General features: G+C 69.0%; 55 protein-coding genes and 1 pseudogene (2 of these 56 running past the window's edge). 34 read left to right on the top strand and 22 right to left on the bottom strand.

Annotated elements, in window-relative coordinates; all coding sequences use genetic code 11:
- The 7 genes from DFI_RS16240 to DFI_RS16210 all read left to right on the top strand — a co-directional run.
- On the top strand, positions 1–37 hold the 3' end of the coding sequence (locus DFI_RS16240) for a fucose isomerase (RefSeq protein ID WP_027463849.1). 1,574 nt of this gene lie to the left of the window's left edge; the window shows 37 of its 1,611 coding nt (coding positions 1,575–1,611); its start codon lies beyond the left edge, outside the window; it ends in the stop codon at positions 35–37.
- A complete protein-coding gene (locus tag DFI_RS16235; protein ID WP_043779170.1) occupies positions 34–1,545 on the top strand; it encodes an FGGY-family carbohydrate kinase in 1,512 nt (503 codons plus the stop codon). Before DFI_RS16240 ends, DFI_RS16235 begins: the two co-directional genes overlap by 4 nt.
- 204 nt (positions 1,546–1,749) lie before the next feature.
- Complete coding sequence (locus tag DFI_RS16230; protein ID WP_027463851.1) at positions 1,750–2,310, top strand: YdeI/OmpD-associated family protein; 561 nt, start codon at positions 1,750–1,752, stop codon at positions 2,308–2,310.
- Positions 2,311–2,389: 79 nt separating this feature from the next.
- Positions 2,390–3,667 carry an MFS transporter gene (locus DFI_RS16225; RefSeq protein ID WP_027463852.1) on the top strand — a complete coding sequence of 426 codons (1,278 nt, stop codon included), beginning with the start codon at positions 2,390–2,392 and terminating at the stop codon, positions 3,665–3,667.
- Positions 3,668–3,935: 268 nt separating this feature from the next.
- Positions 3,936–4,289: an ArsR/SmtB family transcription factor gene (locus DFI_RS16220; RefSeq protein WP_027463853.1), complete on the top strand. Its 354-nt coding sequence runs from the start codon at positions 3,936–3,938 to the stop codon at positions 4,287–4,289.
- 68 nt (positions 4,290–4,357) lie between these two features.
- Entirely contained in the window at positions 4,358–4,882 is a 525-nt protein-coding gene (locus DFI_RS16215) for an SRPBCC domain-containing protein (protein ID WP_027463854.1), read from the top strand.
- A gap of 197 nt (positions 4,883–5,079) precedes the next feature.
- Positions 5,080–5,469, top strand: a complete 390-nt coding sequence (locus DFI_RS16210) for a DUF3060 domain-containing protein (protein WP_027463855.1) — start codon at positions 5,080–5,082, stop codon at positions 5,467–5,469.
- A 172-nt stretch (positions 5,470–5,641) separates the two neighbouring features.
- Here DFI_RS16210 and DFI_RS20845 read toward each other — a convergent pair whose 3' ends face one another.
- From DFI_RS20845 to DFI_RS21055, 5 genes and pseudogenes are all read right to left on the bottom strand, one after another.
- On the bottom strand, positions 5,642–6,244 hold the full coding sequence (locus DFI_RS20845; protein WP_244940379.1) for a GNAT family N-acetyltransferase: 603 nt from the start codon (positions 6,242–6,244) through the stop codon (positions 5,642–5,644).
- Positions 6,245–6,265: 21 nt separating this feature from the next.
- Positions 6,266–6,589 (bottom strand): annotated as a pseudogene (locus DFI_RS21085) (GNAT family N-acetyltransferase); the annotation flags it as partial.
- A 183-nt stretch (positions 6,590–6,772) separates the two neighbouring features.
- Positions 6,773–7,015, bottom strand: a complete 243-nt coding sequence (locus tag DFI_RS16200; protein WP_027463857.1) for a hypothetical protein — start codon at positions 7,013–7,015, stop codon at positions 6,773–6,775.
- 160 nt (positions 7,016–7,175) lie between these two features.
- A complete protein-coding gene (locus tag DFI_RS16195; protein WP_051308159.1) occupies positions 7,176–8,063 on the bottom strand; it encodes a GNAT family N-acetyltransferase in 888 nt (295 codons plus the stop codon).
- Between the two features lie 132 nt (positions 8,064–8,195).
- Positions 8,196–8,555, bottom strand: a complete 360-nt coding sequence (locus DFI_RS21055) for a hypothetical protein (RefSeq protein ID WP_338030645.1) — start codon at positions 8,553–8,555, stop codon at positions 8,196–8,198.
- A gap of 113 nt (positions 8,556–8,668) precedes the next feature.
- Between DFI_RS21055 and DFI_RS20840 the strand changes: the two genes are divergently transcribed.
- On the top strand, positions 8,669–9,472 hold the full coding sequence (locus tag DFI_RS20840; RefSeq protein ID WP_338030644.1) for a VLRF1 family aeRF1-type release factor: 804 nt from the start codon (positions 8,669–8,671) through the stop codon (positions 9,470–9,472).
- A gap of 108 nt (positions 9,473–9,580) precedes the next feature.
- On the opposite strand, the gene DFI_RS16185 is transcribed toward DFI_RS20840, so the two are convergent.
- Complete coding sequence (locus tag DFI_RS16185) at positions 9,581–9,925, bottom strand: hypothetical protein (RefSeq protein WP_155864588.1); 345 nt, start codon at positions 9,923–9,925, stop codon at positions 9,581–9,583.
- Between the two features lie 479 nt (positions 9,926–10,404).
- On the opposite strand from DFI_RS16185, the gene DFI_RS16180 reads away from it, so the two are divergent.
- Positions 10,405–11,322 (top strand): manganese catalase family protein, encoded by a 918-nt coding sequence (locus DFI_RS16180; protein WP_022802477.1) that lies wholly within the window; start codon positions 10,405–10,407, stop codon positions 11,320–11,322.
- A 268-nt stretch (positions 11,323–11,590) separates the two neighbouring features.
- On the top strand, positions 11,591–12,697 hold the full coding sequence (locus tag DFI_RS16175; RefSeq protein WP_027463859.1) for a GGDEF domain-containing protein: 1,107 nt from the start codon (positions 11,591–11,593) through the stop codon (positions 12,695–12,697).
- 140 nt (positions 12,698–12,837) lie between these two features.
- Here the strand turns inward: DFI_RS16175 and DFI_RS16170 are convergent, their stop codons facing one another.
- A complete protein-coding gene (locus DFI_RS16170; RefSeq protein WP_027463860.1) occupies positions 12,838–14,601 on the bottom strand; it encodes a hypothetical protein in 1,764 nt (587 codons plus the stop codon).
- Positions 14,602–14,774: 173 nt separating this feature from the next.
- Here DFI_RS16170 and DFI_RS16165 point away from each other — a divergent pair, with 173 nt between their 5' ends.
- Positions 14,775–15,239: a hypothetical protein gene (locus DFI_RS16165; protein ID WP_027463861.1), complete on the top strand. Its 465-nt coding sequence runs from the start codon at positions 14,775–14,777 to the stop codon at positions 15,237–15,239.
- Positions 15,240–15,291: 52 nt separating this feature from the next.
- Here the strand turns inward: DFI_RS16165 and DFI_RS16160 are convergent, their stop codons facing one another.
- From DFI_RS16160 to DFI_RS16145, 4 genes are all read right to left on the bottom strand, one after another.
- On the bottom strand, positions 15,292–16,098 hold the full coding sequence (locus tag DFI_RS16160) for a hypothetical protein (protein WP_022802481.1): 807 nt from the start codon (positions 16,096–16,098) through the stop codon (positions 15,292–15,294).
- A gap of 105 nt (positions 16,099–16,203) precedes the next feature.
- The gene (locus DFI_RS16155) at positions 16,204–17,664 is read right to left on the bottom strand and encodes an Ig-like domain-containing protein (protein WP_027463862.1); all 1,461 of its coding nucleotides are present in this window, start codon (positions 17,662–17,664) and stop codon (positions 16,204–16,206) included.
- Positions 17,665–18,218: 554 nt separating this feature from the next.
- Entirely contained in the window at positions 18,219–18,587 is a 369-nt protein-coding gene (locus DFI_RS16150) for an MliC family protein (RefSeq protein ID WP_027463863.1), read from the bottom strand.
- Positions 18,588–18,701: 114 nt separating this feature from the next.
- Positions 18,702–20,390, bottom strand: a complete 1,689-nt coding sequence (locus DFI_RS16145; RefSeq protein ID WP_051308161.1) for a multicopper oxidase family protein — start codon at positions 20,388–20,390, stop codon at positions 18,702–18,704.
- A gap of 369 nt (positions 20,391–20,759) precedes the next feature.
- On the opposite strand from DFI_RS16145, the gene DFI_RS16140 reads away from it, so the two are divergent.
- Positions 20,760–21,638: an AfsR/SARP family transcriptional regulator gene (locus DFI_RS16140; RefSeq protein ID WP_081425960.1), complete on the top strand. Its 879-nt coding sequence runs from the start codon at positions 20,760–20,762 to the stop codon at positions 21,636–21,638.
- A 243-nt stretch (positions 21,639–21,881) separates the two neighbouring features.
- Positions 21,882–22,496 (top strand): TMEM175 family protein, encoded by a 615-nt coding sequence (locus DFI_RS16135; RefSeq protein ID WP_027463865.1) that lies wholly within the window; start codon positions 21,882–21,884, stop codon positions 22,494–22,496.
- A 94-nt stretch (positions 22,497–22,590) separates the two neighbouring features.
- On the opposite strand, the gene DFI_RS16130 is transcribed toward DFI_RS16135, so the two are convergent.
- Positions 22,591–23,454 carry a serine hydrolase gene (locus DFI_RS16130; protein WP_022802487.1) on the bottom strand — a complete coding sequence of 288 codons (864 nt, stop codon included), beginning with the start codon at positions 23,452–23,454 and terminating at the stop codon, positions 22,591–22,593.
- 316 nt (positions 23,455–23,770) lie between these two features.
- Positions 23,771–24,199 (bottom strand): hypothetical protein, encoded by a 429-nt coding sequence (locus DFI_RS16125; protein WP_027463866.1) that lies wholly within the window; start codon positions 24,197–24,199, stop codon positions 23,771–23,773.
- Positions 24,200–24,319: 120 nt separating this feature from the next.
- On the opposite strand from DFI_RS16125, the gene DFI_RS16120 reads away from it, so the two are divergent.
- Together DFI_RS16120 and DFI_RS16115 are read left to right on the top strand one after the other, a co-directional pair.
- On the top strand, positions 24,320–25,225 hold the full coding sequence (locus DFI_RS16120; protein ID WP_027463867.1) for a helix-turn-helix domain-containing protein: 906 nt from the start codon (positions 24,320–24,322) through the stop codon (positions 25,223–25,225).
- Complete coding sequence (locus DFI_RS16115; RefSeq protein WP_022802490.1) at positions 25,222–25,836, top strand: dihydrofolate reductase family protein; 615 nt, start codon at positions 25,222–25,224, stop codon at positions 25,834–25,836. Before DFI_RS16120 ends, DFI_RS16115 begins: the two co-directional genes overlap by 4 nt.
- Before the next feature lie 46 nt (positions 25,837–25,882).
- On the opposite strand, the gene DFI_RS16110 is transcribed toward DFI_RS16115, so the two are convergent.
- A complete protein-coding gene (locus tag DFI_RS16110; RefSeq protein ID WP_022802491.1) occupies positions 25,883–26,455 on the bottom strand; it encodes a PadR family transcriptional regulator in 573 nt (190 codons plus the stop codon).
- Positions 26,456–26,517: 62 nt separating this feature from the next.
- On the opposite strand from DFI_RS16110, the gene DFI_RS16105 reads away from it, so the two are divergent.
- Positions 26,518–26,832: an antibiotic biosynthesis monooxygenase family protein gene (locus DFI_RS16105; RefSeq protein WP_022802492.1), complete on the top strand. Its 315-nt coding sequence runs from the start codon at positions 26,518–26,520 to the stop codon at positions 26,830–26,832.
- Between the two features lie 227 nt (positions 26,833–27,059).
- Here DFI_RS16105 and DFI_RS16100 read toward each other — a convergent pair whose 3' ends face one another.
- The 4 genes from DFI_RS16100 to DFI_RS16085 all read right to left on the bottom strand — a co-directional run bounded on the left by DFI_RS16100 (position 27,060) and on the right by DFI_RS16085 (position 32,357).
- Positions 27,060–28,088 (bottom strand): HD domain-containing phosphohydrolase, encoded by a 1,029-nt coding sequence (locus tag DFI_RS16100; RefSeq protein ID WP_051308165.1) that lies wholly within the window; start codon positions 28,086–28,088, stop codon positions 27,060–27,062.
- Positions 28,089–28,290: 202 nt separating this feature from the next.
- On the bottom strand, positions 28,291–29,388 hold the full coding sequence (locus DFI_RS16095; protein WP_244940377.1) for an EAL domain-containing protein: 1,098 nt from the start codon (positions 29,386–29,388) through the stop codon (positions 28,291–28,293).
- Between the two features lie 71 nt (positions 29,389–29,459).
- Positions 29,460–31,490: a type I DNA topoisomerase gene (gene topA / locus DFI_RS16090; protein ID WP_027463868.1), complete on the bottom strand. Its 2,031-nt coding sequence runs from the start codon at positions 31,488–31,490 to the stop codon at positions 29,460–29,462.
- 198 nt (positions 31,491–31,688) lie between these two features.
- Positions 31,689–32,357, bottom strand: a complete 669-nt coding sequence (locus DFI_RS16085) for a GntR family transcriptional regulator (protein WP_022802496.1) — start codon at positions 32,355–32,357, stop codon at positions 31,689–31,691.
- 20 nt (positions 32,358–32,377) lie between these two features.
- On the opposite strand from DFI_RS16085, the gene DFI_RS16080 reads away from it, so the two are divergent.
- From DFI_RS16080 to DFI_RS16065, 4 genes are all read left to right on the top strand, one after another.
- A complete protein-coding gene (locus DFI_RS16080) occupies positions 32,378–33,511 on the top strand; it encodes a M20/M25/M40 family metallo-hydrolase (protein WP_027463869.1) in 1,134 nt (377 codons plus the stop codon).
- An 18-nt stretch (positions 33,512–33,529) separates the two neighbouring features.
- A complete protein-coding gene (locus DFI_RS16075; protein ID WP_043779180.1) occupies positions 33,530–34,687 on the top strand; it encodes a diaminopropionate ammonia-lyase in 1,158 nt (385 codons plus the stop codon).
- Positions 34,680–35,933, top strand: coding sequence for a hydantoinase/carbamoylase family amidase (locus tag DFI_RS16070; RefSeq protein WP_027463870.1), 1,254 nt, complete (start codon positions 34,680–34,682; stop codon positions 35,931–35,933). The genes DFI_RS16075 and DFI_RS16070 overlap by 8 nt, the downstream gene beginning before the upstream one ends.
- A gap of 90 nt (positions 35,934–36,023) precedes the next feature.
- Positions 36,024–38,849, top strand: coding sequence for a GAF domain-containing sensor histidine kinase (locus tag DFI_RS16065; RefSeq protein ID WP_051308169.1), 2,826 nt, complete (start codon positions 36,024–36,026; stop codon positions 38,847–38,849).
- A gap of 4 nt (positions 38,850–38,853) precedes the next feature.
- Here DFI_RS16065 and DFI_RS16060 read toward each other — a convergent pair whose 3' ends face one another.
- The 4 genes from DFI_RS16060 to DFI_RS16045 form a co-directional block, all read right to left on the bottom strand.
- On the bottom strand, positions 38,854–39,663 hold the full coding sequence (locus DFI_RS16060) for an ion transporter (protein WP_022802500.1): 810 nt from the start codon (positions 39,661–39,663) through the stop codon (positions 38,854–38,856).
- A gap of 96 nt (positions 39,664–39,759) precedes the next feature.
- Complete coding sequence (locus DFI_RS16055) at positions 39,760–40,035, bottom strand: hypothetical protein (protein ID WP_022802501.1); 276 nt, start codon at positions 40,033–40,035, stop codon at positions 39,760–39,762.
- 78 nt (positions 40,036–40,113) lie between these two features.
- The gene (locus tag DFI_RS16050) at positions 40,114–40,911 is read right to left on the bottom strand and encodes a MerR family transcriptional regulator (RefSeq protein WP_027463872.1); all 798 of its coding nucleotides are present in this window, start codon (positions 40,909–40,911) and stop codon (positions 40,114–40,116) included.
- A gap of 154 nt (positions 40,912–41,065) precedes the next feature.
- A complete protein-coding gene (locus DFI_RS16045; RefSeq protein ID WP_027463873.1) occupies positions 41,066–42,190 on the bottom strand; it encodes an N-acetylneuraminate epimerase in 1,125 nt (374 codons plus the stop codon).
- Positions 42,191–42,467: 277 nt separating this feature from the next.
- Here DFI_RS16045 and DFI_RS16040 point away from each other — a divergent pair, with 277 nt between their 5' ends.
- The 14 genes from DFI_RS16040 to DFI_RS15975 form a co-directional block, all read left to right on the top strand.
- Positions 42,468–43,187 carry a FadR/GntR family transcriptional regulator gene (locus DFI_RS16040; RefSeq protein WP_027463874.1) on the top strand — a complete coding sequence of 240 codons (720 nt, stop codon included), beginning with the start codon at positions 42,468–42,470 and terminating at the stop codon, positions 43,185–43,187.
- Between the two features lie 22 nt (positions 43,188–43,209).
- Positions 43,210–44,742: an ABC transporter substrate-binding protein gene (locus tag DFI_RS16035; protein WP_027463875.1), complete on the top strand. Its 1,533-nt coding sequence runs from the start codon at positions 43,210–43,212 to the stop codon at positions 44,740–44,742.
- Between the two features lie 97 nt (positions 44,743–44,839).
- Positions 44,840–45,793 carry an ABC transporter permease gene (locus DFI_RS16030; protein ID WP_027463876.1) on the top strand — a complete coding sequence of 318 codons (954 nt, stop codon included), beginning with the start codon at positions 44,840–44,842 and terminating at the stop codon, positions 45,791–45,793.
- 18 nt (positions 45,794–45,811) lie between these two features.
- Positions 45,812–46,687 (top strand): oligopeptide ABC transporter permease, encoded by an 876-nt coding sequence (gene opp4C / locus DFI_RS16025; protein WP_022802507.1) that lies wholly within the window; start codon positions 45,812–45,814, stop codon positions 46,685–46,687.
- A gap of 35 nt (positions 46,688–46,722) precedes the next feature.
- Positions 46,723–47,646 carry a dihydrodipicolinate synthase family protein gene (locus tag DFI_RS16020; RefSeq protein ID WP_027463878.1) on the top strand — a complete coding sequence of 308 codons (924 nt, stop codon included), beginning with the start codon at positions 46,723–46,725 and terminating at the stop codon, positions 47,644–47,646.
- Complete coding sequence (locus tag DFI_RS16015) at positions 47,643–48,317, top strand: N-acetylmannosamine-6-phosphate 2-epimerase (RefSeq protein ID WP_027463879.1); 675 nt, start codon at positions 47,643–47,645, stop codon at positions 48,315–48,317. The genes DFI_RS16020 and DFI_RS16015 overlap by 4 nt, the downstream gene beginning before the upstream one ends.
- Positions 48,304–49,140, top strand: a complete 837-nt coding sequence (locus DFI_RS16010) for an ROK family protein (protein WP_027463880.1) — start codon at positions 48,304–48,306, stop codon at positions 49,138–49,140. Before DFI_RS16015 ends, DFI_RS16010 begins: the two co-directional genes overlap by 14 nt.
- A 32-nt stretch (positions 49,141–49,172) precedes the next feature.
- Positions 49,173–50,183: an SIS domain-containing protein gene (locus DFI_RS16005; protein WP_043779246.1), complete on the top strand. Its 1,011-nt coding sequence runs from the start codon at positions 49,173–49,175 to the stop codon at positions 50,181–50,183.
- A 302-nt stretch (positions 50,184–50,485) separates the two neighbouring features.
- The gene (locus DFI_RS16000) at positions 50,486–51,280 is read left to right on the top strand and encodes an NADPH-dependent F420 reductase (protein WP_211235365.1); all 795 of its coding nucleotides are present in this window, start codon (positions 50,486–50,488) and stop codon (positions 51,278–51,280) included.
- 59 nt (positions 51,281–51,339) lie between these two features.
- Positions 51,340–52,203 carry a VOC family protein gene (locus DFI_RS15995; protein ID WP_051308171.1) on the top strand — a complete coding sequence of 288 codons (864 nt, stop codon included), beginning with the start codon at positions 51,340–51,342 and terminating at the stop codon, positions 52,201–52,203.
- The gene (locus DFI_RS15990) at positions 52,200–52,907 is read left to right on the top strand and encodes an alpha/beta hydrolase (protein ID WP_081425962.1); all 708 of its coding nucleotides are present in this window, start codon (positions 52,200–52,202) and stop codon (positions 52,905–52,907) included. The genes DFI_RS15995 and DFI_RS15990 overlap by 4 nt, the downstream gene beginning before the upstream one ends.
- A 103-nt stretch (positions 52,908–53,010) precedes the next feature.
- Positions 53,011–53,766, top strand: a complete 756-nt coding sequence (locus DFI_RS15985) for an SDR family NAD(P)-dependent oxidoreductase (RefSeq protein WP_043779186.1) — start codon at positions 53,011–53,013, stop codon at positions 53,764–53,766.
- A gap of 55 nt (positions 53,767–53,821) precedes the next feature.
- Positions 53,822–55,237 (top strand): glucose/sorbosone family PQQ-dependent dehydrogenase, encoded by a 1,416-nt coding sequence (locus DFI_RS15980; protein WP_043779189.1) that lies wholly within the window; start codon positions 53,822–53,824, stop codon positions 55,235–55,237.
- A 224-nt stretch (positions 55,238–55,461) separates the two neighbouring features.
- Positions 55,462–56,044, top strand: the 5' portion of a protein-coding gene (locus DFI_RS15975; RefSeq protein WP_027463886.1) for a branched-chain amino acid ABC transporter substrate-binding protein. 566 nt of this gene lie beyond the right edge of the window; the window shows 583 of its 1,149 coding nt (coding positions 1–583); its start codon is at positions 55,462–55,464; the stop codon falls past the right edge of the window.

Raw genomic sequence — 56,044 nt, 5'->3', positions numbered from 1 at the left:
GGGCGTCACCGTCCACCTCTGCGGACTGCCGGCATGACCGCGCCCGGCCCGCTGCTGCTCGGCCTGGACGTCGGCACCTACTCCAGTAAGGGCGTGCTGGTCACGCCGGACGGGGACATTGTCGCCCAGCACGTCGTGGCGCACGAGATGTCCATGCCTGCCGCCGGGCATGTGGAACAGGACGCCGACGCGGTGTGGTGGGCCGACACGCAGTCCCTGATCCGGTCGCTGCTGCAGGACGTGGACCCCGCCCGCGTGGCCGGGGTCGCCTGCAGTGCCATCGGCCCGACCTTGCTGGCGCTGGACGCCGAGGGCCGGCCCCTGAGGCCGGGCATCCTGTACGGCGTGGACACGCGCGCCGGCAGGCAGATCGACGCGCTGAATGCCGAGCTCGGCGAGGACGCAATCTTCCGTCACAGCCAGATGGCCCTGACCAGCCAGGCGGTCGGGCCAAAGATCCGCTGGCTGCGCGAACACGAGCCCGGCGTGTGGGCGCGGACGCGCACCCTCACCACCGCCAGCAGCTACCTGGTCTACCGCCTGACCGGCCGGCACGTTATGGACCACCACACCGGGGCGCACTTCATGCCGCTCTACGAGCCCAGGACGCAGCAGTGGTCGGACACCTACCGCAGGTCGGTCCTGGGGGACCGGGACCTCGACCTCCTTCCCGAACTGGCCTGGAGTGACGAGAAGGCCGGTGAGGTGAGTGCCGAAGCGAGCCGGCTGACTGGGCTGCGCCCGGGCACCCCGGTGGCGGTGGGCACCGTGGACGCCCTGGCCGAGGCGATCAGCGTCGGCGCGACCGGGCCGGGTGACCTGATGCTGATGTACGGCTCCACCACCTTCTTCGTGCTGGTGCAGCCCTCGCCCACCCCGGACCCGAGGGTGTGGTCGGTGGGAGGCGCGTTCCCCGGCCAGGTCAACCTCGCGGCGGGCATGGGCACCACCGGCAGCCTGACCCGCTGGCTGGTGGACGAGTTCGCCCGGGAAGTCCCGACGGAGCAGGCGTACGACGCGCTGTTCACCGAGGCAGCCGACCTGCCCCCGGGCGCCGACGGCCTGTTGATGCTGCCCTACTTCAGCGGGGAGCGCACGCCCATCAACGATCCCCAGGCGCGGGGCGTCATCGCGGGGCTTCGGTTGTCGCACACGCGCGCCCACCTGTTCCGCGCGGCCCTGGAAGGCGTCGGCTTCGGGATCCGCCACAACCTGGAGACCTTCGCCGACCTCGGCGCCCAGATCCGCCGCGTGGTCGCCGTGGGCGGCGGAACGAAGGGCCGCCACTGGCTGCAGATCGTCAGCGACATCACCGGCGTGGCGCAGGAAATGACCCGCGTCACCCTGGGCGCCAGTTACGGCGACGCGTTCCTCGCCGGCCGCGCCGCCGGCCTGCTGGCGCACGAGGACCTGCAGACGTGGATGAAGCCGCAGGCACCTGTCCTGCCTGACGCGCAGAGGAAGGCCGCGTACGACCGGCTCTACCCGCTCTACCGCGAGCTGTACACCGCCACCCGGCCGGTCGTTCACCAGCTTCCCGCCTGACACTCCAGAAAACAGCTGGCATCTGGTGTCGCTGCCCCGGCGCGCACTCCGGGTCATGGCGCAGGTCAAGCCGACCTCTGCCCGGGGTCAAGACCGGGAACGGTATCCTGGGACCGATCATGTGGTCACGCGGCGTCCGGATGCACCCCTCGCGCACTCCCAGGGTGCGGTGAGTGAACCCGTGTGAGCAAGGGGGAAGGCGTGATGTCTGAGGCCCTGGTCTTCGAAACGCCGGATCACCTGTGGCGCTGGTTGGAGCAGCATCACGCCGATCAGCCGGAACTCTGGGTCCGGGTGTTCAAGAAGGCCTCCGGGACGCCGTCCGTGACGTGGGACGACCTCGTGGTCACGGCTCTCTCCTGGGGCTGGATCGACGGGCAACGCCGGGCGCTGGATGAGGTGTCGTTCCTGCAACGCCTCACGCCCCGCCGGCCACGCTCGCTGTGGTCCGCCCGCAACTGCGCCATCGCCGGGCGCCTGATCGAGGAAGGCAGGATGCAGCCGCCCGGTCTGGCGCAGGTTCAGGCCGCCCGGGAGGACGGCCGCTGGGACCGGGCGTACGCGGGTGGCGCGGCCATGACGCTCCCGGGTGACCTGCTGGACGCTGTGCAGCGGGAGCCGGGAGCGCAGCGGACGCTGGAGACACTCAGCCGGGCCCAGCAGTACTCGATCTACCACCGACTCCAGACCGCCCGGACCCCCGAGCTCCGGCAGCGGCGACTGGAGGCCATCCTGAAGCAGCTCGTGGGCGGCACGCCGCCCTGACCGACGACGGCCTTGAGAATGCGCCGTTCCCACCGGGCCGGAGGCGCCCGCGTCGGCTACACTGACGCGGTTTCCCGGTATGACGACCCCTCCTGTGCCAGCTGACGCCTTCGCGTCGCTCCGATTCGCGGATTTCCGGCGGCTCCTCGTGGCGTCGGCCAGTGCCTCGTTCGCGGGCACGGCCTTCTCGGTCGTGATCGGGTACCAGGTGTACGCGCTCACGCAGAGTCCCCTCGTCCTCGGCCTGCTGGGCGTCGCCACGGCGCTGCCCACGCTGAGTCTGGCGCTGCTGGGCGGACACTACGCCGACCGGCTGGACCGCCGCCGCATCCTGTTGGTGACGAGGGCCCTGCTGGTGCTCAGCGGTCTGGCGTTCGCCACGCTGTCGCTGGCAGGCCCGGCGACTCCGGTCGCTGGCCTTTTCCTGCTGGTCGTGCTGATGGGGTTCGCCCGGGGCTTCGGGGATCCGGCGTCCAGCGCTTTCGAAACCCGGATCGTGCCGGCCGGGGCGTACGTAAACGCGTCGGCCTGGCTGGGCAGCGTGGGCCAGGTGGCCGGCATCATCGGGCCGGTGCTGGCCGGGCTGTTCCTGACCCGGTTCGAGCCGAGCGGCACGTACGGGTTGATGGCCGCGCTGTATGCCGCGTCCTGGCTCGCCCTCCTCCGGATGCCGCCCATTCCCCCGGTGGGCGTGCCCACCGGGGAGGGCCGTCGGGCGAGCATCAAGGCGGGCCTGCGGTTCGTGCGGGCGGACCCGGTGCTGTTCGGGTCCATGGCACTGGACCTGCTCGCGGTGCTGTTTGGCGGCGCGATCGCCCTGCTGCCCGTGTTCGCGACGGACCTCCTGCACGTGGGGCCGGGCGGCCTGGGCGCGCTGATGGCGGCGCCCTCCGCCGGCGCCCTGGTCGTGATGCTCTGGATGACCCGCCGGCCGCCGCTGCGGCGGACCGGCGTGTGGCTGGTGCTGAGCATCGCGGGCTTCGGACTCAGCATGCTGCTGTTTGCGGTGTCCAGGACGTTCTGGCTGTCATGGCTGGCCCTGGCGTTCAGTGGTGTGTTCGACGGAGTGAACATGTTGATCCGCCGCGCGATTGTGCGGACGCGCACCCCGGACCAGATGCGGGGACGGGTGGCGGCGGTGAGCCTGGTGTTCATCGGCACGAGCAACGAGATCGGCGCGCTGGAAAGCGGCGTGGCATCACACTTCCTGGGGGTCGTGCGGGCCACGGTGCTGGGCGGCGTGCTGACCCTGGCCATTGCCGGGGGGGCCGCTTGGCGATGGCGCGACCTGATGGCCTGGGAATTACAGAACGAGCGGCCTCCGACCGGGTCCGGAGAGGCCCAGGAAGGTGTCTGAGGGACCGTCGGTAAGTGGCCGGCAACTGGGCCGACCCTCGGGTGAAGCGGGCTGAGGAGCCTGGGCGGTGCAGGCTGAGTATGGGGGGTAAAGGCGCGGCGGCCGGAGGGCTCACCAGGTGACTCGGGTCGCCTGGCTTTTCTGAACGGGAACTGCCGCTGCTGAGTAGATAAGAAACCAGATTTCTCTCGGCACTATATATCCCTTGACAGGAATATTCTCTTTAGGGTATACTTGTTTCTGTAGGAAGCGACCGGGAGGTGGACGGATGGATCACGCAACGCTCAGTGCACTGGCCGAACCCACCCGGCTCCAGATGGTCGAGCTTCTCGTCAGGCAGCCGCTGACCGTTGGAGAGATCGCCACGCAGCTCGGCATCCGCCAGCCGCAGGCCTCCAAGCACCTGCGCGTCCTGAACGACGCCGGCATCGTCGAGGTGCAGGCAGTCGCCAATCGCCGCATCTACCGCCTGCGGGCCGAACCCTTCCAGAATCTCGACCGCTGGCTCGTCACCTACCGGCAACTCTGGGAAGACCGGTTTGACCAGCTGGAACGCTACCTGGCACAGCGCCAGCAGACTCCCGCACCGGGCACAGGGCCCGAAGAGGAGGACCCGACCTGACCCCCTGAACGGCCCACCCCTTCCCGCACCCGCTCACCGCCAACGTTCCCCACCCAGGAGGCCCCACCATGACCAGCACCGTTTCCCCCATGACCTCACGAATCGAAGCCGGGAAAGAACTGATTCTGGAACGCGTGTTTCAGGCGCCGCGCGAACTCGTGTTCGAGGCCTTCTCGAGCGCCGAGCACCTGCGCCAGTGGTGGGGGCCGCGCGGCTGGACGATCCCGCACTGCACCGTGGACTTCCGCCCGGGCGGAAAATGGCACTACTGCATGAAATGCGTCGACGAAAGCCAGGGGGAGTTCTACGGCATGGAATCCTGGGGGCTGGGCATCTACCGTGACATCGACGCTCCAGCGCGCATCGTGTACACCGACTACTTCTCCGACGCCGAGGCCACCATCAACGAGGCCATGCCCCCCACCCTGTCGACGCTGATCTTCGAGGAGGTCGACGGTGGAACGCGGGTCACCAACCACGCCCTGTACGACACGGAAGAAGGCCTGAAGACGGTCATGGACATGGGCATGCTCCAGGGCGTCACGGAAACCTGGGACCGCCTCGCCGAGCATCTGGCCGCACAACCGCGCTGAGCCCGCAGGCCGGAGGTCCGGGGAAACACTCTCCGTGCTTCCCTGGACGTCCGCTTTGAGGTTCCTTCAGAGGTGCCCACTGAACGGGACGGAGCCGCCGCCTCATGAGGCAGGGCTCAGGGGTGCATCTCGGCGGCGTGCGGCCCCCTTTGTGCCCCGCTCATGGTGGGTCAGATGAGCGGATCCACAGTAAGGTCATGAAAACGATGCTGTGCCTCCCCCTCCTGTGTGCGGGCGTTGCCGTGGCCCAACCGCAGGGCAGCGCGACCGTCGCAGACAGCGGCCGCATCCTCACCCTGGAGTGCTCCGGGCCCAACGACGTGATCACGGTCCGGGGAAGCAACAACTACATCACCCTCTCCGGGGCCTGCGAGCACCTCGTGGTGTACGGAAACGGCAACACCATCAACGGCACCGCAGTGCAGAAGGTCTGGCTCAAGGGGAACAACAACTTGCTCTCGTTCTGGCAGGAGCTGCCCAGCGCGTACCTCAACAACACCGGGAATGGCAACCGGTACACGGTCGGCAGCGTCTCCACCGGGACGGCCGCACCACAAAGCGCAGCGGGCCAGACCAGCGGGAAGTGAACCGGCTCATCCAGTGCCTCGTCGGTTGCCCTCCAAGGAAGAGTTTCCTGTCACCACGGCGGGGTCGCGGGTCGAGATGATCAGGGATTTCTGCGGCTCACCTGGAAGGCGCCGCGTTCTGAAGATGCGCTGTCGGCTGAGTGGGGCTGTACCGGTGGCCGGGGGGAAACATTCAGCTCCCCCGCCCCACCAAGCGCCTCAGTTTCACGACGCCGGGCACCAGGTCGTAGCCCAGACGCCGGTTCACGGCGATGATCGGCGCGTTCGAGGCGTCGTTTCCTGTGCGGACCACGCTCACGCCCCACTCTTTCGCCTTCTGCACGCTCCAGGCCTTGAGGGCCTGAGCGACGCCGCGGCCCTGCATGGCGGGAGCCACGGCTGTGAACTCGTGTTGCAGCGCCCGCCCGTCCTCATAGAACCCCAGACCGACGAGGCCAATCCAGCGGTCTGCCGTGGCCGCGATCAGCTGACCTTCCGCCCAGAACCACTCGGCATCCAGGATTTCTCGCTCGTATTCGGAGAAGGTGGGGAACTCGTCCCCGTTGCCCGGCAGCAAAGGAGCGAGGCGGCGGTTGAGTTCGTACAGGCGGCGTCTGGCCTCTGGGGTGTTGCCGGTCTCGGCAAACGAGAACAGGCGAACGCCCTCACCGGAAGCGCGGGCCACGAGCCGAGCGAGCAGGGCGTCGTCAGCCTCACTGACCTGCAGGGTCATGGTCACGAACCGCTGCACGGCGTGAAAGCCCCGCCGCGAGGCAAACGCCTCGAACTCAGGCATGCGGCCGTTCGTCCAGGTCGTCAAGGACGTGGCGCCCAATTCTTGGGCAAGGGCGAGGCACTGCTGTGTCAGCGCGGCGCCCGCCCCTTGCCGGCGCCTGCCCGGTACGACCAGTACCTCACTCTGAAACCAGCCGGAGGGGTGCCAGGCGGACCGGGCCACGTACCCGTAGCCCACCAACCGGCCCTCATCCACAGCGACGACCCGCTGCAGCGTGTCCGCACCGAGCTCGTCCCCCTGCTGTACCGCCGCGCGGTCCACAGTCGGTGACCACTGACTGACCCCGTGCAGGGCGCGGAGTTCACTCAGGTCACCGGGTTGATACGGTCGAATGGTGAGCTGCATACGCCTCCCTGAGCGCCTGGCGGCCTGTCCAGACCCGGCACCCCGCGTCCCCGGAAGCCTGTCGTACGCCGATGACGGCCAGGAGGGCATACCTTCGGCGGCAGGATCGGCAGGACGTGGCCCGAAGCGTAGCAGACGCGCCCGGGAAACCGCCTCTCGCCTGCGCAGCAAGTGGCCCGCGGTTCAGCGCAGGGAGATGAGGTCGGAGTTCCGGCTGACCTGACGGCGGAGGCGGCGCAGTGTGACCGCCAGTTGCCGTTCCGTCAGGCCTGTGACCTGACGGAGGTCCGATTCACTCAGGGCCTGGCTGGGGGTGAGGGTGAGGGCCGCGAGGACCAGAGGCTCGGCGTCATTGAGTTTGCGGGTGCACAGCCAGTACACCGCCCAGACGGGCAGGGGGCTGAGTGCCACCAGGACGAGGTCCATCACTGCGGCGCTCCTCGCTGGTCAAAGCGGCAGACGCGCTGACGCGGGGCGGGGTCACATGGGAAGCAGAACGTCCTGGAGACCATGCGGCCAGACTCACAGATGAAGATGAGGTGAATCTTACTGCCTCCTGTCCTGACCAGAACTTCATCCTCTGCCTTCAGGTCAGTGAGGTCCGACGGTAATCCACCCAGTAGCCTGTCACGTGATACCCGGCGGACTGATACAGGCCCATGGCGGCACCATTGCTTTCGCGCGTGCCGATGGTCACACCCTCCGCACCCAACCCGGCAAGGCGGCGAGTCATTTCCCGCACCAGCTGCCGCCCCAGGCCCCGCCGCCGAAACTCGGCCAGGGTCCCGACCGGCTCCAGCAGGCCGGCCCGCGACACCTCATCGAACCAGCCCAGCGCGTACGCGGCCGGTTCGCCCGCCGGGCCCACGATCACCACGTCCAGCTCCGGAAGGTAATTGGGGGCGGCACGCAGGGTCCGGTAGGCGTCCACTGTGACCCGTGACGGGTGCCACACCGCGCGGTGCAGGTCCACCCGGTCCGCTTCGCTCACGTCGGCCCGGCCCATGTCCGTGAACCTGAACCCTGCCGGCAGTGGCGCCGCGGCCAGATCTGCCGGCCCCGGCACCCGGTAAAGGCGCGCCAGCCGGTCGGTGGATGCCGGGACGTACCCGGCGCGCCGCAGGGCCTGAACGCGCGCACCGGGCATCTCGCCGGTGTAGGCATTGAAGGTTACCGGCTCGCCCGCCTTGTTTTCCGCGACCTTGATCATCTGCTGCCAGTCATCCGGAGCGAGGTCGTCGCGGCCCTGCAGCACCGCCCAGGTCGGTGGGTCGCTGAAGACGAACCCGGCCAGGTCGCCGGCCCCGGAAAAGTACAGGTCAAGCGCCCGGGCCGGATCCACCACTTCGTTCTGTCTGAGCCACCAGACGAGGTCACCGGGGTGCATGTAGGCGCTGTGGGCATGGCGGCCCAGCCAGTCCAGGAGGAAGGGCAGGTCCGCCGCGGACTGGTACGGCCGGTGAGTCAGGGACATGGCCTGAGCCTAGTGCCCTGGTGCGGCCTGCTGGAAAGTGGGGATCGACCAGACCGCAAGATGGCACTTCTTCCTGTCCAGACCGCTCAGGACGGTCGGGTCAGCCCACATGGGCATGACTCTTCACCAAAGTCATGGTCTGGTGCTGAAAGCGATGACGTGCCCTTGACCCTGTTCATGCGCGGTCACACCAGCCGTCCGGACAATTGAGGTCAGTTCTGAAAGGAGTTCACTATGATTCCCGTCACTGCACTTCGCCGGATTCAGGCCCTCCCGGAGGACGCCATGGTGCTCATGGCCGTTCTCAATGACAACCCTTCCCTTCCCGACAACGAGGGAAACGGCTTCCAGACCCGCGTAAAACAGCGAATGAACGACGAGGGCGTGCCGCCCAGCGTCATGAATCAGGTGCTGGAGGACCTCTCGGCCGCCCGGCGCAGCAGCGGCCGGAGCAGGCTGTACGTGGTCGGCGCGGACCTGTTCGAACGGCATGAGATCCAGGCGGACCTGCCTGAACGCGTGCACTACGGCCGCCCACTGAAGTCCCTGCTGGCGGGCATCCTGGAGGTGCTGCCGACCGCGGCAGTCCTGGCAGTGGACCGGGAGTGGGCGCGCCTGTTCCTCCTGCGGCAGAACGAGCTGACCGAGGTGCGCCGCGAAGAGAACGTCCGGATCGACGATGGCGACCGCTGGGACACCATCGTTTCGGCACCCGGCACGTGCCCGGCGCGCCAGGAAGCGGCGGGGCCGGCCGCGGGCAGCCCGGGAGTGGCCCACGCAGCGACAGCGGCACGGACCTGTTCGAGAACCGTGAAGCGGCCATGCAGCAGCGCTTCTACAACCGCATCGTGGCGGAACTGACCGATCTGATGGCCCAGCGGGACATCCGGCAGCTGATCCTGGTGGGCCCGGTTCAGCGTGTGGCGGAGTTCAAGGCGGAAATTCCGGCGACGGCGCCGTTCGAACTCATCGGCGAGACCAACGTGACGGGCGGTGCCGGCTGGGTCAACCCCGCAGACATCCTGGAAAAGATTCAGCCGATGCTTCACGCCCACCGGGAGGCGACCGAACAGGCCCTTCTGGACCAGATCCAGGAACGCGGGGTGATGGAGATGGAACCGGTCCTGGAGATGCTGCAGCAGGCCCGCCTGTACCAGCTGGTCATCCCGGAGGACGGCTCGGACGTGCACGTGTACCGCAGCAACAACCGTGACGTGCCGTACTTCACGAGCCGCAAGGACGTGCCGCACAGTCCCCTGGACGACAGCGTGATGGAACGCGTGACCCTAGAAGAACTCCTGCCGGACCTGATCGACCTGTACGGCATCGAGGTCCGCCGCGTGCATGGCGACCACGCCCAGCGGCTGGTCCGGGAATTCGGCGGTCTCGCTGCCCTCCCCCGCTACTGATGGTCTGAGCCTGCACCGGCACGGAAGGGATTTCACGCTGAAGAGGCGGTCAGCCCCTGCATCCCATGCTTTCCTCGCCTGGCCTGCCCGCCGGCCCATCACCGAGACTCAGCCGAGGAACACCAGGGCCTGCAGGGCGAAAAGCAGCGCCCCGCCTACAGCGGGCACCACCACCTGCTGCAGAGGAATGCGGCCTTGCAGATGACCCTGGCCCAGGCGCGCCTTCGAAAATGCCTCCACGCGGCCTCCAGGGGTGCCGGCCTCGCCCATGCCGATGGCACCGGCAATCAGGAGCAGCAGGTACCCGCCCCACTCCAGTGACCGGTTCACCACCGCGGCGCTGAGCTCCCCCCGGTTCACGCTCTGAACGGCGAGCACCACCAGGAATGACAGCAGTGCGCTGCTCAGGGCCCAGCCCAGCAGTTCTCCCATCCGGCTCAGTCTTGATTGCATGTCTCCCTGAGGTACGCGTGGAAAGCGGTGGGGGTTCCAGAGCCTTTTGCTTCTGAGGCCCCGGACGAGACGGAAGCATTCAGGGATGGGCGCGCATATCTGGGGAATATTCCAGCCTCCTCCTGTGTCCACGTCCGGGCTCCCTGCCGGCCTTTTCAGCGCCAAGCTCCCTCCATTGCTCCGTCCCAATACCTCAAAGGGTGCGTGGGGCAATCGCGCAGAAGCCTACTTCTTGTCGTGGGTCGGGAAGCCCTAAACCAGCGTATGAGCGCAGGACGAACTTCATGGGATGAGGATCGCCTGAACGAGGATTGGCCTGCTGCTTACGCGGCCCCTCGATTTTTCCCTGAGCCCTTCATCCCTTCGGGTGACAGGCCCAGGCGAGGCCATCCAGCATAGGCGGGGACTCCCCACGGTACAGAGCGTCAGGACGAATCCACGGTCACGGGGCCCACCGCCTTCTTTCCAAGGAGATTGCCATGTTCCTCCGCATCGACAAACTTCAGTTCGAGCTGCCGCTCCCGAAGGAAGCGAATCCCAACGGAGCCGCTTCCGTGCAGGAACTCATGGGGGGGCGCTTCGGCGAGATGTCCACCCTGATGAACTACATGACGCAGTCGTTCAACTTCAGGGGAAAGACGACGCTCGCTCCCTATTACGAGCTGATCGCCAACATCGCCGCCGAGGAACTCGGGCATATCGAGCTGGTGGCCGCCACCATCAATGCTCTGCTGGCCGGTCCGGAGCCCGTTCCGCAGGAAGAGCCGGTGGACCCGACCACACATCCCTTCTCCTACGCGCAGGACGTGCGGTACACGAAACACTTCATCGCCGGTGGTCCGGGCACCATGATCGCCGACTCGCACGGCAAGGCCTGGTCAGGGGATTACGTCTACTCCAGCGGCAACCTCATGCTTGACCTGACGCACAACTTCTTCCTGGAAGGCGCGGCCCGGCACAACAAGCTGCGGGTGTACGAGATGGTGGACGACCCGACCGCCAGGGCGCTCGTGGGCTACCTGCTTGTCCGCGGCGGCGTGCACCAGATCGCCTACGCCAAGGCACTGGAAAGCCTCTCGGGCGTGAACATGGAAAAACTCCTTCCGATGCCGAACATTCCGACCCACCTGATCCCCGAGTCGAAGGCGGTCATGGACCGCGGCCTTCATCAGATTCTGTACCGGTTCAGCCCGGACGACTACCAGCACCTCGGGGCCATCTGGAACGGCACGCATCCAGAGGACGGGTCACCCGTGCGGGTCGGTGAGTACACCGAGATTCCCGGCGGGAACCTGATGGACGGCGGGCACGATTCGGCTGCCTTCTCGCCGGACTGGGACATGGAGGAGATCCGTCAGATCGCCCAGAAGCTGCACGACAAGGCCCGCCTCCGCTAGCGGTGGGTTGATCGGCCATCACCCGAACTCGTGGAGGGAAGGCACCATTGCGGGCGGCAAGACAGGGGTTCGCATCAAGAGGGTGTGGGGGAGCACGCGGTCGTTCGCGGTCATACCAATTTGGCTAGCGCCCACCCAGGCTGGTCGCCTCCTGAACGTTAGTAACCGGAGCTCAGGGATTAGGCCCACGTTTTCACCCCCGGTTCATGAACGATCGCTCGCAGGTGTGAATGTGAGGTTTTTTACACGGCCTGCCCTACGCTGATGTATGGCTGACTGGTCAACGTTCGATCCCCTGATTCACAACGTGGCCCTGCTCGCCGCCGGCGTGATGGCCATCAGCCTCACCTACCAGCCAGGCCCCAGGCCGCGGCCTGACCTCTGGCTGGCCCTGCGCTACCTGCTCGCCGTTCTGCTGGGCATGTACCTGACCTCCAACGGCATCGTCCTGTCCGACGATCTGCGTTTCGACTTCCGGGCCGTGATCATCGCCGTCGTCGCCCGGCGCCACGGACTCCTGCCCGCCCTGCTGGTCGTTCTTCCCCTGAGTCTGTACCGGGCCAGTCTCGGCGGCAGCGGAATGGGATGGGGCATGCTCCAGATGACCCTCATCGCCCTGCTCGGCTCTCTCGGAATCGGCTGGAAACGCATCGACCTCTCCTTCGACGACGAGTCCCCCGCCCAGCGGTGGTGGCGGTCATTCACCCTCTTTGCCACCGTCAACCTCACCCTCTTTCCGGCCGCCTACCTGGCCGGCCAGCCGCTGTCAGAAGCAGTGCTGCTGTACGCCGGCACCAGCATCCTCGGCGCCGTGGGACTGTTCATGTCGTGCGAGATCCTCCAGGCGCGCCTGGAGACCCTGGCCCACACCACGCACCTGCGGCACCTGGCCAGCGTGGACAGCCTCACCGGATGTTTCAACCGTCGGCAGTTCGACGCCGACTTCGTCACCCCCCATCCCTCCCGCAGAAGCTTCCTGCTGATGATGGACCTCGATCACTTCAAGCGCATCAACGACACGTTCGGTCATGACACGGGGGACCGGGTGCTGGTGGCCCTGGCCGACACCCTGAGGGAAAGCACGCGCTCCAGTGACTGCCTCTACCGCCTCGGAGGGGAGGAGTTCGCCGTACTGCTGCACGACAGCACCCTCGACGACGCGCACGAGGTGGCCGAACGGATCCGGCATGCCGTAGAGACCACCGTCGCCCGGAGAGCAGGGCTGCCAGGCGAGCGCATCACTCTTTCCGGCGGGCTGGTGGCAGTGCAGGGTGACCGCCACCAGGTGCTGCAGGAAGCTGACGGACACCTCTACGCCGCGAAGGACGGCGGCCGTAACCGCATTCACCGGCAGGTCACGGTCGTGCACGCCTGAGCGGTCACCCGACACCGAAGATCAGGCAATGCATGAAAAACGGTCACTCGCGAACGAGTGACCGTCAACAGCTTCGTGGGGCCTCATGGACGCGAACCTACAGGCAGGACCGCCTCAATCCGGACGCTCCAGACGGGGACTCAGGGACCCACTTCGCCGGGCACCGGGTAGAAGACCAGCGACACCGGCAGGAAAGACCCACCCGACGGAATGAAGCTCATGCGGAACACCCTGGAAGGGGTCCGCCAAAGCATCAGCGGAGCGTCGCCGTTGGTGAGCACGCCGGAGCCCGGAATGCGCAGCACCTGACGTTCGGAGCCGTCCTCCACCACCATGCCGCCCCGGTACTGACCGCCGCGGGGCGCGAACGACGCGACGGTGCTGGTCCCAGGCACGGTGTTCTCCACGGTGATGTCGTACTGCACGCCGTAATTGCCACTGAGGCGCTGCGGCGCGCCGGTCATCGCGTCGACGCCGAGCAGCGGCGGGTCACTCGTGTTGTCACCCAGCGTGAGCCGGCCGGGTTCGGCGCCCAGACGGACCGTCAGGCTCCGCACGGCGCCGGGGAACGTGCCGCGCTGGTGCTGGGCGTCGGGCGCCAAGTGCGGCAGCGTGGACAGGGTGGCGTCCGTGAGGGGGCGGCCGTCTTCGAGCATGACCACGCTGATCTGCGCTTCGCCGGTGATCTGGAGGTCCAGCATCACCTTGGCGCCCTGTTCAGGCGCCAGCAGCGGACTGGTGTACAGGGCCGTGAGGCCCTGCGCGGGAAGATCCTGCCGGGCCCGGCCGGCGGAGGTGAGGAAGTCGAGCACACTGACCTGGCCCAGCACGCTCTCCATCCGCGTGCCGCCGGCGCTGCCTTCCCGGAGAACCTGCACGCCCCCGCCAGCGCCACGGGCCTGGGCAAGAACCAGCAGGCGGGCCGGCCGGCCGAGGCGGTTCAGGTGGTAGGCAACCACCCGGACCCGGCCGGACGCCCGGTCCTGGTACAGCACGCCGCTCTGGGTGGGCGCCTCGGGGGAGTCGCTGAAGATCAGGGGGTAAGACGTGGTGGCCTGTGTGACCGCCGGCAGGGCCGGGTAGGCAGGGTTGCGGGTGTCCTGGAACGTCGAGCCGATCGGCGAGCTGCGCAGGGCGTAAGACAGTGGTGAGGCCAGCGGCGCCCCCTCGACGCGGATCACGCGGGTGTACGGCGCGCTCGTGCGGCCCTTTGTGTTCGTGACGACCAGGGTGATGCGGTGCTCGCCTGGCGTGAAGTACACGTCACTCATGCCTTCCCACTTCCGGGCCAGGTTCAGGCCGTCCGGATCGAAGGAAAAATCGGTGAACGTGACGCGCTCCCCGGGGGCGTAGACGGACTTGTTGGTGGCGAAACGGGCCTCGGGCGCCCCGGCAACGGCGGCCGTCTGGGGCGTGGGCGTGACGACCGGCACCGGCTGGGACGGCGCCGCGACCGGCAGCGAAGGACCGGGGTTCGGCGGCGCGGCAGGCACGCCGAGAATGGCGACTCCGCCTCCGGGTCGGGTGACGAGCTGGCCGTCCAGGGCGTAGGCGAGCAGCTTGGCGTCGACCAGCGGGTCACCGCTGGCAGGAATGACGAGGGGGCCGGCGTAGGGCACGCCGTCGATGGTCATGCTGCGGTTGCTCGTCTGGATCACGAGCCGACCAGCCTGAATCAGCGTGCCGGTCACCTGCACCGGCCGGCCCAGCAGTCCCGCCGTTTCGCGCACGGGAAGCAGCAGGGTGCCCCCCGACACCTGGGGGGGTGTGCGCAGGGTCAAGGTCCGGCTGCCGGCGGTGACGCTGCCCGTGGGCGAAATCAGCAGATCCGTGCCGGCAGCGGAAACGGGTGCGGACGACAGGGTCAGCAGCAAGCAGAGGCAGGCGGTCCGGGAGAACTTCACGTGGCCCAGTATCGCCACGGCTCCCTGACGCTCTCTGCGTTTGCGACGCAGGATCTTCACTCAATCTTCACTCAGCAGGTCGGAGGCGCGACGCCACCTCGCCGTTTGCGGGTGCTGCCTGTCAGTCAAGTCGGGCTCTGGAATTGCGTGCCGGCGTTCCCTACCGTGAGGACATGACCCCACGAATCATGATCCTGGCGCTCCTTGCTCTGGCCGTGACCGGTCAGGCGGGCGGAGCGGAACCCGTGGACCCCGTGCGTACCCTCCAGGCGACCGGGCTGGTGATCGCCGTTCAGTTCGGTACGGCGCGCGCCACCTACACCGTCTGGCAGGTCCAGTGGCGGTCGCCCCGCGTGGACCTGCAGGTGCTGTTCGGGAACAACGCCCGGACCGCTGCACAGGGCCCGCAGGTCCGTGAAGTGACCGTCATGGCCGCCGGGACGGGCCTTCCGAATCCGGCTGCCGAACGGCGAGCGGTCCGGCAGGCCGGGGAGACGCTGAGCAGGCTCTGCGGGCTGACGCTCAACGCAGCGCCAGTCGACGCCACCGCCCCTGCGGGCTGGTCTCCCCTGAAGCTCACAGCCCTCCTGCCACCGGAGAAGCCCGCGAAATGTTCCATGCCTGGTCCTGGCCACTGAGCACCCGCACCTCATTGAGACTGAGTTCACGCCAGAAACTGCGTTCTCAGCGTCAGGGCGCGGTGCCCAAATCGATCGCCTGAGCGTACGTCAGGGTGACCGGCTGCCAGGACGCCGCCTGCCCGGCCGCGTCCGCCACCCAGGCGTGGAACGTCGCACTGACGTTCAGGGTGGCGTCCGTCGCGTCCCCCCGGGCCGTCACGTTGATGCCGACGCGACTCCCCGCCCCGTTCAACGTGCCGTCTGTGGAGCTGCCCAGCTCGTACGTCACGGGACCGAGATCACTGGTGGGAATCACGCCAACCACCGGTGGGCGCCCGTCCGGGAGTGACGCGAGCGCCGTGACAGCACGCAACTGCAGGTTGACGGTCGTCCCGCTGGGCAGGGAAGCGATGGGCCGGTCAGATTGCAGGGCGCTGCCAGCGACGTCCAGCACCGCGTGTGACTTCAGTCGCACACCCGCGGACGCTGCGGAGATGACCGCGGCGTTCTCCCCTGCCGGTCCGTAGCCCAGCAGGACGTGCCCGGTCACGTCGTCATGCACCGCGTGCTCGAAGGTGTACGTGCCCTGGGGCAATGCGACCGCCTGGTGAAAATTGTTGGCGGTATTCAAGGTCAGGTGATCGGTCCCCTGCGCGGTCGGATCGAAGGTGGCGCCATTGAACCGCACCACCTGTCCACGCGCGTCGCGGACCGTGACCGTGATGTGCTGGTCGGCGCCGTTCAGGGTGATGCCCTGGGTGAGCACGGTGCCGGCCGAGTCGTTGAACGTGATGGGAGCCGCCACGTTGACCACGACGAGCGGCGGCGGGGGCGTCTGACCACAGGCAGCCAGGAGAAGCAGGGAGGCGAGGGGCACTAAACGGAAGGGTGTCATCAAGACTCCAGTGAGGGAAAGGAACGGAAACGGACAACGCCCCAGCTCGGCCGGTCAGGGCCGAGCCGGGGCGAGCACAGGCAGAACTCAGTGGGTGTGGGCTTCGAGGTCCACCACACCGTCGAAGTCGGTGGTCAGCGTGATGGTGTACACCCCCGGCTGGTCGTAGGAACCGTATTCAACGTAGCCCCAATCCGTCCAGTTGGGCGCCGGCGTGCTGCCGTCCGGTTTGGTCACGGTCATGGTCAAGGTGTTGTTGCCGCAGTTGGTGGCACAGGACATGGTCTGCGCCCAGATGTGAAGTTCACTGGCGTTGCCGGCGTAGTTCACTTTAAACGTGTTGATCTGGCCGGCCTTCACCGTGATGGGCGTCTGCGCACCGGTGTACTGCTGGGCTTCGAAGTCGTAGGTGACGGCCACTGGCGTGGTGGCGGTCACCGACTGGTCGACGCGGGTTTCGTTGCCGCTGCTGTCCTCAGCAATCACGGTCACGGCGTACGTGCCGTCCTTGCTGGGCATCCAGGGCGCGGTCCAGCCTCCGTTGCTGTCCCCGGTGACCATTCCGACGCCTTCGCTGGCGTCCATGCTGGCCACCAGGTTGCCGTCCACGTACACGCGCACACCCTGCACCATCACATCATCACTGACCGTCCCCGTCAGGGTCGCCGTGGTGCCCGTCGTCGGCGCAGCCGCATTCAGGGTCAGGCTGGGCATGACGGTGTCGGTGGTCATCACGTTCGTCTGGATCTGCTTGGCGAAGGCGATGCTGACGGGCTGGAAAGTCGCCGTGTCACCCGTCTGCACCCAGGCGCTGAAGCTGGCGGTGACATTCAGGATGCTGTCAGTGGCGGTGCCGCGGCTGGTGACGTTCACGCCGATCTTGCTGCCCGCCCCGTTGAGCACGCCGTCCGTGCTGTTCCCGAGGCTGTAGGTGACTGCGCCGATATCGCTGGTCGGCACGGTCGCGCCATTCGCATTGGCCACGGTGGCGGTCTTGAGGTTGAGGCTGAGGTTGAACTTGGTGTCGGTGTACAGTTCGTTCAGCGTCATGCTCGGGGACAGCGTGGTGTTGGCGGTGCTGAGCACGGCGTGCGACTTTAGGCGGATCAGGCTGAAGTTGGCGTCCACGGTCCCTTTGTTCTCACTGCCGGGACCGTAGGCGAGCAGGACGCTGCTGCTGGCGTCGTCCTTGACCTTGTTCTCGAAGGTGTACTCCCCGGCGGGAAGCAGCAGGGTCTGCTTGAAGTTGTTGGCGTTGTTGAGCGTCAGGGTGGTGTTGCCGGCCCCGGTGGGATCGAAGGTGGTGCCGTCGAAGGCAACGATCTTGCCGCTGCTGTCACGGACGGTGACGTCGTAGTGACGCGCGGGGGCGTCCGAAGTCAGGCCCTGAGCACCCAGGCCCTGGCGACTCTGGCCGAAGACCATGGGCGCAGTCACCTCGACTTTGACGAGAGGGGCGCTGGCCACAGGGGCACTGGGGGTGCCGCAGGACGCGAGGGCGGCGGTGAGGGCGGTGAGGGCGAGGGCAAGCTGGGTCCGTTTCTGCATGAGGCTCCTGTGCCAGGACGAAAGCCGCCCTGGTCGAGGTGGGGGGAAGTCGCGGGGGTCGCACCACTCGCTCGGTTCACGCCAGGTGCCCGGATGGGGCGTGAATTTCATTGCGTCGCGCAATCAGCATGCTGTGATATTTCTTACAGAGTTCTTTTCCGACCCCACCAAATGGGGGGGGTGGGGTCGGGCTGAGGAACCGCGCCGCCTCTCTGGTCGGAGGACACCCCGTGACCAGCATCAACCCACATGCATACAGGATCACCGCTCTAGGGCCACAGCGGCGCCATGCAGAGCCTCTTCCTCGACGAAAGAATGATCCGGCCGCTCAGTACGCGAAGGCAACGCAGCTGGGTTCTGTGAGCGACCAACCTCTTTCGACGCCATACACGGCGAAACGGCCCGATTCTCACGTCAGAGTCCCTGACGGCGCGCGACGCACCGCGGACCTCCGACTCCTTCCCCAGGGAAGTACCCTGGCCGGGTCTCAGGGACACACTTCGGGCTGTGATGCGGTCCCAGGCCGCCACGCCTGGGATGATCAGCACCGGACCTTACCGGCCGGTGCGGCAGCCCGTCAGCAGGGGGCGGGTCACCCGGCTGTCCGGACCGACGAACGCACTCAGCGTCGCTTCTCCCTGATGCTCCCACCATTCCAGGCCGCTGCTGCCCGCCGGGCCGGCCAGAGCCGCATACCGCGCGCCACTGGCCGACACAGCAGAAGCCAGCCCGTACTGCCGGCCATTCCAGGTCAGAACGGCGAACTGGGTGCCCCGCATGCCGAAGTTGACGTACGACACACTCACCTTCCTGCTGCCATCACAGGTGTAGTGAAACGTGCGGTAGCTGATCGCCGCTGGCGCGGCGAATCCTGTGCCGCCCAGCATGGCAGCCACGGTCAAGGCAATGTTCCGGAGGATCATTCCTGCAGTGTAGGCCGGGGAATGTGCCTCCGGCAGGAGGCGGGCCTTGTGGGAGCGGCTCCGCGTGTCGCCTCAGCTCTACGAACAGGAGGATCGTCCTCGCGTCCTTGGCGCTCACGGCAGAACCTGCAGGGGACGCATCATGTCGTTGTCCTCGTGCTCGAGGATGTGGCAGTGCCAGACATACGCACCTGCCCGGTCGAAGCGCACGAGGATGCGGGTGGCCTCGTTGGGGTTGGCTCTGACGGTGTCTTTCCACCCGGCTTCCGCCGGGTCGGACGGCAGGGCCGGGCCGTACCCGGTAACCCGTCCGGCCGCGTCGCGGAGTACGGCCCGCCGGTCGAGCACCTGGAACTGCACCAGGTGCAGGTGGATGGGATGGACGTCCACAGTGTTGTTGATCAGGTTCCAGGCCTCGACAGTGTTCACGCGCGGCGTTTCGGTGACCGGGTCGTCGAAGGAGAGCAGGTGGGCGCTGCCGTCGGGGTTCAGGGTGCCGAGCTGTGAACGCAGGGGCAGGCCGGTCTGCGGGTCGAGGACCTCGTTGAGGGTCAGGTCACGCTGCACCACGGCCTGCTGGAGGCTGAGGTTCTCGGACAGCGGCCGGAGCGGCGTCGGGGGCGTGCCGGACGCGGCGGACGGTGCGGTGTTCCTGACCCTGAACTGCAGCAGTTCCGGCAGCGGTGGTGTGCCGCCGGCCTTGTCCGGCTTGCCGGAGTAGGGCGTGGCGGCATCATTGGTCACGGTCAGGGTCTGGCCCCGGAACGCCGAGAAGTCCACGATCACGTCGGCCCGTTCACCGGGCGCGAGCAGCAGGCGGCCTGTGGGATTCATGACCGGGAGCAGGCCGCCGTCCGCTCCGATCTGCTGCAGGGTGACCTTTCCGGCTTTTGGCCGGCTGAGGGACAGGCGGTAGAACCGGGCGTTCGACCCGTTCAGGAGCCGCAGACGGTATGGCCGCGGCTCCACGTCCAGGAAGGGGAACGCCTTGCCGTTCACGACGGCGACGTCACCGAAGAATTCGGGCTCCCAGCGTTCCGGGTACTGGAGGGAACCGTCCGCATTGAAACTGCGGTCCTGAAGCACGAGCGGCACGTCGTACGCTCCGGTCGGCAGGTTCAGCGTCTGTTCGTAGGGATCGGTCAGGACGTACGCTCCGGCGAGGCCGGCCATGACGTTCAGCCGCGTGAGCCCCATGGCGTGGTCGTGATACCAGAGAGTGGCGGCCTCCTGATCGTTGGGGTAGTCCACCTGCCGCGAGTCGCCCGGCGAGAAGTGCTGCGTCGGGCCGCCGTCGGCCAGGTCACGGATGTGCCCGCCGTGCAGGTGCGTCACAGCGTCACCGAACGGCGCCGCAGCCATCGGCTCTCCCTGGGCACCTGTGGGCAGGTGGTCCTCCTCCTGGGCGAAGGGCAACATGGTGGGCAGGGCATTGACCCAGGTGATGTGCACTGGTGTGCCGTACCGGGCGACGATGGTCGGCCCCAGGTAAGAAGGGGGCGTGCCGTCACTGTAGGTCCACACCGGCGTGGTCGGGCCGCCGATGCCGAAGTCGTGCCGCCCAGGTTGCAGGGTCAGCGTGTACGCGTCCGGGGAGGTGGCCGTGGCAATCTTGGGAATGGGCAGGGCGTTCACCCAGCGGGGCACCGGCAGGGCGGAGAGGTGACGCAGCCGTATGGGTCGCGCCTCGTCAGCGGACGTGATTTCCGCCGTGGAGGGAGGAGGCACTGAGTTGCAGGCGGGAAGGAGGAGGGCCAGGCAGGCGGTGATGAGGGCGCGGCGGCCAGGGGGCTGGGTGGACATGGCGACTCCTTGTGACAGGCAGAAACCAGCGGGCCGTCACGGTGCCGGGCAGGCGCCCGGAGTGGCGCTTCTGGCTCGGGGGCTGACCCCGCCGGAGATGGAGCGGGCGCGGCGCAGGGGCGGAGGCGCCGGCCCGAGGCGGTGCGCGCAGGGTCGCGGCAAGCGGACAGTTCACAAGTACTGCCGCGGTGTTACGAGGCGGTTACCGGGGAGGCATGGCGCGCTCCCGCACAGCGGAAGAGTAAATCTCCAGGCCACCGGCCTTGACGCCTTCCTGACCCATCACATGAGCCGGGTTTCATACTGAAGCTCAGGCCACAGCCCGATGAGGCGGCCGGCGCCCTTCTCCCTGCACCGGCGAGGACGACGATGTCACTCCAGATCCAGACTTTTGGGCAGATCCATGTGCGGCTCGACGGCCGGGACGTCCAGTGGCGTGCCCGCGCTGCCCTGGACCTGCTGCTGTACCTGCTGTCCCACCCGAACGGCTGCACCCGGCGCCAGCTCCTGGACGGCCTGTGGGCTGCAGACGTGAATCCCCGATCGAACACCCACTTCCGCGTCACCCTGCACCGCCTGCGCGCCACTCTGGGCGGTTGTGGGAGCGTGACGGAACGCTCTGGCCGTTTCTACTTGTCCGCCGAGCTGTGGCGTGCCTCGGACATCTACCGGCTGTACGCGGCCCTGGAGAGTGCGGGCCCGGGCCATGACCCGGCAGCGAAGATCGCGGCGCTGGAAAGCGCGGTGGAGGTGTACCACGGTGACTACCTGGCGGGCTATGACGCCGAGTGGACGGAGGAGGCCCGTGAGCAACACCGGGCGGCATACGTGCGCGCTCACCTTGAGCTCAGCCGCCTGTACTGCGCGGCCCGGGAATGTGGCCGCTCGGTCCGGGCGCTGTCGGAGGCGCTGCGTACCGATCCGTACGCCGGGGAGACGCACCACCAGCGCCTGATGATCTGCCTGTCCGCGGTGGGCGAAGCCTCCGAGGCCACCGACCATTACCGACGCTTCGTGAGGTTCCTGCGCGACGAACTCAGTGACGAGCCCCTGCCGGGCACGCAGCGTCTCGCCCGACGTATGCATGCGGGTGAACACCTGTGTGAGCGTGCCGGGGGCCTGCGCGCACCCCTGGCCTGGCCGTGGTTCAGTCCACTGGTACCGGAAGGGCACGGACCCGCCGGGCTGCGCGCCCTGGTGCAGGCGGACGCCTCGTCCATTCAGGTGGGGCCGGGCGTGCAGACGTAGCGCCCCGTCAAGGTGCCAGCGTGTGGAAGAGGAACGGACATGCATGTGCCGTCCAGCCGACCACGGCCGCCGGGAAGCGCGGCCCTTCCGCCCTGGGACTCTGCCCATCTGAGCAAAGGACCGCACCATGACTGACCACTGACCGCTCCTCAACGGCCACAAGCACGCCCCCAGTCACCTGCTGATGTCGCCTCAGGGGACCCTCACCGCTCCGGGCCGGGCCGTCCCACCCACGGTGACGGCATGAAGAAGTCACGCCTGGAAGCCTTCTCCGACGGGGTGCTGGCCATCATCATCACGATCATGGTCCTGGAGCTTCACACGCCGGAACATCACGCCTGGGCCAATGCGCTCAGTCTCTGGCCGGTCCTGCTCAGTTACCTCCTGAGCTTCGTATTCGTGGGCATCTACTGGAACAACCACCATCACCTGTTGCAGGCGGTGCGGCAGGTGGACGGGCGGGTCCTGTGGGCGAATCTGCACCTCCTGTTCTGGTTGTCGCTGTTTCCGTTCGTGACCGGCTGGGTCGGCGAGAGTCACTTCGCGCCGGTCCCGGTGACCTGTTGTGCGGGCGTGGCGCTGCTGGCCGCCGTGGCGTACAGAGTCCTGACCCGGGTCATCATCCGCAGCGACACCAGCAACCATCTGCTGGCCGACGCGACCGGGTCCGACACCAAAGGCACGGTGTCCATGGTCGCCTACACCCTGGCCGTCCTCGCCCCGCTGTTGGGCTCTCCTGGCGTGCTCGTGTCCGGGCTGCTGCTTATCGGTGTGATCCTGATGTGGCTGGTTCCGGACCGCCGGATCGAACGTGCACTCGTCCGGGAAGCGCAGACGTCCCATTCACACGCCGAATAGCGCGGCACCTCTTGCTGGCCCTTATGTCCGGGCGCCGTGAGCTTCTCGCGGTGACCTTGAGGTGCGGGCTGGTCGCCCCGGCCGGCTCAGCGGTTCATGGGGCGCCTGCCAGGGTGATCAGCTGGGTTTCGATCCACGTCACGACCGGCCGGATCTGCAGTTCAATGTCCTCCGCGTCGGTCACGGTCGACTGGTCGTTGAGGTACGTGTAAGCCATGCTCCGGCCGTCCGGCAGGTCCACGGCGCCGGTGAGGGTCAGGATGCGCCAGCCGCTGCCGGCCTTCGCGCCCCAGTAGGTGGTGGCCAGGCGCGGGGTCTTCGGCCGGCAGCAGCCGGTCTGCATCATGCTGCGGAACGCGGCGCGGGTTGCGGGTTTCAGGTCCGTGGCGGAGTACGCCTGCAGGCTCACCTGCGTGAATTCGCGCGCGGTGCTGGTCGGCTGGACGTAGAGTTCCAGTTCGGGCGTGTACGTGGGCCCATGGAAGTAGTCGTCGAGGGTCTGTTCCAGGACGGGTGCCCGGACCCGCTGGGAGGCGGCGATCAGGCGCGCCGCGGTGCGGAGGCGCTCGTCGAATGGCGCGGCGGCGGCGGTGCGCAGGGCGCCCAGGGTGTCCGGCCCGAGGGCCGTGCCGAGCAGGCCGGCCTGCGCCGCCCACCAGGCCTTGGTGGTGTTCAGAATGGCCGTGCACGGCCATTTCGCCCGCACTTCACGCGCCAGGCGCTCCGGGCCGTACGCCAGGTGCAGGATGTCCGACGCGGTGTTGTCACTCAGGGCGATGGCGCGGCGGGCCAGTTCCCGCACGTCATTGCTGCCTTTGGGGTAGCTCTCGATGCTGCGGTTCGCTTCGGTGGTGGCGAGTTTCTTCGTGAGCTTCAGCCGGCCGGCGTCCACGTCGCGCAGGATTCCGCGGACGACCAGCGGTTTGAAGGCGCTCGCCAGTGGGAACACGGCGTCCACATCTCCGAGGGAGATGGACCGCTGCACGCCCTTCCCGGGGGTCGCTAAGAACGCATGGAAGGCGACCCGGCCGGTGACGACGGCCGGGACGGGCGTGGCAGCGAGCGGCTGGACCGCGGCGGCGACAGGTCCAGTGGCGCGGCAGCCCGGCACCCAGGCTGGTGCAGCTGGCGCTGGTATGAAGGCCGGCGCCGCCAGGGCAGCCACCGCGGTGCAGAGCCCCATGACGGCGAGGCCGGTCAACTGGCCTGCCCGTCTTCCCGTGAGGACCGGACGGGTGTCCGGGGCGGCGATTCCACATTTTCGGGCCATCCGATCAGCGTCCGACCAGAGCGAACACGAGTTCACCCGGCGTGTCCGTTGAGATGAGCTGAGCCACGATGAGCGAGCCGCCGAGCACGAGCTTCCCCTTTTTGAAGGTGAAGCCCTTAACGTCCGGGTCACTGGCGTCGACTTCGACCTTGAAGCCTTCTTTCTTCAGGACCGTAAACAGGCGGGCCACCAGAGCGGAGGACGCCTTATTCATCGGTCCGCGGTACACCTCCACCCAGTTGGGTTTTACCTTGGAGGTGCTGTACGCCTTTTTCAGGTCCTGTGTCGCGGCGCAGTCGTACTTCAGAAGTGGTGAAGCGGGCAGGCGGCCCTGGGCCATGCTTTTCGGTGGGATGCAGGTCACGGCCTGTGTGGTCCCGAAGGTCAGGGTGAGCGCGAGGAATGCGGACCGGGGCAGGAAATGGGGCGTCACGCCGGCAGGATAAACGGCGCGGCCCCGGAGGGAACGCCGTGTTGAGGGCCGCAGCGTCCGGGGTCCGGACCGCACAAACGGTCAGGCGACCCGGCCGCGTTTCCTCTACGGTGGGTGGGAATGACCGACCGGCTTGACCGTTTCCTGAGCGCTCTGCTGTCCGACCTGGGCGAGCCGCGGACCGGGCGTGAGGCGGCGCAGGCGGCGCTCTTGAGCCGCAGTCACGCGGTCCGGTCGTTCCGGGCGCGGTACGGCGAATCGCCAGCGGAGTTTCGCAAGCGCCTGCGCCTGGAACGGGCCGCGTACGCGCTGCGGGTGACGGCCCGGCCCGTCACGGAGGTGGCCCTTGATGCGGGCTTCCGGTCCGCGGAAGGCTTTGCCCGGGCGTTCAGGCGGGGGTTCGGCGTGCCCCCGAGCCTCTACCGTCGCCGCGGGTCTCAGTCGCATCTGCTGCCCGCGCCGAGCGGCATTCACTTTCAGCCGGTGGGCCCACCCGCGAACCCGGGAGGGGGCGCCGACCTGCTGACGCATCTCCTGGCTTTCGACGAGCAGTTCATGCGGCACGCCCTGCTGCAGTTACGAGACGTCCCTGACCGTATGCTGGACGAGCCCCTGGGAGAATCACAGCCGCTGGACTTCAATCCACCGGACCGGACCGTCCGGCACCTGCTGGACAGCCTGGTGTTCACGAAGGAGGTCTGGGTGGCCGCCGTGCGGGGCCTCCCCGCACCGCCCGACGACCGCCCCCACACGCTTGACGGCCTGACATGGCGGCACGACGTGGTCGCCCGGGAGTTCCGGCAGCTGGTCGAGGAAGTTCACCTCGGGGGCCGCTGGCACGACACCTTTGAGGACCGGCTCTGCGAGCCACCTGAGCTTTTCCCGTTGGGCGGCATGGTGGCGCACGTGTTGACCGTGGACGCCCACCACCGCTACGTGCTCAGCGCCTGGTTGCGCCGCCTGGGCATTCGTCTTGACGCCGATCCCATGTTCTTCGGCGCTGTGTTTCGCGAGGTGACCCCATGACCCCTCCGCTTCTGGTCTTCATCGCCTGCAGCCTTGACGGCTTTATCGCCCGGAAAGACGACGACATCGACTGGCTGACCCAGGCGCCCACCGCGCCGGGCGAGGACCACGGCTACGCGGCGTTCATGGCGCGGGTGGACACCGTGGTCATGGGGCGGAGGACGTTCGACAAGATCAAGGGCTTCGAGCCGTGGCCCTTCGACGGGCGGCGCGTCCTGGTCCTGAGCCGCACCCTCAGGGAGCTGCCCGGGAACCTGCAGCACCGGGCGGAGCTCCACGCGGGCAGCATTCCGGACCTGCTGCCCAACCTCGCGGCTTCACGGGGTGTCTATGTGGACGGCGGGCAGGTGATCCGGTCCTTCCTGCAACACGGCCTGATTGAGGAAATGACCGTGACCCGGCTGCCCGTCCTGCTGGGGACCGGGCTCCCGCTGTTCGGTGACATGAGTCTCCAGGCCGACCAGTGGTGGGACGTGACGGCCGCCAGGGTCTACCCGGTCAGCGGCTTCGTGCAGACCACGTACCGGCGCCGCGGGCAGGCCAGTCCATCCGCGCCGCACCTGCCTCAGGGTCAGGGTGGTCCGCCTCCCCCTGACCTGCCAGGGACCTGACCAGGGGGCAGGACGCGCGACGCCCGATTGACCGGCGCCCTGAGGCTCAGCCGGGTTGGTCGGCCACGCGGCCTTCGGGAAGTTCGCGTTCCAGCTGGCGGATGGCCTGTGTGAACCATTCCAGGTCGGCCTGAAGCAGGGCGGAGGTGCGGGCGATCGCCAGCCCCGCCCCGATGGCGTGAGGATGGGGCGGCATGTCCCGGTAGGTGTTGACCTGGGCTTCCAGTGCGGCGCGGTGGGCGCGGAGTGAAGGCAGGAGTTCGGCGGGACTCAGGTGCTCGAGGAAGAGCAGGGCGATGTTGCCGGGTGGGCGGGGAAGGTCGGCCTGCTTGAGGTACTGCCGGAGCAGCTGCTGAAAGTAGGCCCGTCCCTGCGTGGTGAGGGCGTAGACCGTGCGGGTGGGGCGCTGACCATGTTGTTCGGTGCGGCTGTGCACGTCACCGTACCGCTCCAGACGCGTGAGCAATTGATAGGCCGTGGCCCGCTTGAGGTCGGTGACGCTGTGCAGGTTGTTCTCGATGAAGTCGTGGAGTTCGTACCCGTAGCGGTCCTGGGCGTGCAGGAGACCCAGCAGGAGGAGTGTCCGCTCGTCAGCGGGGCGGGAGGCGGTCTTGACCATGGCTCCGGTAGACTACTATAGTCATAAATGACTAGTAATAAATTACCAGTCGAGGAGGCCCTATGTTTGTCGTCCATAACCGGATCACCGTCCCTGCCGAGCATGCCAGCACCTTCGAGCAGATGTTCACTGACAGTTTCAAACATCTGGCATCCTTCCCAGGACTCACCCGGACCACCCTGCAGCGACCAAGGCAACCCGACCAGCCCTACGTGTCCACCATGGAATGGGAGAGCGCCGAAGCCTTCCAGGACTGGATGAAGTCCGGCAGCTTCCGCGCTTCGCATGCCCTACCCGAAGGGGCCCCGCGTGACGCCATGGGGAGCAGCAGCGTGATCGAAACCTTCGAAACCATCTCCGACCTCCGCTATTCCTGACGCCCCCGGACATCAACCATCCCCTCTGGCCGCCCACTCGTGCACGGGCAGGCGGCCACAGTAGCCCCGTTACGCGGGCGACCCGACAAGTTGGCCTCGACAGTTCCCAAACTTCATCGTCACGGGACCAGCAGCTCTGAACCGGCAATACCCAGCGACCGGACCGGTGACTCCGCCATATTGATCAGATGTGCAAGACCAGGACACCGTCTCCTGATCCGGAAAGCTCAGGCCACCAGTTCTGCGTCCTCTGACCTGGCCTGAGGCGCGCCCCCAAACAGCTGGAGGAAGGCGGTCACGACGCGGGGGTCGAACTGCCGGCCACTTTGAGCGGCCACTTCCGCCAATGCCGCCTGGGATGACCAGGCGCGCTTGTACGGCCGGTCGCTGGTCAGAGCGTCGTACACGTCACACACAGCGAAAATCCGTGCAAGCAGAGGAATCTCCTCCCCGGCCAGGCGGTCCGGGTAGCCCGTGCCATCCCAGCGCTCGTGGTGATGCCGGATGATCTCCAGCGACCGGCGGGGCAGGGTGGGAATCAGGGACGCGATTTCGTACCCGTTGTGCGCATGGGTCTGCATCTGCGCCCATTCCTCGGCGTCCAGGCGGCCGGGTTTGAGCAGCACCGCGTCCGGAATGCTGAGTTTGCCCAGGTCATGGAGGCTCGCGCCGTGCTTGAGTTCGCCGAGGGTCACGGCGTCCAGGCCGAGCGCCTCACCGAGTTGCAGGCTGCGCTGCATAACGCGCATGGTGTGTCCGGAGGTCTCCAGATCGCGCGCCTCCAGCGCGACGCCGAGGCCCAGCAGGGCGCCTTCCAGAGTGGCCTGGAGGTTGACGTTCAGGGCCTCAAGTTCCTGTTGGACGCGCTTGAGGTCGGTGATGTCGGCGATGACGGCGACCACGGAGGTGGACGGACCGGACCGGCCGGGCAGCAGCGACACGCGCGACCGGGACCAGACGATCTCCCCGTCGGCCCGCAGGTAGCGCTTTTCGAGGACGGCCAGGGGCGCCTGCCCGCTCACGACCTGCTCGAGGGCGTGCAGCGTTCTCGGGATGTCCTCAGGATGCGTGACGTGAGTGACGTTCCTTCCGACCAGGGTGGTCATCGACTGGCCGAAGAACGCGGCGCCGTTCGGGTTGATGCGGCGAATCTGTCCGTCGAATGCGATTTCCAGCAGGCCGACGCCGGCATGCTCGAACAGCGCCTGGTAGTCAAGCGCGTCGGGAAGGGTGAGGGGGGATGCAGGTGGGGTCATGGGGTGGGGGGCCTCCGGAGGTGATCCATGTGGAGCACCAGTGCGGGCCAGGCGACCCATCCGTTAGGTTTTTCACGTTATGACTTCCGGCATCACAAAATTCTGAGCCGAAACGCAGCCCCCCATCCGCACTGCGGGGCACACCGGACCGCACTCCCTCCATGGGGGGTAAACGAGGTGAGCGGCCCAACCCACGCGTAGTTCAGGCAGAGTTCCACAGGCCCGCGCTCTGGGCCGAGAGGCCGCCGGGCACCGGAGCTGGGCGTCCCAGGAAGTAGCCCTGGGCGTAGTCTGCGCCGAGCTCCCTCAGGAGTCGCAATTCACTCTCGGTCTCGACGCCCTCAGCCACCACCCGGATGCCGAGGTCGTGCGCGTACCGGATCAGGGCCTGAATCAGCAGGACGCGTGGGTCGTCGTCCCTCACGCCGCTGATCAGGGCCCGGTCGAGTTTCACGATGTCGGGCCGCAGCATGTCAAGGAAGCTGAGGCTGGTGTGTCCCGCACCCAGGTCGTCCAGGGCCACCTGGGCTCCTTCGGCCCGGTAGCGCTCCAGGATGCGCTGCAAGAGGTTCAGGTCCGGGAAGGCCTCACTTTCCGTGACCTCGAACAGCAGTCGGGAGAAGTCGGCGCCGACCTCCCGGCAGGCCTGGAAGGTGGTCTGCAGGCAGACGTCCGGGTTGTAGATGACGCCCGGCGCGAAGTTGATGAACAGCACCTCCCCCGGCTTCAGGTGCGGGTAGGCCTGACGGATCGCGCCGCGCCGGGCGAGGGCGTCGAACGCGCGGGCCTGGCCGTGGGCGGCGGCAGCCTGCAGGAGCGGTCCGGCGCCGATCAGGTCGCCCTGCCAGTCGGCGCGGACCAGGGCCTCGTAGCCGTACACCTGCCCACTGCACAGGTCGGCGATGGGCTGCAGGTGAAAGCGCAGCTGCTCCGCCGCCGGGAAGAACCAGGGGGTGCCGAGCTGCTGCGCCCAGCGCTCCAGGGGCGACGCCTGCCAGGCGTCGGGGGGGCCGCCAGGCGTGGTGGCGGGGGCGGCGAGCAGTTCCGCCCGTTCCGTGGGCGTGAAGGCACCCAGCAGGGCGGCCAGGATGTCGGCGTCCAGGTGAGGCAGGAACACACCCGCCGGGCTGTCCTGGTGCGGGATGCCCTGGTCGCGCATGGCCCGTTTGAGCAGCTGGCGAACATGGTGGGCGGGTGAATGCAGGTACAGGCCCGCCGGGAGGGCGTCCGGGGGGCGCAGTGCCGCGCAGTCACACGCTGCACCACGGGTAGGGTCGGCCGGATCAGGGCAGGCAGGCATGGGCAGCGGTCTATCACGGCCTTCATCACAGGACCCTCCCGAACCGCCAGAGGGGGCCTGCCCCGCCCGGGTCAGGGCGGCGTCTTCTTCCGGCGGGGCCTGCGTTCCGCCCCGGCAGAGCCTGAAGCCGCCTTCTTCCGTCTGGGTTTCACAGCCGCGGACTTCGCCCGGGGCTTGCGGGGCCCTTCGCTGTCCCGGGCGGGCGTCCAGGCTCCGCTCGCCAGGGCGGGCAGCATGTCCGGCGTGAGGTCCTCGAGCAGCAGGCCCGCAGGCAGAGGCACGGACCGGTCCCCGATGCGGGCCTGCACCTCACCGGCCCGGGGCGTGAACACGACCGGCACGTGCGGCGCGGGCACGGCCGGCACGGCCTTCGCCGCCCGCGAGATCGCCGGGGCGAGTTCCTCCTTCCACACCCGGTCCAGGTAAGCCACGCGGGTCAGTTCGCCCCGCGCGATGCGGTCCAGGTCCGCTTCCATGCCCGCCGTGAACGCCGTATCCACCAGTTGCGGCACCTGACCCTGCAGGTACACGGCGATCATCAAGCCCAGGGGCGTCACGTGCAGCTGCCGGCGGCGCAGGGCCACGTACCCGCGCTTCTGCAGCGTCTCCAGGGTGTGGCCGAAGGTGCTGGGGCGGCCGATACCGGCTTTCTCCATCACCTGCACGAACTTCCCCTCCGTGAACCGGGCGGGCGGCGGGGAGCGTTTCTCCTCGGCCTTCGCGTTCTGCAGGGGAAACCGGGAGCCGACCTCGAGCAGTGGCAGCGCCTGGTCCTCCCCGTCCCGGATCTCGTCGTCGTACAGCGCGGTGAACCCGGGCTGCGTGAGCCGCGTGCCGGTCGCCTCCAGGGTCACCACGCCCGCCTGAAGCGTCAGGGTCGTCTTCTCCCCCACCGCGTCGAGCATCTGGGAGGCGACCGTCCGCTCGTAGATCAGCGTGTACAGGGCGAGTTCGCTTCCGGCAAGGCGGGTCTGTGACGGGGCGAGGAAAGCCCCGGCGGGCCGGATCGCCTCGTGCGCTTCCTGGGCGTTGGCGTTGCGGGTGGCGTACTGCCGGGGTTTCGCCGGCAGCGCGGCCGGACCGAAGCGGGCCTCCACCGCGGCGCGGGCGAGTGTCAACGCCTCGTCGGACAGCGCCGGGGAGTCGGTGCGCATGTACGTGATCAGGCCGTTCTCATACAGCGCCTGCGCGAGGCGCGTCACCTCGGCCGCCCCGAGCTTCAGGCGGGCGTTCGCGGCCTGCTGCAGGGTCGAGGTCGTGAAAGGCGGCGGGGGCCGGCGGGTCACGGGCGTGACCGCCGCCGCCGTCACCTCGGCCGGGCGGCCGTTCAGGTAGGTCACGAGCTGCCCGGCTTTGGTGGCGTCGAGTTGCGTCACCGTCACGTCCGGCTTGAGGTGCCCGGTACTCGTGAAGCTTGAGGCGGCGGCGAGCGGCGTGCCCCGGATGTGGGTAACGGCCGCCCGGAAGGCCGGGCGGGCGGTGACGTCCGCGGTGACGCGCCAGTAGGCACTCGGGACGAAGGCCAGCCGCGCCTGTTCCCGCTGCGCGAGCAGTTGCAGCGCGGCCGACTGCACGCGCCCCGCGGACTGCGCGCCGCCCACTGCCGCCCACAGCAGGGGGCTGACGCCGTACCCGGCCAGGCGGTCCAGGGTGCGGCGGGTCTCCTGCGCCGCGACGAGCCGCAGGTCCAGCGGCCGCGGGTGCGCCACGGCCTGACGCAGCGCCGCCGCGGTGATCTCCTGGTAGGTGACCCGCTGCGCTTCCTTCAGACCCAGCAGAACACTGAGGTGCCAGGCGATGCTCTCCCCTTCCCGGTCCGGGTCGGCGGCGAGGAACACCTCGTCCGCGGCCTTTGCCGCGGCGCGCAGTTCCCTGACCTTCGCCTGCTTCCCCGGGCGCACCACGTACAGCGGCGCGTAGCCGCCGGCGGTGTTCACGCCCAGCCGGGCCCAGGGCAGGGCGCGGTGCTTTTCCGGCACCTCGTCCTTCGTGGCGGGCAGGTCGCGCACGTGCCCCAGGCAGGCCATCACCCGCCACCCGGCGCCCAGGTACCCCTGGATCTTGCGGGCTTTGGTGGGGGATTCGACGATCAGGAGTTTCATGGCATCAGGCCTCGGGCAGGGGGCGGAAAGGAAGGGACGGGCGACTCAGGGTGGCCGCTGCGGGCATCGGGGTATTCAGGTGAGCATGACAGCCCCGGCATCTGTCCTGCAGTGGGCCCCGTGGCTCCTCCGGCAGGGTGCGTGATTCACGGAGTCGATCATGGCAGGGTGAACTCCCGGCAACTGGAAGTGCTGCGGTTACCGCTCGGCCCGCGCGTGCAGCCGCTGCAGGCTGCCCTGCCAGTTCGCCTGGAGGGCCTGGAGGGCCCGGTCGAGGTCGCCGGCTTCAAGGGCGTGGGTGATGGCGGTGTGCTCGGCGACGGAGGCCTCGCCGGCGCTGCTGGCATCGAAGTAGGCGCGTTCGATGCGCCGGAGCTTGCGTTTCAAGCCCTCGAGGGTCCGCTGAAGTTCCGGGTTGCCGGCCTTCGTGATCCAGAGGTCGTGGAAGGCGGTGTCGGCGTCCACGGCGGCGCCGGCGTCGCGGGCCTGAAGGGCCAGGGTGAGGCGGGTGTTGAGTGTGTGCAGTCGGGCGTGGTCGGAGGCGGTGAGGGTGGTGGCGGCGAGGCGCAGCGCGAGGACTTCCAGGGCCTCGACGACCGGGTAGAGGGCCGTGGCCTGAACGAGGCTGAGGGGTGAGACGCGCGTCCAACGGTTCAGCGCGGTTTCGACGAGCCCTTCGTCTTCCAGGCGGCGCAGGGCCTCGCGCACGGGCGTGCGGCTGACGCCGAGGCGCTCAGCGATGTCGAGGTCCCGCAGCGGTTCTTCGGGTTGCAGGGTGCCGTCGATGATCCAGGTGCTGAGGTGGTGGTAGACGTCCTCGCGGGCCAGGGCGCGCGGCCGTTTCGGGATGGCGGAAGGCAGGGGCATCTGATATGTAATATATCACTGTGCCCGAGACCCTGACTGACCTGCTGGCTGCCCTCGTCCGCCTGGACTCCACCAACCCGTCCCTGGTGCCTGGAGGCGCAGGCGAGATTCGGATCGCGCAGTTCGTGGTGGCGTGGCTGGCCACGCGCGGCATCCCCGCCGAGCTGATCGAAGCCGCTCCCGGCCGGGCGAGCGTCGTCGCCCGGGTCCGCGGGACCGGAGGCGGGCGTTCCCTGCTGCTGTGCGCGCACCTCGACACGGTCGGCACCGAGGGCATGGACGCGCCCTTCGAACCCGTCGTCCGGGACGGCCGCCTCTACGGGCGCGGCGCCTACGACATGAAAGCCGGCCTCGCCGCCAGCCTCCTGGCCCTTGAGGACGCCAGCCGGTCCGCGCTGCGGGGGGACGTGGTCCTCACTGCCGTGGCCGACGAGGAGCACGCCAGCCTCGGCATGCAGGCGGTGCTGGAGCACGTCACCGCCGACGCCGCCATCGTCACCGAACCCACCGAGCTGGGCGTCTCCGTCGCCCACAAGGGCTTCACGTGGCATGAGATCACCACCCACGGCCGCGCCGCGCACGGCTCCCGGCCCGACCTCGGCGTGGACGCCATCGCGCACATGGGCCGGGTGCTCGGGGAGCTGGAGGCGCTGGGCCGCGAGCTCGCCACCCGGGACGCCCACCCGCTGCTGGGGCACGGCAGCCTCCACGCGTCCCTGATCAGCGGCGGACAGGAGCTCTCCAGCTACCCGGAACGCTGCACCCTCCTCGTGGAGCGCCGCACCCTGCCCGGCGAGACGCCCGCGCAGACGGCCCAGGAGATCGAGGCGCGGCTTGCCCGCCTGGGCGCGGACCCGCAGTTCCGCGCCGAGCACCGCCTCACCCTGGCGCGCGACCCGTTCGGCATCGCCGTGGACGCGCCCATCGTGCAGACCCTGGGGCGGGCCGCGGAGGGGGTGCTCGGCGCGCCCCCGGCCGTGATCGGGCAGAGCTTCTGGATGGACTCGGCCTTCCTCGCCGCGGCCGGGATTCCCACGGTCGTGTTCGGTCCGCGGGGCGGGGGCGCGCACGCCACCGAGGAATGGGTGGAGCTCGCGTCCGTGGAGCAGTGCCGCCAGACCCTCACCGCCACCCTCCGGGCGTTCTGCGCCTGAACCCCTAAGGAAGCCGCCATGATGACCCCTGAGCTCCCCACCTACTTCAAGCCCGGACCGGCCGAGACGGTCTCCGCCCCGACCGACCCCCAGCTCCTCGCCTTCCACGAGCGCCTGCCCGGCTACGCCCCCACGCCGCTCGTCCGGGCGCCTGGTCTCGCGGCGGCGCTCGGGGTGCGGGACGTGTGGGTCAAGGACGAAGCCGCCCGCCTGGGCCTGCCGGCCTACAAGATCCTCGGGGCGTCCTGGGCGGTGTACCGCGAACTTGAGGCGCGCTTCGGCCCCTTCGGCGCCTGGCAGACGCTGGGGGAGGTGGCCGCTCAGCTCCAGGGGCACGGGCCGCTGCAGCTGGTCACGGCCACCGACGGCAACCACGGCCGGGCGGTGGCGCGCATGGCCCGCTGGCTGGGCCTGAGCGCCCACATCCTGGTGCCGCACGATATGGTGCCTGCCCGCATCGCGGCCATCGAGGCCGAAGGTGCGGCGGTCGAGGTGGTGCGCGGCAGCTACGACGACGCGGTCAAGGCCGCCGCGGGGCTCGCCGGGAACCGCCGCCTGGTCATCAGCGACACCGCCTGGGCCGGGTACACCCGGGTGCCGGGCTGGGTGGTGGAGGGCTACGGCACGATCTTCCAGGAGATCGACCGGCAGCTCTCGGCGGTGGGCGCTCCTGGCCCCGACCTTGTCGCCGCGCAGATGGGGGTCGGGTCCCTGGCGATGGCGGCGGTGCAGCACTACCGCGCCCCCGGCCGGGACACCCGGGTGGTGGGCGTGGAACCCACGCAGGCCGCGTGCGTGCTGCGCTCTCTGCAGGCCGGGCAGCTCACCGAGGTGCCGGGACCGCACCCGTCGATCATGGCGGGCCTGAACTGCGGCAACACCTCGCCCCTCGCGTGGCCCACCCTGCAGCGCGGCCTGAGCGCCGCCGTCGCCATCCCCGACGCCCTGACGGAAGAGGCGATGCGGCACCTTGCCGCGGACGGCGTGGTCTCCGGCGAGAGCGGCGCGGCCGGGGCCGGCGGGCTGCTGGCGCTCCTGAGCGGCCCGGGCGCGGCCTTCGCCCGGGCGGCGCTGAATGTGACGCCGGACAGCAGCGTCCTGGTGCTGTCCACCGAGGGGGCGACCGATCCGGCGGCCTACACGCGCGTCACGGGCCGGAGCGCCGGCCATGCTTGACCCGCACCGCACCCTGACCGAACTACGGGAACTGCAGGCCCGGACAGCCGACCGGCACGGCGCGCAGCGCGTGGCGTACACCGCGCCCTGGCATGCCGCCCGGGGCTACCTGCGCGCGCAGCTCGAAGACCTGCCGGTCACGGTGTCCACCGACCCGGCCGGGAACCTCTGGGTCACCCTGCCCGGCGAGTCCAGGCAGGAACTCTGGATCGGCGGGCACCTGGACAGCGTCCCGAACGGCGGCTGGCTGGACGGCTGCCTGAACGTCTTCGCCGGCCTGGCCGTGCTGCGGCGCCTGAGCCACCAGTACGCCGGCCGTCCCCCGGTGACGGTGCGGCTGGTCGACTGGGCGGACGAGGAAGGCCGGTTCGGACACAGCCTGTACGGCTCCAGCGCGCTGAGTGGCCAGCTCGCCCCGGACCGCGCCGGCCGGCTTACCGACCGGGACGGCGTGAGCATGCGCGCCGCGCTGCAGGAAAGCGGCATCGACCTGGACCGGGCGCTGGAAGCCGGGGGAGCGCGCCAGCACGCGGCAGCGTACCTGGAACTGCACATCGAGCAGGGGCCTGTGCTGGAACGCCAGGGCCTTCCCCTCGGGGTGGTGCTGGGAACCTGCGGCGTGGAACGGCACCGGATCACGGTGACCGGCCGCGCCGCGCACGCGGGCAGCACCCCCATGGACGCCCGCCAGGACGCCCTGCTGGTGCTGGGCCGGCTCAGTCAGGAGATCTACGCCATGACCGAGCGGCACGGCGGCGTCAGTACCATCGGCAGCGTCACGACAGCGCCCGGCATTCCCACCAGCGTGGTCGAAACCTGCGAGTTCACACTGGACCAGCGGCACCTGGATCCCGCCGGTCTCGCGGCCCTGTGGACCGAGGCCCAGGCTCATCTGGCGCGGTCCTGCGAGGAGGGCGGGTGCACGCTCACGGTGTCGGAGCTGTTCCGGATCGGGCCGGTGCCGTTCCACCCGGACCTGATCGCCGCGGGCGAGCAGGCCATTCTGGACGTGACGCCTGGAGCGACCCGGCTGCCGAGCGGTCCGCTGCACGACGCGGCGCAGGTCGCGCTGGCCGGCATTCCCACAGGAATGCTGTTCGTGCAGAGCCTGGGCGGGCTGAGTCACAACGCCGCCGAGGACACCGGCGAAGCGGACCTGCTGCTCAGCGTCCGCGCCCTGGACCGCCTGACCGACCGGGCCGTGGCCTGGATCACTGGCGACCAGGCCACACCCCCGGCGCGGTAGTTCGTGAGGCGAGCCGGCCGGCGCGGGGCGGAACACTTGATGATCAACACCGGAAGACGCCCTGTGCCTGAGGGCGTCTATGCTGCTCGAATGTCCGGTTTTCCCACTCTGCCCGACGTCTGGCTGAAGCGCCTCACCGAGGCATTCGAGACGGCGGGCGCCCCCCACTCGTCGGAAAGCCTGCTGGACGCGGCCCTCGGGCAGGCCCTGGACCTGCTGCCCGGCGCCAGCGGGGAGGTGTGGTTTGCCGGCCCGGACGACGGCCTTCCTGACCTGCAGGTGTCCAGCGGGGCCTGGCGGCGCGCGCGGGAGGAGCGCCGCGGCGCGGTGCACAGGACCCTGCAGCGACACGCGCCTCGCAGCGTCCACCCCGAGCCGGGTCTGTTCGATGAAGGACTGCTGCTCTTTCCGTTCAGGGGAACGGGGGAGGTGCATGCCGCGCTGGTGGTGGAAGTGCCTGGCGCGCACGCCGTCACCAGGGAACAGCGGCTCGCACTGCAGACCTTGACGGACCACCTCGCCGCTCACCTCAGCCGGCGGTCCCATGGAAATGAAAGCAGCCGCCTGCGGCACCTGGCGCAGGCGGCCGTGCGCATCAATGAGATTCAGGGGCTGCAGGCGACGCTGGACGTGATTACGGAGGAGGCCCGGGCCCTCATCGGCGCGCACCAGGCAGTCACCAGCCTGACGGTCAGCGCCGACTGGGCGCAGGCGGTCACGGCGGTGTCCATGAGTGACAAGTACGCGCCCTGGCAGTCATATGCCGTCCCGCCGGACGGCAGCGGCATCTACGCCCTGGTCTGCCAGGGAAACACGCCGCTGCGCCTGAGTCAGGCGGAGCTTGAGGCCCATCCCCGCTGGCGGGCTTTCGGGCCGCACGCACAGGCCCATCCGCCGATGCGCGGCTGGCTGGCCGTGCCGCTGGTGGGCCGGGACGGGCAGAACATCGGGCTGATTCAGCTCTCGGACCGGTTCACGGGAGACTTCACCGCGGAGGACCAGGACGTGCTCGTGCAGCTGGCGCTGGTGGCCGCCGCCCGGGTGGAGAACGCGCGCCTGTACGACGTGGCCCAGGAGGAGCTGCGGCGCCGCGAGCAGGTGGAGCGGGACCTCCGGGCGCTGAACGACGGCCTGGAACGGCGCGTGAACGACCGCACGCAGCAGCTGGAGGTCGCGGCCCGGCAGCTCCAGGATCAGGTCAACGCCCTGGACGGCTTCGTCGCCTTTCACGAGGCGGTCGGCACCCAGACCGACGTGCTGGCCCTCGTCCAGCAGGCGGCCGGGGTGATCCGGGCGAGCCTCGCGCACGTCAGCGTCGCGTACTACGAACGTGAGAGCGGGCTGTGGAAGGCCCGGGTGTGGTCCGAGGACATCCTCCCCCACGTGGTGGCCCAGATTCAGGCGGGGGTGCCCGAAGACGCCCCCGATTTCGCCCGGGCGGTGCAGTCGGGGGCGCCCGTGTTCATCGACGGCTGGGAGGCGGACGCCAACTCCCTGTCCAGCACGGCCTCGTACGGCGCAGTCGCCCTCACGCCTGTCAGCACACCTGGAGGGCTGCGCGGCATGCTCGCGGTCGGCACGCAGGACGCCCGGGTGTGGACGGACCGGGAGCAGGCCATCGTGCGGTCCGTGGGCCGGAGCCTGGAACTCGCCCTGGAACGCGCCGAGGTCACCTCCCGCCTTCAGGCGCAGAACGCCGTTCTGGAGGGCTTCGCGCACCTCACTCGCGACCTCGCGACGCAGCGTGACCCGCTGGTGATCGTGCGGCGGGCCCAGGAGGTCATGCTGTCCCTGCTGCCCGCCGGGTACGCCCTGTACTACACGCCCGACGCCGGCCGCTGGCGCAACCGGGTGCAGGTGGGCGACGTGGGCCACCGCGATCTGCAGGCGTTCATCGACGCTGGCCCGCTGATCGGCCTGACGCCCACCGTGGACGTCCCCTGGCAGAGCCGCGCCCCGTACTACCAGGACCAGTACGCCCGCGGCAGCGACACGCCGCCTGAACTCGTGACCCACGTCAGCACGGCCGCGTCCCTGCCGGTTGTGGTGCGGGACGAGGTGGTCGGCGTGCTGGTGATGGTGCTGTTCCAGGGCCGGCCCTGGACGTCCACAGACCGGGTCGTCCTGGAAACGGTCGTGGGCAGCCTCGGGCTCGCGCTGGAACGCGCGGAGAGCGTGGCGCTTCTCGCGCAGCGCACCGAGCAGCTCGAGAGCAGCAACGCCGAACTGGCCCGCAGCAACGCCGAACTTGAGCAGTTCGCGTACGTGGCCTCCCACGATCTGCAGGCGCCGATCCGGGCCGTCACGAGTTTCGCCAGCATGATCAGCCGCCGGAATGGTGAGCAGCTCGACGAGCGCGGACAGCTGTACCTGCGTCACATCATCGACAGCGGCGAGCACATGAAAAACCTCGTGGACGACCTGCTGGCCTTTTCCCGCCTGCACACCCAGCAGCTGGCCGTCCAGCCCGTGGACAGCCGCCGGGTGTTCGACACGGTGCTGCACCGGCTCAGCGCGGTTCCCGGAAACGAGCAGGCGCAGATCACGCGCTCCGACCTGCCGCTGGTGCTGGCCGACCGCCAGCAGCTTGACCAGCTGCTACAGAACCTGATTGGCAACAGCCTCAAGTACCGCCGGGCGGACGTGCTGCCCCGCGTGCACGTGTCCGCCGAGGCAGACGGCAGGATGTGGCGCTTCGCGGTGAAGGACAACGGGATCGGCATCGACCCCAGGTACTTCGACAAGATTTTCGTGATCTTCCAGCGCCTGCATGGCCGGGACGTGTACGAAGGCACCGGGATCGGCCTGGCGGTCTGCAAGAAGATCCTGGAACGCCACGGCGGACGGCTCTGGGTGGAGTCCACGCCGGGGGAGGGAAGCACCTTCTATTTCACGCTTCCGCAGGCGCCGGCCTGAGGGCTCAGTCCTCCTGTGGGTCGGGCACCGCCGCGCTGAGCCGGGCCAGTTCCTGGCGCAGGGCGGTCACCTCCGCCAGGAGGGCCGCGTTGTTGACCTCCTCAGCCTCGGGCAGCCGGCTCTGATCGGCGCCGACGAACACACTGGCGAGGGCGGCCGTGATGTACCCGAAGACGGTGAACCCGTACAGACCCAGCAGCGCCGTCAGGGTGCGGCCTTCGGCGGACTGCGGCCAGTGTTCCGGTCCCAGGCTCATCAGCAGCATGCCCGTCCAGTACACCCACGCGCCGTAACTGCCCGGGGCGCTCCCCCCGGTGCCCTCGAAGTACGCCAGCCCGGCGGAGCCCGCGAGGGTCACCAGCAGGGTCGCGAGCATCACGAACCCGAACTGACGGCGCCGGAGCGTGCGCTGCAGGGTCTTCAGGCCGCGGTTGAGCCGCGTGAGGATCTGGAACAGGCGCGTGCCGCGGGCGAGCCGCGCGGTGCGCAGCAGCCGCAGGCCCCGGAACACCCGCAGGAACCGCACCGCCGGGACGAGCAGGCTCAGGGCCGACAGCCAGTTGCGCCTCAGGAACGTGACCTTGTGGGGCGCGAGCGTGAACGACAGCAGGAAATCGACGATGAACAGGCCCCAGATCACGTTGCTGATCAGGTTCACCCAGGCGGGGACCGGACCGAGCAGTTCCCACACCAGCAGACCCAGCCACACGAACCCCAGGACGTTCAGCGGGCCGGAGAGCAGGTCGTCGAGGGTCTGCAGGAGGTCCGCACGGGCGGCGTGCAGGTCCGTCGGCTCAGGGGCAGGGTTCGTCACGGGCGTGCCCTCACGCTACTTCATCCCGCTGACCCGGCAGCGGCGCCCTGGGCACGGGTCAAAGGGTGGCCTGTGAACACCCGGGCGGGCGCACGGTTACGGCGAGTGCGGGGCTTCGGCCTGCGCCTGGTACGCCTCGATGCGCTCCCGGTCATCGCTGCCCACGATCACCCACACCCGGCTGCCCCCCAGCATCGACGACACGCACGTGGAAAAGCCCTCGTCCCACACGGCCCGGGCGAACTCTGCCGCGTCGGCCTCGCTGGCCGGGGAGTGGAAATACGCCCCCGCCAGGTCCGTCAGATGCCCGGCGTCCTGCGCCTCGACATGCTGCAGGGCCCCGCCGTTCACCTGGATGTAGATGGTCCGCATCGTCCCAGCGTAGATCCCAGGCAGTGAAACGGATGAGCCCGCTCCAGTCGAAGTGACCCCTTTTCTCCATGAACCGGCTCAGGCCAGCGGCTCCGGGTCCGGCTGCAGGAAGAAAGCGATGTCGGTTTCGTAGGCGTTCGGGTCGGGGGTGTGCGGCACGCTCTTCACGTAGATTTCCGCGGTGACGCCGGTGATGGGCAGGCCCCGGCGCAGGGCTTCCTCGACGACCAGGGTGTAGGCCGCGCCGGTCCTGTCGTACGGGCCCACGAACCGCCCGATGAAGGCCGGGCCGCCCTCGAAGGTGCGCACCTCGATCCGGCCGTGCGGCTCGGCGTGGCCGGCGACCGGCACGCAGACGTCCACCACCTGCTGTTCACTGTGGTGCACGAAGAAGCTGGGCGCGTGGGGCGCGTACCCCCGGGTGCGGCAGTAGGCCATCAGTTCCTGCAGGGCCTCGGGAATGACCTCGTAGTGGGGCGGCTGGAGCGAGGTGTGGATGCAGAGGGTCTGCTGGGCGGGCAGGTGTTCAAGGCGGTAGTTCATGGGGGCCTCCTGAAGGGCGAGGTGAAGGGCGAGGAGGGCGCGTTCGCGCTGCTCGATCTCCTGGCGAAGGCGGTGTTCGTGCTCCCGCAGGACGTCACCGGCCTGGTCCGGCGTGTCCAGCAGACGGCGGACGGCGTCCAGGGACAGCCCCAGTTCCCGCCACCGCCGGATGCGGATGCCCAGGCTGACCTGAGTGACGCTGTAGTACCGGTAGGCGCTGTCCTCGTCCACCCACTGCGGGCGGAGCAGGCCGATCTCGTCGTAGTACCGCAGCGTCTTGGCCGGCAGGCCCGTGAGCAGGGCGAAGCGGGAGATGATCAGGCGTCCGTGCATGCCCCTGCACGCTAAGCGTTCCCGCAGCAGGAAGGTCAAGCCCGGGGAGGTGATGGCGCCTCGTTTCTCCCCAGTCCCCCGTGCCTGGAGTACGGCGAACAGGACCGCCGGAGTGCGGCGGTCCTGGGGAGGGAGGTCCGGACGGGTTCAGGAGTCAGTCGGTGGTCTGAAGCTGTCCGTCCTGAAGGCGCAGGGACAGGACCTTCGCACTGGCCGCGCCGCCCGTGGTCTCTCCACCGATCAGGAGGAGTTCGTCGCCGTACTGGACGCTCACGCCGTGGCCCTGCGCCTGGGGCAGTTGCCCGGCGACGGTCCAGCGGCCGCCGCGCAGGGCGTACACGGTGCTGTGCCAGGTTTTCGTGAGGCCCTCGTGCGCGTACAGGGTGCCGCGGGCGAACTGCGCGGTGCTGCCGGGGAAGTTCGTGCCGCCGGCGAGCAGCAGGGCGCCGCCGCTGTGCCCGGTGTACGCGCCGGCGAGTCCCTCCTGCACCTGTCCGGCGGTGGCGGGGGGCAGGTCCGGGAGGTCACGCCAGGTCACGTCGGCCGGGGTGACCTGGGCCTGGTGGGCGGCGGCGGTGCGCAGGCCCGGTTTCTGCTCGCCGTTCATGACGGTGAGGGTGGTGCCGGTCAGGTGCATGGCAGCGCCGGCCCGGCCGCTGAACGGCACCACGCCCAGGGACTGCCAGGTGTTGGTCGCAGGGTGGTAGGCCTGGAGGTCCCTGGAAAAGAAGTAGTCCTGCGGGCGCTGGGTGAAGTAGGCGAGCGACACGGCGTCGCTGCGGGTCTTGTCGCTGCCGGCGGCGGCGAGGTCCTTGAAGTAGCCGTCGAAGATGTTGCGGTTCACGCCCCCGAAGAGCAGGATGCGGTCGCCCTGGGTGACGGCGGCCCCGCCGGACACCTCGCGGGGCGCCCGGGTGGCCAGCAGGGTCCAGATGTTCGTGACCGGGTCGTAGACGTGCACCTGGTTGAACAGCGCGGTGGTCGCGTCGGGCGTGGACTTGCCGAGGCCGCCGAAGACGTAGAGCTTGCCGTTGACGGCGGCGGCGGCGGCCTGATCCCGGGCGGCGTCCGGGAAGGGGGCCACCTCGGTCCAGGCGCGCTCGGGACGGGAGAGGTCCATCGCGTAGAACTTCTGGCCGGCGGTGCCGAGTCCGGCGTAGATGGTGGTGCCGATCAGGCCGCCCACGCCGTTCTTGAGGGGAACGGGCAGGTCAGGGTAGGTGGCGCCCTGAGCGGCGGCGGTGCTGATCAGGGCGAGGGACAGGGCTGCGGTTTTCATGTGGACCTCCTCGGGTCGAACGCAAAACGCCTGGGTGTTCAGATGTTAGATATCTGATAAGTAGTTGTGACAGGGCGCATGGTACTGAGCCGCGCAGGAACTGTCAAACCGGCAGCCGCCCGCCGATTCGTACCGAAGTCATCTGCATAGAACGCAGAGGACATTTCCAGGCACTCTGCGTCCGCACCCCTTGACGGGAGGACACAGGGTGCCTATGCTCAGATCACTTATCAGATATCTGATTTCAAACAGCCACTCTGGCTGTTGAGGGGGATGCATGGCTCCGAAAGTCCCGGCCTACCGCCAGGCCCAGATCGCAATCAAACGCTACATCGAAGAACACCGCCTGCGTCCCGGCGACCTGCTGCCCTCCGAAGGCCAGCTCGCCAGGGACATGGGCATGAGCCGCCTCTCCCTGCGCGAAGGCGTGAAAACACTGGAGGCCGTCGGCATCCTCGAAGCCCGGCAGGGCGAGGGGCTGTACGTCAAGGCGTTCACCTTCGACAGCATCTTCGAGAACCTTCCCTACTCCTTCGCCAGCGACGGCAAATCCCTGCGCGACCTGCTTCAGGTGCGCACCGCCCTGGAAGAGGGCCTGATCGGCATGGTCGTGACCCACACCACCCCCGCCCAGATCGAGCACCTGCACCGCCTCGCCCAGCAGATGATCGACAAGGCCCGGGCCGGCGAAACCTTCGAGGACGAGGACCGCGAGTTCCACCTGGAGCTGTACCGCCCCCTCAACAACCTCTTCCTCAACCGCCTCGTGGAGCTGTTCTGGGAAGTCTTCCGCCGCCTGCACGGCAGCGCCGGCGTCACCCACTGGAACCTTGAGCAGACCGCGCAGGACCACATGGCCATCGTCGAGGCGCTGCGCCTGAAGAAGCCGGCCCGGGTGACGCAGGCCATGCGCACGCACTTCCAGCAGATCAACGAACGCCTCGCCACGCCGTCCACCCCACTCGTGACCGACGTTCAGCCCACCCCCGCACCCTGAGTCCCACGCCCAAGGAGTGACCATGTTCAAACGCACCGCGCTGGCCCTTACCCTCGCCCTGTCCACCCTCGGGACCGCCTCGGCAGACAAGGTCATCACCGGCGCCTTCGACCAGGGCCCCGGCGGCTCCCCGCAGCTGTTCAACCCCCTGACCAACACGGCCGGGTTCACGTGGCTGAACAAGTACTACTCCACCCTGGTGCTGTACGACGTGGGCTTCAAGAAGATCAGCGGCGACCTCGCCAGTTCCTGGGTGGTCGGCGACGGCGGGAAGAAGTACACCTTCGTGCTGCGCACCGGCGTGAAGTGGCATGACGGCAGGCCCTTCACCAGCAAGGACGTGAAGTTCAGCCTGGACCTCGCCAACAACCCCGATTCCGGCAGCGCCTTCGCCGCGAAATTCGGGAACATCAAGAGCATCCAGACGCCGAACGCCCGCACGGTCATCCTGACCCTCAGCAAACCCAATGCCGCGCTGCTGGACGCCCTGACGAGCTTCATGATCCTCCCCGAGCACGCCCTCGCCAAGATCCCCGCCCGGGAGCTGCGCACGTCCAGCTGGTGGCGCACCGACCCCGTCGGCACGGGGCCCTTCATGTGGAGCCGGTACGTGCCCGACCAGTACGTGGAACTCAAGGCCAACCCCGAATACTACAAGGGCAAACCGAAGGTCGACCGGCTCGTCAACCGCTACTTCAAGGAGCAGGCCGCGGCGGTGCTGGCCCTGAAAAGCGGCAACATCGACTTCACGTACCTGACCCTGGACGACACCAAGACGTTCGGCGGCAGCAGCGTGAACATCATCAGCGGGCCCAGCCAGGTCGCCAACTACCTGGGCTTCAACAACGCCAGCGACCAGTTCAAGGACGTCCGCGTCCGGCAGGCCATGCTGCACGCCATCGACCGCAACGCCATCATCAAGCAGCTGTACGGCGGCGGCGCCGAACCGGCCTACTGCCCTGTCACGAACAGCAAGTACGTGCCCAAGAACCTGAACCGCTACGCCTACGACCCCGCCAAGGCGAGGCAGCTGCTGCAGGCCGCCGGCTGGAACACCAGCCAGAACGTCGAGGTGATCACCTACTACAACGACCAGCTCAGCAAGGACGTCCTGGTGACCCTGCAGCAGATGTTCGCGCAGGTGGGGCTCAAGATCACCCCGCGTTTCCTGGACACGCCCTCGTACAACCAGGCGACCAGCGGCACGGGCTTCTCGCTGGTGTACGCCGGCATCGGCAACGGCCCGGACCCCGACACGCTGTATCCCAGCATGCACTCGGACTTCATGCCGCCCAACGGCACCAACCGCATGCGCGTGAAACTCCCCGCCCTGGACCGGCTGTTCGAGCAGGCGCAGGAAACCACCGCCGCCGCCACCCGCACCAAGGCGTACCAGAACATGTGCAGCCTCGTGAACCAGCAGCTGCCGTGGGGCATGCTCTGGACTGCCAAGCGCTTCGGTGGCGCGAGCAAGGACCTGGTGAACTTCGTCTGGACGCCCGCCCCCGGCGGCGGCCGCTACGACGACCAGGCCCACCTCTGGGACATCAAGTAACCCGCCCTGCGCGGCGAACTGGACGGGCCGGGTCCACCCCCGCCGTCAGTCCGCCGCGCCCCGGCCGGCACCCCCGTCCCGAAGGAGGGCGAAGAACATGGGAACCTACGTCATCCGGCGGCTCCTGACCACCATTCCGTTGCTGCTGGTGATCACCGCCATCATCTTCACGATGCTGCAGTTCACGCCCGGCGATCCCCTGGACGCGTACATCCCCCCGGATCAGGTCGTCAGCGCCCAGCAACGGGAGATCATCCGCCAGGACCTCGGCCTTGACCAGCCCAAGCCCGTGCAGTACGTGCGCTGGCTGGGCCGGGCCGTGCAGGGCGACCTGGGCTACCGCATCAAGAACGGCGAGCGCGTCTCCACCGAGATCGCCCGCCGCCTGCCGCCGACGCTGCTGCTGATGGGCCTGGGTATGACGCTCGGCGTGACCCTGGGCGTGTTCTTCGGCGTGCTGGCCGCCGTGAAGCGCTACACCGCGCTGGACAACGGCCTGACCTTCCTGGCGTTCCTGGGCATCTCCACCCCGGCCTTCCTGGCGGGACTGCTGGGCATGTACGTCTTCGCGCTGAAACTCAAGTGGTTTCCCGCCGGCGGGTACCAGACGCCCGGAGACGGCGGCGCCCTGGACATCCTCCGGCACCTGATCCTGCCGGCCTCGATCCTCTCGGTGACGTACGTGGCCGTGCTGATGCGCTACACGCGCTCCAGCGTGCTGGAAGTCGTCTTCCAGGACTACGTGCGGACCGCGAGCGCCAAGGGCGTACCGTACGCCCGGGTGGTCAGCAAGCACGTCCTGCGCAACGCCCTGATTCCGGTAATCACCGTGATCGGAGCGAACGTCGCGAACCTGATCGGCGGCGCGGTGTTCCTGGAGAGCATCTTCTCCTGGCCCGGCACCGGACAGCTGTACCTCGACGCCATCGACGCCCGCGACTACCCCATGATCATGGGCACGACGCTGGTGCTCGCCACGGTGATCCTCCTCGCCAACCTCATCACGGACCTGCTGTACGGCGCGATCGACCCGCGCATCCGCTACAGCTGAGCAAAGGAGCCTGCCCCGATGACCGCCCTGCTCGCCCCGGCCCCCCGCCGCACCCCCACCACCCTGGCCGTCAAACGCTTCTTCCGGCACCGGCTGGCGGTGATCGGCCTGCTGCTGCTCGGCCTGATCCTGCTGTCGGTGATCGTGGGCCCCATGATCGCGCCCTTCAAACCCGACCAGATCGACCTGCTGGCCCGCAACCAGCCGCCCGGCGGGCAGCACTGGCTGGGCACCGACCCCACCGGCCGCGACGTGTTCGCCCGGACCTTCAGCGCCGGACGCGTGTCCCTGATGGTGGGCCTGCTCAGCACCCTGATCTCGGTCGTGGTCGGCACCACCCTCGGCGCCCTGGCCGGGTACTTCGGCGGGTGGGTGGACAACCTGATCATGCGCTTCGTGGACATCGTCATGACCTTCCCCAGCATCATCGTGCTGCTCACCCTGGCGGCGATCATCGGTCCCGGCATCGACAAGACCATCCTGATCATCGGCCTGCTCGGCTGGCCCCTCGCTGCGCGGCTGGTCCGCGCCAAACTGCTGTCCGTGCGCGAACTGGAGTTCATCGCGGCCGCCGGCGCCCTGGGCGCCACCGACCGCCGCATCCTGCTCAGGCACGCCCTGCCGAACGTCATCGACGTGCTGGTCGTGTTCGTCAGCCTGGGCGTGGCCAGCGCCATCCTCACCGAGGCGGGCCTGAGCTTCCTGGGCCTGGGCGTGCAACCCCCGCAGGCCAGCTGGGGCAACCTGCTCAGCACCGCGCGGGAGATCACGATCATGGAAGCCTACCCCTGGCAGTGGATGCCGGCCGGCGCCCTGATCGTCCTGACCGTGCTCGCCACCAACTTCCTCGGCGACGGCCTCCGGGACGCCCTCGACCCCAAGGCCCGCCAGTGACCCGCCCACCCGCCCCTGCCCTCCTGGAGACGCTCATGACCCCCACCCCCCACCTGCACGGCATCATCCCGCCGGTCGTCACGCCCCTCACGCCCGACTACCAGATCGACGAGGCCGCCCTGCGCCGAGTCATCCAGCACCTGCTCGCCGGCGGCGTGCACGGCCTGTTCCTGCTGGGCTCCACCAGCGAGGTGGTGTTCATGGACGCCCCCCAGCGCCGCGAGGTCCTGCGCATCGCGGTGGACGAGGTGGCAGGGCGCGTGCCGCTGCTCGCGGGCGTGATCGACCCCACCACCGACCGCGTGATCGGGCACGCCCGCGACGCGCAGGCGGCCGGCGCGGACGGCCTGGTCGTCACCGCGCCCTTCTACGCCCGCACCAGCCAGGCGGAGATCATCGAGCACTTCCGCGCCATCCGCCACGCGGTGCCGCTGCCAATCATGGCGTACGACATTCCCGTGTGCGTGCACGTCAAGCTCGAGCGCGCCACCCTGAAAGCCCTGCGCGCCGAAGGGCTGATCGAGGGCCTCAAGGACAGCAGCGGAGACGACACGAACTTCCGCCTGCTGGCCGTGGAATGCCAGGACGACCCGGACTTCCGCCTGTTCACGGGGTCCGAACTGATGGTGGACACCGCCCTCCAGGTCGGCGCGCACGGCTGCGTGCCGGGGCTGGGGAACGTGGACCCGGCGGGGTACGTCGCGCTGTACGACGCGGCCCGCGCCGGCGACTGGACGGCAGCGCGGAGCATTCAGGAGCGGCTGATCCGGCTGTTCGCGGTCGCGCTGCAGGGCACGCCGCGCACCAGTGGCGGCGCGTCCGGCGTGGGTGGGTTCAAGACCGCCATGACGCTGCTGGGCTTGATCCCGCACCACCACATGCACCGCCCGAACCTGCCGCTGAACGCCGAGGAGACCGGCCGGGTGGCAGCCATCCTGCGGGAGGGCGCGCTCCTGTGAGCAGCGTCCTCGAGCGCCTGCGGGGCGGGCTGGTGGTGTCCTGCCAGGCGAACCCCGGCAGTCCCCTGCGCGACCCCCACATCATCAGCCGCCTCGCCCTCGCCGCCCAGCAGGGCGGCGCCGCAGGCCTGCGCATTCAGGGCTTCGCGGACGTGCAGGCCGTCCGGGCCGTCACCGACCTCCCCCTCATCGGCCTGACGAAAACCGACCGGGACGACACGCCCGTGTACATCACCCCCACCGCCGCCGAGGCCGCGCAGCTCGCCGAACTCGGCAGTGAGATCGTCGCCTTCGACGCGACGCTGCAGCCCCGTCCCGAGAGCGTCCAGGCGATCGTGCAGGCCATTCACGCGGCCGGGGCGCTCGCCATGGCCGACATCAGCACCCTGGACGAAGCCCGCGCCGCCTACGACGCCGGCGCGGACATCGTGGGCACCACCCTGGCCGGGTACACCCCGCACAGCCGCGCCCTGAGCACCGCCGACTGGCCCCTGATGGACGAACTGCGAGAGGCGGGGCTGCCATTCATCGCCGAGGGCCGCCTGAACAGCCCGCAGGACGCCGCCGAGGCGGTAAGGCGCGGCGCGCACTCGGTCGTGGTGGGCAGTGCGATCACCCGCCCGGACGTCATCACCACCTGGTTCGCCGGAGCGGTCCGTGACGCCCACTGAGTTCGCCTGCCTCGCCGTGGATATCGGCGGTACCACCACGCGCGCCGCGCTGGTGGAGGGCGGAAGACTCACCCGGCGTCTGGAAGCGCCCACGCCGGCCTCCGCGGGCCCGGGGCGGGTGCTCGGGCAGGTGCTGGCCCTGCTCGGCGGCCTGGACGCGCCGGCGCAGGTGCCGCTGGCGGTGGCCTGCACCGGGCGGGTCCATCAGGGCCACGTGACGGCCGTGAACCAGGGCACCATGCCCGGCTGGACGGCCGTACCCGTACAGGCGACGCTGGAGCGGGACACGGGCCGGTCAGTCACGGTCATCAACGACGCCAAGGCCGCCACGGTCGCCGAGTGGCACGCTGCGGGCACCCCGGGGAACTTCATGTTCGTGACCGTCTCCACGGGAATCGGCAGCGGCCTGGTGGTGCAGGGCCGGCTGCTGAACGCCGCGGACGGGCAGGACGTCGGCCTGGGCTTCACCCGGGGCCAGGGCGGCCAGCCCCTGGAGGCCACCGTGTCCGGCCGGGGCCTGGAAGCGGTCGCTGCCGAGGCCGGCGGAGTGCGCGCCCTCTTCGACGCCGCGGAGCGCGGCGACGCGGCCGCGCAGGCGCTGCTCAGCGGGCCGCTTCACCTGCTGGCCGACCGGGTGCACGACGCGCACTGCCTGCTCGGCCTGGACGCCGTCACCCTGGGCGGCAGCGTCGGCCTGAGGAACTGGACACACGCGGTGCTGCAGGACGCACTGCCAGCCCTCCCCCTGCACCGCGCCGCGCACGGCCCCGACGCCGGCCTGCTGGGCGCGGCGCTGTACGCTGCCCAGGAGCAGACGACGTGACGAGGCCAGAACCGGTGACCGGCGAGCCGTTGATGCTGGTGGAGGCGCGGGAAGCGCCTGAGGTGGTCAGGCGGCAACTGGCCGCGAACCGGGACGCCGTGCAGGCGCTGGTGACCGCCCTGCGGTCCCGCCCGCCCGCCTACGCCGTGACGATCGCGCGGGGCAGCAGCGACCACGCCTGCACCGTCCTGAAGTACGCCCTCGAAACCCAACTGGCCCTGCCGGTCGCGTCGCTGGGGCCCAGCGTGCACACCCTGTACGGCACCCGCCTGGACCTGCACGGCGCCCTGGTGATCGCCGTGTCCCAGAGCGGCGCCAGCCCCGACGTCGTGGAGTCCGTCCGCATGGCCCGCACTCAGGGCGCCCTGACGGTCGCCCTGGTCAACGTCGAGGACAGTGACCTCGCCCGCACCGCCGAGTTCGTGCTGCCGCTGCACTGCGGGGAGGAAAAGGCCGTGGCGGCCACGAAGAGTTACCTCGCGAGCCTCACCGCCTTCCTCCCGGTTTTGGCCGAACTCCATGACGATCAAACACTCAGGGACGCCTTGCAGGGCCTGCCGGAGCACCTCACACAGACCCTGGCGCTGGAGGACCAGGCCCGGGGGCTGGCGGAGCGGTACCGGTTCGCGCAGGACCTGCTCATCCTGGCCCGCGGGTTGCCGTACGGGGTGGCACAGGAAGCGGCGTTGAAACTCAAGGAGACGAGCGGGATTCACGCGGAGGCGTACAGTGCCGCGGAGTTCAGTCACGGACCGAAACGGCTGCTGGCGGAGGGGGTGCCGGTGCTGGGGGTGACGAGTGTGGACGCGGCACAGGGCGCCGTGAGCGCGGCGTACGCGGAACTGCGGGCGGGAGGGGCGGATGTACGGACGCTGGGGCCGGACCCGCTGAGCACGCTCATCACGCCGGGGACGGGGCATGGGGTGACGGACGTGGTGCCGACGGCGCTGGGGTTCTACCTGTTCGCGGCGCACCTGGCGCTGCACCGGGGCCTCGACCCGGACCGGCCCCCGCTGCTGAGCAAGGTCACCAAAACCCGCTAGGCATGGCCGACCCCAGGAATGAACTCTGGGCGCCGATCCGCACAGGTTCCGCTGAAACCGGGACCTGTGCGGATCGGCGCAGGAGCATGGATCCAAATTCCGCACTCTTGACATTGATCGTTATAACGACTATCGTGATGACATAGATAGTGAAGCCGGAGAGGTGACATCTACCTCCCCAAGCTCGGCGGCGCAGCCCTCCCCCTTCTCTGCCTCTTCATCCTCAATTACTCGTTATCACGAATAACGTGATCACAATCTGGAAGCGCCGCACCCCGCCCCTCGCCCCTCAAGGAGCCTCCATGTCCGCACTCACCCTCGCCCTGCTCGCCGCTGCCGCCGGCACCGCCGCCTGGGCCCTGACCCGCAAGCGCGCCGCCCCCCTCGCGCTCGCCTCCCCCACCGACCAGGCCAGCCTGACCACCGCCCCCACCTCATTCCAGAAGGAGACCATCATGACCACGACCATCACCATCATCGGCGCCGGCAACATGGGCAAAGGCATCGCGTACGTCGCCGCCCGCGGCGGGAACAGCGTCAGCATCGTCGACCGCAACGCCGACGACGCCCGCACCCTCGCGGCCGAAGTGCAGGCCGCCAACCCCGGCGCCGCGGTGCAGGCCGCCACCCTGGACGGCCCCCTCGGGGACGTCGTGGTGTTCGCCACCTGGTACACCGCCGCCCAGGACCTTGCCCGGGAACTCGGTGAGCGCCTGAACGGCCGGGTCGTCGTGGACATCAGCAACCCCCTGACCGCCGACTTCACGGCGCTGGCGGTCGCCGGCGACACCAGCGCCGCCGAGGACCTGGCCAGGCTGATTCCGAACGCCCGCGTCGTGAAGGCCTTCAACACCACCTTCGCCGGCACCCTGGTGGCCGGGCAGGTCGCCGGGCAGCCCCTGGACGTCCTGATTGCCGGGAATGACGCGAACGCCAAGGCCACCGTGGCGGACCTCGTGACGGCCGGCGGGCTGCGCGGCATCGACGCGGGGCCTCTGCAGCGCGCCCGTCAGCTCGAAGGCCTCGGGTTCCTCGGCATTCAGCTGCAGTTCACGCAGAACACGAACTTCGGCAGCGCCTGGAAGTTCCTGGCCTGAGCCTCACCCCCGTGCAGGACCCCTCGTTCTGCACGGCCCTCTCCCCTTCGAGGTCCACGATGAATCACTCCCCCCTGCCCCCGCCGGTCATCACGTCACTCACCCTCGGCCCGGTCGAACTCACCGTCTCGGCCCTGGACCGCAGCGTCGCCTTCTACCAGCAGGTGCTGGGCTTGACGCTGCTGTCCCGGGACGGCACAGAAGCCACCCTGGGCCTGCCGGAGCGGCCGCTGGTCGCGCTGCAGGAGCGCCCCGGCGCCCAGCAGGTGCAGCCCCGTTCGCCGGGCCTGTACCACCTGGCCCTGCTGTTGCCCACGCGCGCGGACCTGTCGCGCTGGGTGCAGCACGCCGCGCGGCTGGGCCTGCGGCTGGGGCAGGCGGACCACCTGGTCAGCGAGGCCTTCTACCTGAGCGACCCGGACGGGCACGGCATCGAGGTCTACCGCGACCGGCCCAGCAGCGAGTGGCGCTGGCAGGGCGGCGAAGTGGAGATGGCAGGTGATCCGATCGACCTGGACAGCCTCCTCACTGAGCCCGGCGCGGACGTTCCCTTCACCTCGCTGCCGGACGGCACGACCCTCGGGCACGTGCACCTGCGCGTGGCGGACCTTGCAGCCACGGAGGCGTTCTACGCGGGCGTGCTGGGCTTCGACGTCGTCTCCCGCTGGCCCGGGGCGCTGTTCGTCTCGGTGGACGGCTACCACCACCACCTGGGCCTGAACACCTGGCAGAGCCAGGGCGGCGCTCTGGCGCCGGAGGGCACCAGCCGGCTGACGCGCGTGACGCTGACCGTGAAGGATATCCGTGCCCTGCACTCGCGCCTCACGGCGGCCGGTGCGCGGTTCATCCGCGAGGGAGACCGCCTGGAGGTCACCGACCCGGCCGGGAACCGCCTGCGCATTCAGGCGGGCGGGGCGGCGTGAGTCCGCTGAGCGCCGTGGTGCGCCCGCCCCGCAGCGGTCCCCTGGCCGGGGCGCCGGTGCTGGTGCTGCTGCACGGCGTGGGCGGCAACGAACGCAACCTGCTGGCCGTCGCGGACGCCCTGGACCCGCGGTTCGCGGTGGTGAGTGTGCGCGGGCCGCTGCAGATTGCCCCGGACGGCTTCGCGTTCTTCCAGGTGCAGTTCGTGCCGGAGCCCGTTCCGAATGCCGCACAGGCGGAGGCGAGCCGCGCGGCCCTGATTGACTTCCTGCCGCAGGTGACGCGCGAGCACGGCCTGGATGCGTCCCGGGTGTTCCTGCTGGGCTTTTCGCAGGGCGCGATCATCGGCGCGAGCGTGACGCTGTCCCGCCCGGACCTGGTCGCGGGTCTGGTGATGCTGTCCGGCCGGATCCTGCCGGAGGCCAGATCGACGTTTGCGGCGCCGGAGCAGCTCGCGCAGGCGCCGGTGTTCGTGGCGCACGGCGTGCATGACGCGAAGCTCGGTATTCATCACGGCCGGGCGAGCGAGGCGCTGCTGGGGGAGCTGGGCGCGGCGTTCACGTACCGCGAGTACGACATGGGCCACGAGATCACCGCGGTGGAACTGGCCGACGTGAACGCCTGGCTGGGCGCGCGCCTGGAGGCCTTGGCCGGTCACGGGCGGCCCACGCATGAGGGCGCCGTGGGAAGTCTGCCAACGAACTGACGTGGCGGCCGAGTCCGCTTAACTGTAAAATATACACCGATTTAAGAAGTAAATCATAGAGCACCACCGGCATCCATCCCACTCACCGAGAAGGAGGCACCACATGAATCTGGAACTGAACGGCAAGACCGCCCTCGTCACCGGCGCCGGCTCCGGCATCGGGCAGGCCACCGCCCTCGCCTTCGCCCGTGAAGGCGCCCAGGTCGTCCTCACCGACCTCAAACCGGACGGCCTCGACCACACCGCGCAGCTCATCCGGGACGCGAACGCCGACGTCCGCACCCTCACCGTCATCGCCGATGCCGGACAGGCCCACGACCACAAGCAGGCCGTGCAGCAGGCCCTGACCACCTTCGGCCGACTCGACGCCGCCGTGAACAACGCCGGCATGGGCGGCGAGAACGTCCCCGTCGCCGACGTCGACCCCGCCAACTGGCAGCGGGTCATCGAGGTGAACCTCAGCGGCGTGTTCTACGGCATGCAGGCCCAGATTCCCGCCCTGCTCCAGAGCGGTGGCGGCAGCATCGTGAACGTCGCCTCGATCCTCGGGCAGGCCGGCTGGGCGAACGGCGCCGCGTACGTCGCCAGCAAGCACGGCGTCGTGGGCCTGACCCGCACCGCCGCGCTCGACTACGCCACCCAGGGCCTGCGCGTGAACGCCGTCGGCCCCGGTTTCATCGAAACGCCCATCCTCGGCCAGGACCGCCAGGCCCTGGACCACCTCGCGTCGCTGCACCCCATCGGCCGCCTCGGCAAACCCGAGGAGATCGCCAGCCTGATCGTGTTCCTGAGCAGCCCCAAGGCCAGCCTGATCACCGGCGCCTACTACAACGCCGACGGCGGCTACCTCGCCAGATAAGCCCAGCCTGGGCAAAGCCGCCCCCGCCCTCGTTCCCCTACTCCCGGAGGTCCCTATGAAATCCCCCCTGATGATCGCCCTGACCGCTTCCCTGCTCACCCTCAGCCCCGCTCTCGCCGGCGGCGCCCAGGCTCAGGCGCCGGCCGCCAGCAACGCCGCCAGCCAACCGGTGGGCGAGCAGTTCCGCATGCGCGTCGTCACCACCGGCCTGCAGATGCCCTGGGAACTCACCGCCGGCCCCGACGGCCGCCTGTGGGTCACCGAACGCCTCGGCAAGCAGGTCGTGCGCGTCGATCCGCAGACCGGCCGCAAACAGGTGGCCGTCACCATCCCTGACGCCCTCGCCGGCGGGCAGCACCAGGGCGTGCTGGGCATGGCCCTCCACCCGGACCTGCTCAAGGGCCAGGGCCGCGACTGGGTGTACGTCGCGTACACCTACGGCACCGAGAACGACGCGAAAAAACGCATCGTTCGCTACACCTTCAACCCGGCCACCGGCACCCTCGGCAGCCGCGTCACCGTGATCGAGAACCTGCCGGCCGGCACCGACCACAACGCCGGGCGCCTGAAGATCGGCCCGGACGGCAAGCTGTACTTCACCATGGGTGACCTGGGGCACAACCAGTTCGCGAACTACGCCAAGCCCATCACCGCGCAGGTGCTCCCCACCGCCGCCGAGATCCAGGCCCGCAACTGGGTGAACTACACCGGCAAGACCCTGCGCCTGAACCTCGACGGCAGCATTCCCGGTGACAACCCCAGCCTGAACGGCGTGGTCAGCCACGTGTATACGGTCGGTCACCGCAACCCCCAGGGTCTGGACTTCAGCAGCCGCGGCGTCCTGTACTCCAGCGAGCAGGGCCCGAACAGCGACGACGAGATCAACGTGCTGCTGAGCGGCCGGAACTACGGCTGGCCGAACGTGGTCGGCTACCAGGACAACCAGTCCTACGTGTACGGCAACTGGTCGGCCGCGCCGGACGTGGCGAAGTTGAAGTGGGAGCCCTACACCATTCCCGCCAGCGTGCCCCAGACCCGGGAGACGGACTTCAGCGCCCCGAACCTCACGGACGCCCTGATGAGCTTCTGGGTGGTGCCGAACAGCCACAACTTCACGGACACGCCCATCGAGAACACCAACCTGTACCGCCCCACCCCGGCCCTGAGCAGCCTGGAAGTGTACGAGAGCAGCGGCATCCCCGGCTGGAAGACCTCGCTGCTGGTGACCAGCCTGAAGTACGGCGCGGTGTACCGCGTGCCGGTGATGCCCAGCGGGGCCAGCACGCGCGGTGAAGCCCTCAAGATCCTGCCCACCGACAACCGGTACCGGGACACCGCCGTGTCCAGCGACGGGCGCACCATCTACGTGATCACGGACAGCGCCGGGCAGATGCTCGGGCAGCAGAACATCCGCGTGACCGAGATGGCCAACCCCGGCGCGATCCTGGCCTTCACCTACCAGGGCCGCTAATCACTGACCTGCCCCAGCCGGCATCCGGCTGGGGCAGGTTCCGGTGAGGCAGTGATCACGTCCGGCGGGCCTGGACGTTTTTGGCCCATTGGCCTAGCCAGAAGCCGGGCCACCCCCCCCACCCGGCCCCTATCTTCGGGGGGCAACACCCCTCACCGCCCGGCTCCCGCTGCCGGCTGGAATCCCGCTGACACCGCGTCCCAGGCGTTCAGCAAGGAGAACGAATGAACCGCATCACCCTGACACTGATTGCCACCCTCGCGCTCGGCAGTGCCGGCGCGCAGTCCACCATCAAGATCGCCAGCATCGCCCCGCTGTCCGGCGGGCAGAGCGCCATCGGCACGCAGGCCCGCAACGGCATCCAGCTGGCCGTGCAGGAGTACCAGCCGCAGTTCAAGAAACTGGGCATCACCCTGCAGTTCGTGCCGTTCGACGACCAGGCCGACCCCGCCAGCGGCACCGCCGCCGCCCGCAAGATCGCCGCGGACCGGACGTTCCTGGCCGTGGTGGGCGCCCTGAACAGCGGCGTGACCATTCCCGTGAGCGCCGCCCTGGCCCCCAGCAAGGTGGCCATGGTCAGCTCCGCCAGCACCGCCAACCAGGTCACCGACCGCGGCCTGGCGAACATGAACCGCGTCGTCGCCCGTGACGACGCGCAGGGCCCGGCCGGGGCGAACTTCCTCACGCAGAACCTCAAGGCCAAGAAGGTCTACATCCTGAACGACAAGACCTCCTACGGCGAGGGTCTGGCCACCGAGGTCGAGAAGGCCCTGAAGGCCAAGGGCGTGCGCGTCATCACCAACGAAG

This window comes from Deinococcus ficus, from assembly GCF_003444775.1.
GTDB lineage: Bacteria > Deinococcota > Deinococci > Deinococcales > Deinococcaceae > Deinococcus > Deinococcus ficus.
Note: the sequence above shows the minus strand (reverse complement) of the source record. Positions and strands in the feature narration are given on the sequence as shown.

Excerpts from the sequence above, each read along its gene's own strand:
- DFI_RS15980 (WP_043779189.1), top strand. The coding sequence starts at position 53,822 with ATGAAATCCCCCCTGATGATCGCCCTGACCGCTTCCCTGCTCACCCTC.
- DFI_RS16065 (WP_051308169.1), top strand. The coding sequence starts at position 36,024 with ATGTCCGGTTTTCCCACTCTGCCCGACGTCTGGCTGAAGCGCCTCACC.
- DFI_RS16055 (WP_022802501.1), bottom strand. The coding sequence starts at position 40,035 with ATGCGGACCATCTACATCCAGGTGAACGGCGGGGCCCTGCAGCATGTC.
- DFI_RS15985 (WP_043779186.1), top strand. The coding sequence starts at position 53,011 with ATGAATCTGGAACTGAACGGCAAGACCGCCCTCGTCACCGGCGCCGGC.
- DFI_RS16040 (WP_027463874.1), top strand. The coding sequence starts at position 42,468 with ATGGCTCCGAAAGTCCCGGCCTACCGCCAGGCCCAGATCGCAATCAAA.
- DFI_RS16050 (WP_027463872.1), bottom strand. The coding sequence starts at position 40,911 with ATGCACGGACGCCTGATCATCTCCCGCTTCGCCCTGCTCACGGGCCTG.
- DFI_RS16225 (WP_027463852.1), top strand. The coding sequence starts at position 2,390 with ATGACGACCCCTCCTGTGCCAGCTGACGCCTTCGCGTCGCTCCGATTC.
- DFI_RS20845 (WP_244940379.1), bottom strand. The coding sequence starts at position 6,244 with ATGCCTGAGTTCGAGGCGTTTGCCTCGCGGCGGGGCTTTCACGCCGTG.
- DFI_RS16150 (WP_027463863.1), bottom strand. The coding sequence starts at position 18,587 with ATGATCCTCCGGAACATTGCCTTGACCGTGGCTGCCATGCTGGGCGGC.
- topA (WP_027463868.1), bottom strand. The coding sequence starts at position 31,490 with ATGAAACTCCTGATCGTCGAATCCCCCACCAAAGCCCGCAAGATCCAG.
- DFI_RS15995 (WP_051308171.1), top strand. The coding sequence starts at position 51,340 with ATGAATCACTCCCCCCTGCCCCCGCCGGTCATCACGTCACTCACCCTC.
- DFI_RS16140 (WP_081425960.1), top strand. The coding sequence starts at position 20,760 with ATGTCACTCCAGATCCAGACTTTTGGGCAGATCCATGTGCGGCTCGAC.
- DFI_RS16155 (WP_027463862.1), bottom strand. The coding sequence starts at position 17,664 with ATGCAGAAACGGACCCAGCTTGCCCTCGCCCTCACCGCCCTCACCGCC.
- DFI_RS16235 (WP_043779170.1), top strand. The coding sequence starts at position 34 with ATGACCGCGCCCGGCCCGCTGCTGCTCGGCCTGGACGTCGGCACCTAC.
- DFI_RS16185 (WP_155864588.1), bottom strand. The coding sequence starts at position 9,925 with ATGCAATCAAGACTGAGCCGGATGGGAGAACTGCTGGGCTGGGCCCTG.
- DFI_RS16215 (WP_027463854.1), top strand. The coding sequence starts at position 4,358 with ATGACCAGCACCGTTTCCCCCATGACCTCACGAATCGAAGCCGGGAAA.
- DFI_RS16180 (WP_022802477.1), top strand. The coding sequence starts at position 10,405 with ATGTTCCTCCGCATCGACAAACTTCAGTTCGAGCTGCCGCTCCCGAAG.
- DFI_RS16145 (WP_051308161.1), bottom strand. The coding sequence starts at position 20,390 with ATGTCCACCCAGCCCCCTGGCCGCCGCGCCCTCATCACCGCCTGCCTG.
- DFI_RS16085 (WP_022802496.1), bottom strand. The coding sequence starts at position 32,357 with ATGCCCCTGCCTTCCGCCATCCCGAAACGGCCGCGCGCCCTGGCCCGC.
- DFI_RS16020 (WP_027463878.1), top strand. The coding sequence starts at position 46,723 with ATGACCCCCACCCCCCACCTGCACGGCATCATCCCGCCGGTCGTCACG.
- DFI_RS16120 (WP_027463867.1), top strand. The coding sequence starts at position 24,320 with ATGACCGACCGGCTTGACCGTTTCCTGAGCGCTCTGCTGTCCGACCTG.
- DFI_RS16210 (WP_027463855.1), top strand. The coding sequence starts at position 5,080 with ATGAAAACGATGCTGTGCCTCCCCCTCCTGTGTGCGGGCGTTGCCGTG.
- DFI_RS16220 (WP_027463853.1), top strand. The coding sequence starts at position 3,936 with ATGGATCACGCAACGCTCAGTGCACTGGCCGAACCCACCCGGCTCCAG.
- DFI_RS16000 (WP_211235365.1), top strand. The coding sequence starts at position 50,486 with ATGTCCGCACTCACCCTCGCCCTGCTCGCCGCTGCCGCCGGCACCGCC.
- DFI_RS16135 (WP_027463865.1), top strand. The coding sequence starts at position 21,882 with ATGAAGAAGTCACGCCTGGAAGCCTTCTCCGACGGGGTGCTGGCCATC.
- DFI_RS16115 (WP_022802490.1), top strand. The coding sequence starts at position 25,222 with ATGACCCCTCCGCTTCTGGTCTTCATCGCCTGCAGCCTTGACGGCTTT.
- DFI_RS16175 (WP_027463859.1), top strand. The coding sequence starts at position 11,591 with ATGGCTGACTGGTCAACGTTCGATCCCCTGATTCACAACGTGGCCCTG.
- DFI_RS16105 (WP_022802492.1), top strand. The coding sequence starts at position 26,518 with ATGTTTGTCGTCCATAACCGGATCACCGTCCCTGCCGAGCATGCCAGC.
- DFI_RS16100 (WP_051308165.1), bottom strand. The coding sequence starts at position 28,088 with ATGACCCCACCTGCATCCCCCCTCACCCTTCCCGACGCGCTTGACTAC.
- DFI_RS16045 (WP_027463873.1), bottom strand. The coding sequence starts at position 42,190 with ATGAAAACCGCAGCCCTGTCCCTCGCCCTGATCAGCACCGCCGCCGCT.
- DFI_RS16165 (WP_027463861.1), top strand. The coding sequence starts at position 14,775 with ATGACCCCACGAATCATGATCCTGGCGCTCCTTGCTCTGGCCGTGACC.
- opp4C (WP_022802507.1), top strand. The coding sequence starts at position 45,812 with ATGACCGCCCTGCTCGCCCCGGCCCCCCGCCGCACCCCCACCACCCTG.
- DFI_RS16070 (WP_027463870.1), top strand. The coding sequence starts at position 34,680 with ATGCTTGACCCGCACCGCACCCTGACCGAACTACGGGAACTGCAGGCC.
- DFI_RS21055 (WP_338030645.1), bottom strand. The coding sequence starts at position 8,555 with ATGCCGTTCGAACAGGTCCGCGCCGACCACGTACAGCCTGCTCCGGCC.
- DFI_RS16005 (WP_043779246.1), top strand. The coding sequence starts at position 49,173 with ATGCTGGTGGAGGCGCGGGAAGCGCCTGAGGTGGTCAGGCGGCAACTG.
- DFI_RS16030 (WP_027463876.1), top strand. The coding sequence starts at position 44,840 with ATGGGAACCTACGTCATCCGGCGGCTCCTGACCACCATTCCGTTGCTG.
- DFI_RS16110 (WP_022802491.1), bottom strand. The coding sequence starts at position 26,455 with ATGGTCAAGACCGCCTCCCGCCCCGCTGACGAGCGGACACTCCTCCTG.
- DFI_RS16075 (WP_043779180.1), top strand. The coding sequence starts at position 33,530 with ATGATGACCCCTGAGCTCCCCACCTACTTCAAGCCCGGACCGGCCGAG.
- DFI_RS16095 (WP_244940377.1), bottom strand. The coding sequence starts at position 29,388 with ATGCCTGCCTGCCCTGATCCGGCCGACCCTACCCGTGGTGCAGCGTGT.
- DFI_RS16195 (WP_051308159.1), bottom strand. The coding sequence starts at position 8,063 with ATGTCCCTGACTCACCGGCCGTACCAGTCCGCGGCGGACCTGCCCTTC.
- DFI_RS16200 (WP_027463857.1), bottom strand. The coding sequence starts at position 7,015 with ATGGACCTCGTCCTGGTGGCACTCAGCCCCCTGCCCGTCTGGGCGGTG.
- DFI_RS16035 (WP_027463875.1), top strand. The coding sequence starts at position 43,210 with ATGTTCAAACGCACCGCGCTGGCCCTTACCCTCGCCCTGTCCACCCTC.
- DFI_RS16230 (WP_027463851.1), top strand. The coding sequence starts at position 1,750 with ATGTCTGAGGCCCTGGTCTTCGAAACGCCGGATCACCTGTGGCGCTGG.